The organism is Pseudoalteromonas peptidolytica (genome assembly GCF_012641745.1).
In the GTDB taxonomy this organism is placed as follows: Bacteria; Pseudomonadota; Gammaproteobacteria; order Enterobacterales; family Alteromonadaceae; genus Pseudoalteromonas; species Pseudoalteromonas peptidolytica.
Map to the genome: position 1 here is coordinate 173014 of NZ_WEHZ01000001.1, position 57671 is coordinate 230684.

The 57671-nt window shown below is 43.5% G+C and carries 51 protein-coding genes (2 of these 51 only partly in view); 39 read left to right on the plus strand and 12 right to left on the minus strand.

All coding sequences use genetic code 11. The features are described 5' to 3' along the window. Both F9Y84_RS00780 and F9Y84_RS00785 read right to left on the minus strand, forming a co-directional pair. Positions 1–182: the start of a glutathione peroxidase gene (locus tag F9Y84_RS00780; protein ID WP_147388801.1), read on the minus strand. 298 nt of this gene lie to the left of the window's left edge; only the first 182 of its 480 coding nucleotides appear in the window; its start codon is at positions 180–182; its stop codon lies beyond the left edge, outside the window. Between the two features lie 111 nt (positions 183–293). Continuing rightward, the gene (locus F9Y84_RS00785; protein ID WP_147388802.1) at positions 294–1148 is read right to left on the minus strand and encodes a type 2 periplasmic-binding domain-containing protein; all 855 of its coding nucleotides are present in this window, start codon (positions 1146–1148) and stop codon (positions 294–296) included. 258 nt (positions 1149–1406) lie between these two features. Here F9Y84_RS00785 and F9Y84_RS00790 point away from each other — a divergent pair, with 258 nt between their 5' ends. From F9Y84_RS00790 to F9Y84_RS00905, 24 genes are all read left to right on the plus strand, one after another. Next, positions 1407–2045, plus strand: coding sequence for a cytochrome b/b6 domain-containing protein (locus F9Y84_RS00790; RefSeq protein ID WP_147388803.1), 639 nt, complete (start codon positions 1407–1409; stop codon positions 2043–2045). Between the two features lie 98 nt (positions 2046–2143). Continuing rightward, positions 2144–2848, plus strand: a complete 705-nt coding sequence (locus F9Y84_RS00795; protein WP_147388804.1) for a DUF3581 family protein — start codon at positions 2144–2146, stop codon at positions 2846–2848. Between the two features lie 681 nt (positions 2849–3529). Further along, complete coding sequence (locus F9Y84_RS00800) at positions 3530–4135, plus strand: type II secretion system protein (RefSeq protein WP_128731880.1); 606 nt, start codon at positions 3530–3532, stop codon at positions 4133–4135. 33 nt (positions 4136–4168) lie between these two features. Continuing rightward, positions 4169–4954, plus strand: coding sequence for a type II secretion system protein (locus F9Y84_RS00805; RefSeq protein WP_147388805.1), 786 nt, complete (start codon positions 4169–4171; stop codon positions 4952–4954). Positions 4955–4967: 13 nt separating this feature from the next. Then, positions 4968–5774, plus strand: a complete 807-nt coding sequence (locus tag F9Y84_RS00810; RefSeq protein ID WP_128731878.1) for a type II secretion system protein — start codon at positions 4968–4970, stop codon at positions 5772–5774. Positions 5775–5784: 10 nt separating this feature from the next. Then, a complete protein-coding gene (locus F9Y84_RS00815) occupies positions 5785–6606 on the plus strand; it encodes a type II secretion system protein (RefSeq protein WP_128731877.1) in 822 nt (273 codons plus the stop codon). 9 nt (positions 6607–6615) lie between these two features. After that, a complete protein-coding gene (locus F9Y84_RS00820; protein ID WP_128731876.1) occupies positions 6616–7101 on the plus strand; it encodes a hypothetical protein in 486 nt (161 codons plus the stop codon). After that, positions 7101–8408 (plus strand): hypothetical protein, encoded by a 1308-nt coding sequence (locus F9Y84_RS00825; protein ID WP_147388806.1) that lies wholly within the window; start codon positions 7101–7103, stop codon positions 8406–8408. The genes F9Y84_RS00820 and F9Y84_RS00825 overlap by 1 nt, the downstream gene beginning before the upstream one ends. Beyond that, positions 8405–8878 (plus strand): hypothetical protein, encoded by a 474-nt coding sequence (locus F9Y84_RS00830; RefSeq protein WP_147388807.1) that lies wholly within the window; start codon positions 8405–8407, stop codon positions 8876–8878. Before F9Y84_RS00825 ends, F9Y84_RS00830 begins: the two co-directional genes overlap by 4 nt. Further along, positions 8879–9634, plus strand: a complete 756-nt coding sequence (locus tag F9Y84_RS00835) for a prepilin-type N-terminal cleavage/methylation domain-containing protein (protein ID WP_128731873.1) — start codon at positions 8879–8881, stop codon at positions 9632–9634. It begins immediately after the preceding gene. Between the two features lie 2 nt (positions 9635–9636). Beyond that, on the plus strand, positions 9637–11067 hold the full coding sequence (locus tag F9Y84_RS00840; protein ID WP_147388808.1) for a pilus assembly FimT family protein: 1431 nt from the start codon (positions 9637–9639) through the stop codon (positions 11065–11067). Further along, a complete protein-coding gene (locus F9Y84_RS00845; RefSeq protein WP_147388809.1) occupies positions 11064–12143 on the plus strand; it encodes a type II secretion system protein in 1080 nt (359 codons plus the stop codon). The genes F9Y84_RS00840 and F9Y84_RS00845 overlap by 4 nt, the downstream gene beginning before the upstream one ends. Further along, complete coding sequence (locus tag F9Y84_RS00850; RefSeq protein ID WP_147388810.1) at positions 12134–14590, plus strand: hypothetical protein; 2457 nt, start codon at positions 12134–12136, stop codon at positions 14588–14590. The genes F9Y84_RS00845 and F9Y84_RS00850 overlap by 10 nt, the downstream gene beginning before the upstream one ends. A gap of 37 nt (positions 14591–14627) precedes the next feature. After that, complete coding sequence (mshL, locus tag F9Y84_RS00855; RefSeq protein WP_147388811.1) at positions 14628–16355, plus strand: pilus (MSHA type) biogenesis protein MshL; 1728 nt, start codon at positions 14628–14630, stop codon at positions 16353–16355. Further along, positions 16352–17338, plus strand: coding sequence for a tetratricopeptide repeat protein (locus tag F9Y84_RS00860; RefSeq protein ID WP_147388812.1), 987 nt, complete (start codon positions 16352–16354; stop codon positions 17336–17338). The genes mshL and F9Y84_RS00860 overlap by 4 nt, the downstream gene beginning before the upstream one ends. Then, positions 17335–18996, plus strand: coding sequence for an ExeA family protein (locus F9Y84_RS00865; RefSeq protein WP_147388813.1), 1662 nt, complete (start codon positions 17335–17337; stop codon positions 18994–18996). Before F9Y84_RS00860 ends, F9Y84_RS00865 begins: the two co-directional genes overlap by 4 nt. Positions 18997–19005: 9 nt before the next feature. Then, entirely contained in the window at positions 19006–20664 is a 1659-nt protein-coding gene (locus F9Y84_RS00870; RefSeq protein WP_147388814.1) for a GspE/PulE family protein, read from the plus strand. After that, positions 20664–21899: a type II secretion system F family protein gene (locus F9Y84_RS00875; RefSeq protein ID WP_147388815.1), complete on the plus strand. Its 1236-nt coding sequence runs from the start codon at positions 20664–20666 to the stop codon at positions 21897–21899. Before F9Y84_RS00870 ends, F9Y84_RS00875 begins: the two co-directional genes overlap by 1 nt. 10 nt (positions 21900–21909) lie before the next feature. Continuing rightward, positions 21910–22671: a hypothetical protein gene (locus tag F9Y84_RS00880; RefSeq protein WP_147388816.1), complete on the plus strand. Its 762-nt coding sequence runs from the start codon at positions 21910–21912 to the stop codon at positions 22669–22671. A 70-nt stretch (positions 22672–22741) separates the two neighbouring features. Next, positions 22742–23692, plus strand: a complete 951-nt coding sequence (locus F9Y84_RS22490; protein ID WP_147388817.1) for a sensor domain-containing diguanylate cyclase — start codon at positions 22742–22744, stop codon at positions 23690–23692. A gap of 158 nt (positions 23693–23850) precedes the next feature. Next, positions 23851–25440 carry a peptide chain release factor 3 gene (prfC, locus tag F9Y84_RS00890; protein WP_147388818.1) on the plus strand — a complete coding sequence of 530 codons (1590 nt, stop codon included), beginning with the start codon at positions 23851–23853 and terminating at the stop codon, positions 25438–25440. Positions 25441–25464: 24 nt separating this feature from the next. Next, complete coding sequence (argS, locus tag F9Y84_RS00895; RefSeq protein ID WP_125250490.1) at positions 25465–27207, plus strand: arginine--tRNA ligase; 1743 nt, start codon at positions 25465–25467, stop codon at positions 27205–27207. 117 nt (positions 27208–27324) lie between these two features. After that, complete coding sequence (gene pdxH / locus F9Y84_RS00900; protein WP_206644506.1) at positions 27325–27966, plus strand: pyridoxamine 5'-phosphate oxidase; 642 nt, start codon at positions 27325–27327, stop codon at positions 27964–27966. Next, positions 27932–28735, plus strand: coding sequence for a TatD family hydrolase (locus tag F9Y84_RS00905; RefSeq protein ID WP_147388819.1), 804 nt, complete (start codon positions 27932–27934; stop codon positions 28733–28735). The genes pdxH and F9Y84_RS00905 overlap by 35 nt, the downstream gene beginning before the upstream one ends. A 363-nt stretch (positions 28736–29098) precedes the next feature. Here the strand turns inward: F9Y84_RS00905 and F9Y84_RS00910 are convergent, their stop codons facing one another. Both F9Y84_RS00910 and F9Y84_RS00915 read right to left on the minus strand, forming a co-directional pair. Further along, a complete protein-coding gene (locus F9Y84_RS00910) occupies positions 29099–29827 on the minus strand; it encodes a thioesterase II family protein (RefSeq protein ID WP_147391366.1) in 729 nt (242 codons plus the stop codon). A 79-nt stretch (positions 29828–29906) separates the two neighbouring features. Next, the gene (locus tag F9Y84_RS00915; RefSeq protein ID WP_147391367.1) at positions 29907–30542 is read right to left on the minus strand and encodes an AhpA/YtjB family protein; all 636 of its coding nucleotides are present in this window, start codon (positions 30540–30542) and stop codon (positions 29907–29909) included. 95 nt (positions 30543–30637) lie between these two features. Between F9Y84_RS00915 and serB the strand changes: the two genes are divergently transcribed. From serB to F9Y84_RS00935, 4 genes are all read left to right on the plus strand, one after another. After that, positions 30638–31651 carry a phosphoserine phosphatase SerB gene (gene serB / locus F9Y84_RS00920; RefSeq protein ID WP_147391368.1) on the plus strand — a complete coding sequence of 338 codons (1014 nt, stop codon included), beginning with the start codon at positions 30638–30640 and terminating at the stop codon, positions 31649–31651. Positions 31652–31831: 180 nt separating this feature from the next. Then, positions 31832–32083 (plus strand): helix-turn-helix domain-containing protein, encoded by a 252-nt coding sequence (locus tag F9Y84_RS00925; protein ID WP_147391369.1) that lies wholly within the window; start codon positions 31832–31834, stop codon positions 32081–32083. Positions 32084–32092: 9 nt separating this feature from the next. Next, positions 32093–32269: a hypothetical protein gene (locus F9Y84_RS00930; RefSeq protein ID WP_167508308.1), complete on the plus strand. Its 177-nt coding sequence runs from the start codon at positions 32093–32095 to the stop codon at positions 32267–32269. A gap of 26 nt (positions 32270–32295) precedes the next feature. Continuing rightward, complete coding sequence (locus F9Y84_RS00935) at positions 32296–32916, plus strand: hypothetical protein (protein ID WP_147391370.1); 621 nt, start codon at positions 32296–32298, stop codon at positions 32914–32916. Between the two features lie 168 nt (positions 32917–33084). Here F9Y84_RS00935 and F9Y84_RS00940 read toward each other — a convergent pair whose 3' ends face one another. Further along, positions 33085–34215, minus strand: coding sequence for a DUF1570 domain-containing protein (locus tag F9Y84_RS00940; protein ID WP_147391371.1), 1131 nt, complete (start codon positions 34213–34215; stop codon positions 33085–33087). 364 nt (positions 34216–34579) lie between these two features. On the opposite strand from F9Y84_RS00940, the gene F9Y84_RS00945 reads away from it, so the two are divergent. The 6 genes from F9Y84_RS00945 to F9Y84_RS00970 all read left to right on the plus strand — a co-directional run bounded on the left by F9Y84_RS00945 (position 34580) and on the right by F9Y84_RS00970 (position 43243). Then, the gene (locus F9Y84_RS00945; RefSeq protein ID WP_147391222.1) at positions 34580–35332 is read left to right on the plus strand and encodes a substrate-binding periplasmic protein; all 753 of its coding nucleotides are present in this window, start codon (positions 34580–34582) and stop codon (positions 35330–35332) included. A 286-nt stretch (positions 35333–35618) separates the two neighbouring features. Then, the gene (gene pdhR / locus F9Y84_RS00950) at positions 35619–36368 is read left to right on the plus strand and encodes a pyruvate dehydrogenase complex transcriptional repressor PdhR (protein ID WP_125250480.1); all 750 of its coding nucleotides are present in this window, start codon (positions 35619–35621) and stop codon (positions 36366–36368) included. Between the two features lie 70 nt (positions 36369–36438). Next, positions 36439–39105: a pyruvate dehydrogenase (acetyl-transferring), homodimeric type gene (gene aceE, locus F9Y84_RS00955; protein ID WP_147391223.1), complete on the plus strand. Its 2667-nt coding sequence runs from the start codon at positions 36439–36441 to the stop codon at positions 39103–39105. 11 nt (positions 39106–39116) lie between these two features. Then, entirely contained in the window at positions 39117–41006 is a 1890-nt protein-coding gene (gene aceF / locus F9Y84_RS00960) for a pyruvate dehydrogenase complex dihydrolipoyllysine-residue acetyltransferase (RefSeq protein WP_147391224.1), read from the plus strand. Positions 41007–41217: 211 nt separating this feature from the next. Then, entirely contained in the window at positions 41218–42642 is a 1425-nt protein-coding gene (gene lpdA, locus F9Y84_RS00965) for a dihydrolipoyl dehydrogenase (RefSeq protein WP_125250477.1), read from the plus strand. 352 nt (positions 42643–42994) lie between these two features. Next, complete coding sequence (locus tag F9Y84_RS00970; RefSeq protein ID WP_147391274.1) at positions 42995–43243, plus strand: DUF1289 domain-containing protein; 249 nt, start codon at positions 42995–42997, stop codon at positions 43241–43243. Here F9Y84_RS00970 and F9Y84_RS00975 read toward each other — a convergent pair. Continuing rightward, the gene (locus F9Y84_RS00975) at positions 43227–43916 is read right to left on the minus strand and encodes a type 2 periplasmic-binding domain-containing protein (RefSeq protein WP_225740755.1); all 690 of its coding nucleotides are present in this window, start codon (positions 43914–43916) and stop codon (positions 43227–43229) included. The two genes, F9Y84_RS00970 and F9Y84_RS00975, sit on opposite strands and share 17 nt — an antisense overlap. Positions 43917–44079: 163 nt before the next feature. Between F9Y84_RS00975 and F9Y84_RS00980 the strand changes: the two genes are divergently transcribed. From F9Y84_RS00980 to F9Y84_RS00990, 3 genes are read left to right on the plus strand one after another with little or no spacing between them, the layout of a single operon-like run. Continuing rightward, positions 44080–44283, plus strand: a complete 204-nt coding sequence (locus F9Y84_RS00980) for a DUF3283 family protein (protein WP_125250475.1) — start codon at positions 44080–44082, stop codon at positions 44281–44283. Then, entirely contained in the window at positions 44283–44708 is a 426-nt protein-coding gene (locus F9Y84_RS00985; RefSeq protein ID WP_147391275.1) for a GNAT family N-acetyltransferase, read from the plus strand. The genes F9Y84_RS00980 and F9Y84_RS00985 overlap by 1 nt, the downstream gene beginning before the upstream one ends. A gap of 19 nt (positions 44709–44727) precedes the next feature. After that, on the plus strand, positions 44728–49197 hold the full coding sequence (locus F9Y84_RS00990; RefSeq protein ID WP_147391276.1) for an EAL domain-containing protein: 4470 nt from the start codon (positions 44728–44730) through the stop codon (positions 49195–49197). On the opposite strand, the gene F9Y84_RS00995 is transcribed toward F9Y84_RS00990, so the two are convergent. Further along, positions 49192–50139 (minus strand): ion transporter, encoded by a 948-nt coding sequence (locus F9Y84_RS00995; RefSeq protein ID WP_128731002.1) that lies wholly within the window; start codon positions 50137–50139, stop codon positions 49192–49194. The two genes, F9Y84_RS00990 and F9Y84_RS00995, sit on opposite strands and share 6 nt — an antisense overlap. A 241-nt stretch (positions 50140–50380) precedes the next feature. Beyond that, entirely contained in the window at positions 50381–53047 is a 2667-nt protein-coding gene (locus tag F9Y84_RS01000; RefSeq protein ID WP_147391076.1) for a bifunctional acetate--CoA ligase family protein/GNAT family N-acetyltransferase, read from the minus strand. 253 nt (positions 53048–53300) lie between these two features. Between F9Y84_RS01000 and F9Y84_RS01005 the strand changes: the two genes are divergently transcribed. Further along, positions 53301–54011, plus strand: a complete 711-nt coding sequence (locus tag F9Y84_RS01005; protein ID WP_147391077.1) for an SIMPL domain-containing protein — start codon at positions 53301–53303, stop codon at positions 54009–54011. Positions 54012–54097: 86 nt separating this feature from the next. Here the strand turns inward: F9Y84_RS01005 and F9Y84_RS01010 are convergent, their stop codons facing one another. The 4 genes from F9Y84_RS01010 to F9Y84_RS01025 all read right to left on the minus strand — a co-directional run bounded on the left by F9Y84_RS01010 (position 54098) and on the right by F9Y84_RS01025 (position 57030). Then, complete coding sequence (locus tag F9Y84_RS01010; protein ID WP_128731297.1) at positions 54098–54580, minus strand: LabA-like NYN domain-containing protein; 483 nt, start codon at positions 54578–54580, stop codon at positions 54098–54100. 40 nt (positions 54581–54620) lie between these two features. Continuing rightward, positions 54621–55310, minus strand: a complete 690-nt coding sequence (locus tag F9Y84_RS01015; RefSeq protein ID WP_147391078.1) for a hypothetical protein — start codon at positions 55308–55310, stop codon at positions 54621–54623. 73 nt (positions 55311–55383) lie between these two features. Next, complete coding sequence (locus tag F9Y84_RS01020) at positions 55384–55896, minus strand: NUDIX hydrolase (protein ID WP_147391079.1); 513 nt, start codon at positions 55894–55896, stop codon at positions 55384–55386. An 81-nt stretch (positions 55897–55977) separates the two neighbouring features. Next, a complete protein-coding gene (locus F9Y84_RS01025) occupies positions 55978–57030 on the minus strand; it encodes an aldo/keto reductase (protein WP_147391080.1) in 1053 nt (350 codons plus the stop codon). 221 nt (positions 57031–57251) lie between these two features. On the opposite strand from F9Y84_RS01025, the gene dinB reads away from it, so the two are divergent. Then, positions 57252–57671 carry the start of a DNA polymerase IV gene (gene dinB / locus F9Y84_RS01030; protein ID WP_444980666.1) on the plus strand. The gene runs 636 nt beyond the window's last position, so 420 of the gene's 1056 nt are visible here — the first part of the coding sequence; it begins with the start codon at positions 57252–57254; the stop codon falls past the right edge of the window.

Sequence of the window (57671 nt, forward strand, 5' to 3'; positions counted from 1 at the left end):
CCAATAATCACTAAGCCTTGCTCGGCATACTGTTGATGTAACTGTTGTAGGCCTTCGTATTGTGGAGTTAAGCCGCATTCACTGGCGGTATTGACTATTAGTACGACTTTGTCCTGTAAGTCCGTAAATGAAAATGTCTTACCTTGGAGTGTGTTTGCTTCAAACTGATATAAATTAGCCATATTAATCTCTTGTGATTTAATCGTGTGCGACCTAATTTATCGGCAAATTCTCAATATTGCAAGTGGGCAATCTCAAATGCCAATGACTATCTTACATTGAGTTAATCGTCATTATGGCTGGATGGGTTTGTATTTGGTGCTCAACATTGCAAGTCTGCGAGTGATCAGTAGATGATCTGGTTTTGGTAGGTATTTTAAGTGCGTCGTAATATAAAGCTTGGTAGGGTAAAGCGCCCGTATCATGGCGTTCGCTTGTTTTATAAATGCCTGTGTTTCGCGGGTGTGACTGCAGGCTATATGGCCTTCTAGATGAGAGAGATTATTCGCAAGAGGTAAAGAGCCTATCAAGTGTGCTTTATCTTTAGGGAAACTATTTTGAAATACTGTGGGGTAGGCTAATATAAAGTCAACCTTACCTGAACTAAACTCCTTAATAATAGTATCCGCCGATGTTTTGTATGGCTGGACTGAGACATTGTGTGGTGCTAGTTCAGATAATGCAGCATCAATAGCTGTACCATACGATTTGCCGATCTCTCGAATAATGGTTTTATCAGGGTAGAATACCATTAAGCTATTCAATGACTTTAGTTTGCCTGTGCTATTAATTAAGCTGGCATCGATGGGCGTGCTTTGCTTAAAGTAGTAGAGGCGGTGACTGGGATACAAATGAATAGGAATAGTGAACAAAAAAGTTTGCTGTCGGCTTGGCGTTTTAAGTCGTGATACAGCACATACTGCTTGGTCACTGGCAAGTAACTGATTTAGCTCGCTCGGCGTGACTATTTTAAAATCAAAAAAATCGCGACCAAACTGATTGAGTAGCAGGTTGTTTGTATCTGACTCTAGGTTATTCGATTTTTTTGAAAAAAGTCGAAATTCATCATCAGGTTCAATAGAGAGTAGGAGAATTTTTGCATTACAGCTACCACTAAGTATGAGTAGCAACATCAGCATATATTTCATCATTACCCCAATGTGATAACACCTATTTCTACTTACTATAGAACATTCGCTGTTATTTATCTTTTAGGTTTATATTCTCGCGCACTTTCGTAGGCTATAGCCAGCTTGACGTCGTCATTCATTTGAATAAAGTCACAGCTAACAATTTCATAAATAGTATAGATGTATCAATCAAGCGCGTTTTAACGATAAGTTTTTGTACTGCGTTTTAGAACCTGTCATCATAGCGGTAGTTTTGATTATTGGGGCTAATACGTTATGACTAAAGTGTGGGACGGGTTCATCCGAGGTTTTCATTGGCTGCTTGTGGTTGGGTTGGTTACTTTATATATCACGGGTGAAGAAGGTATGATGGAGCTTCACTTTGTTACAGGTTATTTGTTACTGGCGTTAATGGCTACTCGACTTATTTGGGGGCTATTTGGCAGCCAAACGGCAAAACTTAGCGCGTTATTTCATTCACCAAAAGCCATAGTGAGTGCCATCAAGTCCAGTAAAAGTCATGTTGGCCACAACCCGGCTGGCAGCCAAATGGTACTGGTGTTTTTTGTCTTGATTATTGTGCAGCTGGGGTCTGGATTAATGACGACAGATGATATTTTGGTGGAAGGTCCACTCGCCCAGTATGTTTCTTACGATTTAGTTGAGATTGCAGGTGACATCCATCACATCAATATTGACATATTGCTCGCGGCGATTGCTATTCATATCGTGGCGATTGTAATGTACCGCTTGAAAGGTCAGAATTTAGTTAAAACACTGCTAACAGGCAAGCAAGAAAATGCTGCTGTTGCGCCAAAAATGAAGTCAGGTATTGTCGCTTATTTTATTTTTATAATATTGTCGGTGCTGTTACTGCTTACTTGGGGCGCTGAGCCGCTGAATAGTTTGTTGTAATATTTCGCAACAGAATATCCGAAACAGATTCGACCTCTAGTGCTAAAAATTCTGGTAATATGGCGCAATTTTATTATCTAGGTTAGAGAAAAGTAACGATGTTAGAGCCGTATTATCAACAACAGGCAAATCAGATCACCATTACCAGAGAGCAAGGCAGCTCATTTGCCAAGGGCGTTGCGGACGATTACAACCCATTACATGATGTAGATGCAAAAAAGTTCTGTGTGCCAGGGGATCTACTTTTCTCATTAGTACTTAAACACTATGGCTTGAGTGAAAGTATGCAGTTTAGCTTTGTAGGAATGGTTGATGAAACAACCGTTCTTACTTTCCCCGAGGGCGGTGCGCAGTTTGATATTATGGCAAACGACAAAGTAATGCTCTCTGTAACACGCAAAGGGGAGACAAGTACATGCTCATCGCTTATCGATAGTTTAACTACAAATTATGTTGAATTTTCTGGAACTACCTTCCCACATGTGATCATTCCATTGATGGGTGAGCAAGAGGTAATGATAAACCCCGCAAGACCTATGGTTATCTACGAATCTATGAGCATTCAAATGGATGATATCTCAGTCAGTGAAGTATCACTTGAGGCTGACAAACCTGAGTTTAGCTATGATGGCAAGCGTGGAAAAATCAATTTACGCTTTAACCTAACCGCAAATGGTACAAAAGTAGGTTTTGGGGAAAAGCATATGCTGGTTTCTGGGATCCGCGAATATTGTCAGCAAACAGTCGATGAATTAATTACCTATTATAACAACAGGAAGTTAACCTTAAAACCTGCTTGTTAATTTTTTGATGTTTATATGGGTGCAACACGGTTAAGTTCACCCATTGAATAACTTTGACCATTTCATTCCTACCTTACTTTCTAGTATCTCATTCCTTTTCATTGCCCCTTTTTTAATCTTTACGCTCAAAGTATTGTTTTTGGTTAAATTCCAAACGTACGTGTAATGACGTGTAATTCAAATCGGTGCTACTTTTGGATTATAATTGCTTTTGAATCATTAGTTTTGTTTTTGGTTTTAAGCTTGTGTTTTTACAATTTTTACTTTTATTTTTTACAAGTTGTTGTTTTTAATGGGGTGATATTAATTTCCCTTGATTACAATTTAACTTTATACACTATTGTGTTTTTTGGCTTTGTTGTATGGGATTCGTCACCGCTAGCAGCATTAAGCAATAAATTTACAGCAACTAAGGTTTGAGTAAGCAAAAGCTAACCTCTTGTTTATAAAACTTGTTTGAACCTGCTTCTTTACTTGAGCAAGCATTTTTGGTGGATATTGCCTTTACACCGAACGCTTACCAAGGTGCCTATTTGATGTAAGTTAGGCGAATTTATGCCTCAAATGCTGGCTTTTGAAGGTGAATTAAGCGTAGTTAGCGTTAAAACTGGCAGCTAACTTCCATTAATCATCAGTAGCACAGGTTAAACATCAAAACTATCAACTGGATACTGTAGTAGCATGAATCAAAAAGGTTTCACTCTCGTCGAACTATCAATTGTCTTAGTGGTGATTGGACTGTTGATCTCCATTAGCTCGGTTGCCGGAAACATTCAAAGAAATGCAGAGTACACCAAGATCCAAAGCCGTTTTGTTATGCCATGGGCGCAGACCTATAAAATCTACTTTGATTACGTTGGCCTCGTCCCAGGAGACATAACTCCCGCCACTGGAAAAATAAACCAAGGCAATGGCGATATTTGTGATGCTGATTTGCGCAAGTTTTTTAATGATGCCGGTATTGAACTGCCAACCGGTCGCGGCGCAAGTCGTGAAGACAAAGCCGTTTTTAATGCTTTAGACAATAATCCTCGCCAAATAGCAGTGTGCTTATCTCACGTACAGCAGTGGCGTATTCAGGGCTCAGAAATTGCAGTAAATGCAATACGTATCAATGGATTAACCCCCGATTTGGCAGCAAAGCTAGACACTGCAATTGATGGCCTTAGTAACGCCAGTGACGGTATGTTTCGCCTCATTACTGGCGCTAATGCTGATGCCGATTGGCCTGTAGCCAATGACACCAATTTACAATCGGTAGATGCTTACTACCGTATGCCATTTTAACTTTTAACTCTCTAACTACTTGGAACAATAGCGATGAAGAAAACATATCGTCAGCAAGGCTTTACTCTTGTTGAGATGTCTTTAGTACTGGTTGTGATAGGGCTCATTCTTGGCGCGCTGTCTGTCGGTAAAGATATGCAGCGAAATGCTGAATACAAAAAGATCAAACAAAAATTTGTTGACCAATGGGTACAGGCCTACAACCAATATTATGACCGCATGGGCGTGGTAGTTGGAGACCGCCCAAAAACGCCAACATTAGCGGTGAATGCGGTAAATGTTACTGACAACAATACTATTAACACACTGCTTGGAACTGCTGATAATGCACTTTCTCAAGCAAATATCACAGAGCTTTGTTCAACGCCTGCAACGGTTGGTCAAACAGCCGATTTACTAGGCTACTTCCACCGTGCTGGTATTGGTTTGCCAACAGGTCGTGCGAGTGGTTATGAAGACAGATATGTCTACCTAGATACCAATGGTAATCCACAACAGCTCACCGTTTGTTTCCAATTTTTGGTAGCAGGTGCAGACCATGGTGCTGGTAACGTCATGGTGATCAAGGGGCTAACTCCTGACTTAGCACGCTCACTAGACAGCGCCATTGATGGCCTTGTGGATGCTGACGATGGCCGCTTTCGTTTAGATAACGCAATCACGCTTGGCTTGAGTACAGGTAATGGCGGTGATGGTTGGCCAACAGGTAACAATACAGTAACAACAGCTGGCACAGGTGGTGCGAGTAACACGACTTCAGCGGTAGAAGATCATCAGCAAGTTTCTACCCTTACTGCATTTTACCGCATGACTCAATAACAGGAACCAGAGAATGAAAAACCAACCTCTTCAGTCGAATAAGCAAACGGGTTTTACGCTAGTTGAAATGGCTTTGGTGCTGGTTGTTATCGGGCTAATTCTAGGTGCGGTATCAATTGGTAAAGACTTACAGCGTAGTTCTGAATATAACAAAGTAAAGCAAAAGTTTGTGGATCAATGGGAACAGGCTTACAACCAGTATTATATGCGCACAGGTGTGGTTGTTGGCGATAGCCTAAGTACGCCAACGTTTGCAGTAAATGCCGCTGGTGAATTTACTAAAGACAATCAAAAAACCACAACGGTATCGCAGTTTTTAGAGCTAAATACAGGTGGAGACTACAGTCAAATTGACGAGCCGCCGCGTTTATGTCAAGGACAAAACATCGACCAATACACGCAAAGACGTGAAAATAGCACTGAAAATCTACATAGCTACTTTGATGCGCTTGGTATTCGTATGCCAGCGGGGCGTGCAGAAGGTCGTGAAGATCGTTATGTCTATCTAGATACCAATGGTAACCCGCAAGAAATTCAAGTGTGTTTCCAGTGGAACAAGCCAAACTCAAATTCAGGCTCAGGTAACGTGATGGTTATTGCGGGCTTAACTCCAGATCTTGCGCGTATGTTAGATGAGATGATCGACGGTCAAATCAACGCCGCAGAAGGTCGCTTTAGAGAGCAAGCGACTACACCACAAGTGGGCTGGAGCTTTACCAACAAAGACAGTCAAGCAAGCACCACGGCTTCAACCGCTTCAGGATTTACAGACGAAGCACAAGTAAAAATTGTCACTGCACACTACAAGATGAATCAGTAAGGTAGCAACAATGAACAAGAATAAAGGTTTCACGCTAGTTGAAATGGCAGTCGTGCTGGTGGTAATTGGTTTGATCATCAGTGCCGTGTCAGTAGGACAAAACCTACAGCGTAACGCCGAAGTACAAAAGCTCAAGCAAACATTTATCGACCAGTGGGTAATGGCATATAACCAGTACTATAACCGCACCGGTGTTGTACTAGGTGATAGTGAGCAAGAGCCGCGCTACATGGTTGCAGGTAAAGAGTTTGAGTATGTCGGTATTCGTCAACAAAATGCTGGTGGCGCAGGGGTGCCAGGTGTTGAAGGAAGTGATATTCGCTTGCCAGAAACACTGCCGCGTATTTGTGAGGGGGCAGGGCATACTCGTATCGGTATGGACGATGACCGTGCGCTAGCTGCACAAAGTTTACATGATTTGATGGATCGCCAAGGGATCCGCATGCCAGCAGCTCGTTCTGAAGGTAGGGAAGATAGATTTGTCTACCTTGACAGCAACGGTAACCCACAAGAAGTTCAGGTATGTTTCCAGTGGAACCCTGAGGGGCAAATTCACGGCAGTGGCAATGTGATGGTGCTAAGAGGCCTTACCCCTGAGCTGGCTCGAGAGTTTGACCGTATGATTGATGGCAAAGCAGATGCAATCGAAGGTATGTTCCGTCAATACAACCCTAATCCAAATTCACTGACAACGTCTGGTGAGTCTGGTCGCGAATGGTTAGGTAACAACACCTATGCGATGAACGACCAAGTTGTGGAAAGTCGTGAAGGACTTAACCGAGACGAAGATGCCGTAATGTTAGTGACTGCGGTTTACAAAATGGAGCAATAAGAGAGCAGTATGATTACTCGCATCAGCTTAGCGCTCATTTTGCTGTTATCTATCAGTTTGCCTGTAGTGGGATACCTACAGGCTTCTGCCGATAAAGCATTAAGATCAGAGCGTTTAGTTCTTTCTGAACTAATAAATCAACAACAGCAGCAAAAGCGCTATTTAGCTAAATTAGAGCAGCGAAAAAACTTCGACGCTGCGGTTACTAAGTTAACCGAGAAAGCAAGTTCATTAGGGCTTGGTGAGTCTAGTTTGCAAGCGTATAAAGTTAACTTCCGCCAAATGATCCCTATCGCCGAAATTGATGCTTATATGTCACAAACACATAGTCAGCCTGGGCGCTTTTATGTACCTCAAAATTTTCAGTTGAGTCGTGAAGGGATGAGCTTGTCTGGCAGTATCACAGATAGAGTGAAAATGCTGGAACACAGCCAAAATGAAGTACAAAACTTCTTACTGTCTTATAAAGGCACAGCATTGGTGGTACAGAAATAATGTCAAATAAGTATTTAGTTGAAAGCCATGGAAAGCTGGTCTTAATCGACGGAAAAAACTGGCAGACGCTAGAGCATAAAGGCGTAAATAACTTTGTCGGTACCTTGTCTGAAAACGTTCATTTGGTGACAGACTTTGCCACAACTGCGGCGTTTAAGCATATTCAGTGTGATTATAAATACGCTGAATTTATCTTATCCAAAGAGTTAAAAGACAGTGGTGAAATTGTAGGTAATGTGCAGTTGCTTGCGATCCAAAAAAACAAGCAAGCGCAAATGAACAACAGTGTGTTTTACGCACCGGTTAATCTAGAAACCTATAATCGTTATCAGGTGATTGCAGATAATACGTTACACAATACCCTGTTGTTTTCTTATTATCAGCTCTACGCCAGCCTTGCGGCGACAAATAAGAGCAATCAGGTACGAGCTAGCTTCGTTGTCACAGAAAGTGATATTAGTATTTTACTCAGTCAAAAGGGTAAAGTGGTTGGCTTTGAGTCATTGCCTAAGGTGATGTTCCAAGGTGAAAACCGTATCGCAAGTTTGACCAATGCTTTGCGTACGCTTGAGCGCCAATTGCGTTTGAAGTCGACCTCAGTGTCGGTACATTTTTGGTTAGAACCAGACGCAAGTGTTGATTGGGCTGAAGCGCTTGCCAGTGAATTGCAACTTGATTTAGAGCCTGTCACAGCAACTCCTGTGATTGTTGATGGCCAGCCTATGTTTAGTTCACTAGCACCTCACTTGGGTAGCTTATCGCTTAAGCATGCACTGAATCAAAGCGAGTCAAAATACCTTTATTTGGCTAAAAAAAGCTTGCCATTGGTGGCTAGCTTATTGCTTGCAGCAAATGCTTATATTGGCCTTCAATACTTCCAAGTCAGCGAAAGTCATCAACAGCTCAGTGCTCGAGTGCAGAGCATGCAAAGTACATTAACTAAGCAAATTCCAAACAAAGTCATTCAGCAAAACGACTACCAGCTCTATTTGGATGATTTAGAACGTATTCAGCATGCTTCTAAATTGCCCGGCTATCATGAAGTTCTCGCTGATATTGCAACGGCTATTCCACAAAACTCTGTGGTTTTTGATTGGATAAGTTTTGATTACCCAAAACAAACTGACGAAAACAAGCTTTTTATTAGTTTGGTGGGGACACAAACTGCGCAATCAGACGATCCAATAGAGCACTTTAACCAATTTGTTAAGTCACTCACAAGTCAAGGTTACAAGCTTAGAGATAGCTCGGTACAAACCAGCTTCAAAGGGGTTAGCTTTGCATTAGATTTGGAGCGTCCACTATGAGTAAAAAATTAGGATTAGCAGGCGTTGGAATAGCGCTCGGCGCATGTGTTGTTACAGCGGTTGCGAATTGGTTAGCACCTGCTCAAGTGTCTTTTAACGACCCTGTAAGAGTACCGTCCTTACACACTCTCAATTACTCTAAATTTGATGAGGAGCGGCTGCATGCGCTGTTGCCTATCCTCGACAAACAAATTGTGATAGCTGAAAACGATAAGGCATTGTCACTGGGTATGCTTGGCTACGTGGCAAGAGATGCCAACTTTGACTTACAAAGTGTGATTAACCAGCATAGCTTGAGCATGGTTTATAAGTCAGCAGATAAAATGTACGCAGTAGTCGATAACCAAGTGTATGAGCTTGGCCAGACCTTACCGTCTGGTGCAAAGCTTGTTGATGTGCAAGATAGAACTGCGGTGTTTTATCAGCAAGGCCAGATGGCGCGGTTAAGCATGACTGGTGAGGCGCTATAAATGCCAAGTATCGGGGTAATAACACAGCGTAAAACCCGCGGCTTCACGTTGTTGGAGCTTGCGGTTTATATCATGGTTGTAGGGATCCTCATTTCTGTTGGCACTGGGATGATGATGAACAACAGTAAAAAGCCCGGAGTGCAGGCAACAAGTAGTAATGAAAAGCTTGCCGCCTCAGGCTCTAATCTCAGTTTAGATGCTTACGCAGCACCACTTTTGCTGTTTACGCAAACCCATTATCGCTTACCTTGTCCCGATACCAATAATGATGGTAGTGAAGATTGCCCTAATGCAGCAACGCCACCTGAATTATTAAAAGGTACTTTGCCTTTCACAACACTCGCGCTAGAGCAACGACCCGTTGATACTTTTGGCAATGCCCCATTTTATGCCGTTGATTTTGCATTGACTCAGTTAGTAGACAGTGCAACAAGCAGTTGGGATGGTGGGCGACTGAACCTCGATGATTTATGTGAAAAAACCAAGTCTCGTTATAGAGCTGCTATCAGTACCAACAGACTGTCGGTGATCCGAGCTCGGGGATTGAATTGTCAGGCTGCTGATGTTTTTAATCCAGCTTTTGTGTTGGTCTCAGGGGGCGCACAAGATTTGGACAATATAAACGGTATGCTGGATGGCGAAAATGGCAGTGGCAATAATTGCTACGAATTTTCAGGTCGTGAGAAGTCAGCACAGTATGACGATGTGGTGCACTTTGTGTCGATGGCAAACTTAATTTCGCAGGTATGTAATTAGTTATGGTTCGCAGTCAACTTAAGCGTATGCAAGGACTTAGCCTTGTTGAATTAGCAGTGAGTATGGCCGTTTTAAGTTTATTACTTGCAGCTATTTTACCTGTTATGACCTCTGGTATTGGTGCTGGAGGAAAAAGCGAAGACTCACCAACTTTATCAATCAGTGAGTCACGCTTACTACTTGATGAAATCGATGGGGCAATTTTAGGCTTTTTACAAACTCACCACCGTTTACCCTGTCCTGATATCAATTTAGATGGCCGTGAAGATTGTACGGTGCCGTCTGGGGTCACTGTAAATCCGACTGAGCACGGTGTCAGTGGCGATAACAAAGTGCATGTCGGTTATTTACCTGTCGCGGATTTGCAAATCGCACTAAATGCTGATGAAGAATGGCGTAGAGTGAGCATTGAATACGGCGTTTACAGACAGCAGCAAGACAGCAAAGATTTGGTCATCCAAGGCAATCATTATAGCCAAGTACCTGTAAACCACGAGCCCCTTTGTGAAGAGGGAAAAAGTGACTGCGCGGTGAATCGTTACCGTGTAGCTGATAGCAGTACCAGCTTATATTTTAGCTACTTAGGTAGAAGCTTTAATAAAACCAGCGACTCTGATGACCTACAGCAAAGTGATGGCTATCAAACTACAACCAATACCATCAACACGCTTGATTTTTGCCAGCAGCTAACAGCACTTGAGCGCGGCAATGAAATTAGTGATGTGCTCAGTGCTAAACAAAATCAACGCTTATTTACAGAGCGTATCCAAACAAAAAATGGGACAGCTGGGGTTATTTATCCCGCCTACGCACTGTCTATTTCTCGCTCACAAAAAGTACTTACGGGTGAAGGCTATTCTGAGCGAAATACCGATGATGTATTTGAATTTCAAGCAGAGTCGCGTACTGCAACGAATGAGTATGATGACACTACGCTCATTAAGTCATTTGCACAGCTTAATAGAGAGTTGAATTGCGGTAAGCGTCTTAGCCAAGCAAACACCTCTTTATTTAAAGGCATTGCACACATTGCCAATGAGAACATGTATCAGCTTCACCTAGCTAACTCTGAAATATATATGCTCAACACCGCAGAGGGGATAGCTCGACTTGAGCTTGATGAGATTTTTCTTAACTTAGACAAGCTTTTCAATATTGCGGCAATAAAGGATGCCACAGATGACATGATATCTTCTAAAGGCGGTGCTGCAGTGCCTGCGGGGTTTGCCTTAGCGCTTGCAGTTGCTGATCTCGTTAAAGTGCAGTGGTATCTAGACACGAATACAACAGAACAAAGAGATGCTCGTGACACACTCAGTGCGGCACTTGAATATCATGACAAACTTATCCAGCGAGCTCAACTTGCCGGTACAACGATGCGAGCAGAGCTGCAAAAAGCACGTGAAATAGAGCAGGCAGGTCAAATCAAGTGAACAGTGTAAATTCATTTAAAAAGCAACAAGGCATTTCATTACTTGAGCTGGCGATATTGACGAGCCTGCTGGCTGTAATTGCAGGTATTGGCTTTGGTGCATTTAACAAACAGCAAACAAGAAATGACTATTTGGTCACTGAGTCGAGTATTTTTGCCGCTGAAGATATTTTAGTTAATTATTTACAAACCAATCTACGCCTCCCTTGCCCAGATACCAATCAAGATGGCAAAGAAGACTGTGGTTCTCGTTATGGTACCTTGCCTTACGAAACCTTAGGGCTTGATGGCGTAATTATAGACGCTTGGAATCAGCCTATTCGCTATCAGGTTAGCTCAGTGCTTAGCAGCACAAATGCGACGAATATGTATACCTTGTGTCAGCATATTAGAACTAATGAGGTTGCAAATGCTGGTCAAACCGGGTTTACCTTAATCAGCGGTGGCCTCAAGGATTATGACAATGGCCAGTTAAGCGATGGTAACGTCGATACTGTGAGTCAAGTTGGCTCCGAATTAATTTACAACAGGGAAAACACCTACCTTATTCCTGGAAAAACAGAGCGAGCTATCAGTGACGATAGAGCGGTAAGCAAAGGCTTGGTTCCGCTACTTGGAGAGCTAAATTGTACCGGACTACTGGTTGCAGCCAATAGCATGGAAAGTCAAATTCGACTATTGGACATTCAAAGAGAAGCCTTTAACTCTACGATTGGAGCGCTAGACGGCACACTGAGTGACCTCTACATGGTACGAGTGAGTTCCGGTGTCAATATGGCAGTAGCAGCAGCGCAAGCCGCCTCTGCAGTTGCTGGTAATTTAGACGGCGCTGCTGATGCAACTAGTGGAGACCCTTCTACAATGAGTGCCGTTGCAGCATCTGCAATTGATATCGCTGCGGCTGCTGTTGCGGTTGCCAGCTCAATTGAAGCGCTAGTGAATGCTGAAAAAACAGAAGACCGGGCGAAGTCGCAAAAAAGCAAAGTTCAGGAATATATTGGAAAGCTAAATTCTACCTGTAATACCTTAAGAACATTCACACAAGAACAAAAAGGGAGTGCAATTTCATGCGACTAAATCACGCAGGTTTTAGTTTATTTCCTTTAATGGTTACTCTGCTTGCGATAACCGCAGGAGCGGTTGCGCTTAGCGCCGTGGTGGCAAAGCAAGATGAGCTAGATGTGGTATCACAACAAAAGCTATCTGCTGAGCGAGTGAATGAAGCAATCAACGGTTTTATGGCTATTCATCATAGGTTACCTTGTCCGGATAGTGCCGACTCAGATGGTCTTGAAGATTGTGCCTTGACGAGCACCGAAGGTTTAGTCCCGTATAACACCTTGGGGCTAACAAAGCGCGATGTTCGAGGATTAAATTATGCGCCATACCGTGATTCGCTGAACGGGCAACGCTTTGATTTAGCGTCTTCGAATGAGCAGGTTCGTAAAGTAAACTTTGAAGGAGGCATTCCTCAAGACGTTACCGTGTCTGATGTACCACCAGATGACACGCAACCAGAAACCTATACACCAGACCCTAACGTAGCCCATAACCAAAATGTTCAAGCGCAATTAGACGCGTTTAGAGCTGGTATCATCGTTAATAAAGCTTATAAATACAGTAGCGATGCGGACAAGCAAGGTGACGCAATTGCCAATGAAATCAACCAAAGCTATATCTCTAAACTTGCATCTGAGCGCAGAGTAAAAATCACCTTATTGGATGGTGATACGAACAAAGCGGATGACTTCTCGGAAAACTCTTCGGTATATAAGGAAGTAACACAAGCTGAGGCTAGACTTCACAAAGTGGTAGACTTTCATGAGTACTACCAAAAATTAGGTGAAGTGAGTGGTGATGCTAACCAAATCGTAAACACCTTGTTGACTCGCTCAGATATGTCGATTGCTGAGGTCAACGCACAAAGAGCAAAGCTTGAGCAATTAATCGATCAATTTAATCAAGAGGTGAGTAGCTACAACGGGATAACTAAATCTGACGCAACGTTAAACAATTACTATAAGCAAGGGTTTACCAGCTTGGATAGTTACGCAATTGCAGCTGACCAATTGACAGATTTGAACTCTAGTAATGAAGCATTGATCCGTACCGCGATGAATCAAGCAGCCATGGATTTTGCAAATAAAAGCACGCGAGCGTCAAGTACATTATATGAGGGCTTTAGTAAAGCGCTTAGCGACGTGCGTGGTCAAGTAGACGATTATTATACGGGGAAAATAAAAGAAAAATCGGGGGATGATGTCACTGAACGTGATGTTAAAGGTGACTTTAAATCTCGTGCCGAGTTATTTGATTACACCCTACCAGACTCACCTACTGCTGCAGAGCAAGAGAAAAAAGCAAATTATGACAAACTCAAAGGCCTTTATACTCGCCTTGATAATGTCATGACCAAGCTATTTCGCGATACATTCCAGCGCTCAGATGGTGTGATCACAGAGTTTGAAGATGCGTTTAGGTCAGATCAAGCTGAGGTTGATAAGTACGAGAGTAACAAAGACTCACCAGCCCACGTTTGTGAGCAGATGGCTGAGCAGTACAAAGACCCTAAATATGGGTTTAGTGTTGCAGAATGTAAAGTTCAGGAACAAGCAGGCAACCTATTAAGTTACCTTGATAAAGTGGCAAAAGCTGGTGCGACAGCTCCTGATACTACCGATGAGAGTGATTCACCTTATGATTACCCTGTACTCACAAACTTGGGAGATTTTTGCTACAAGCTAGCACTGCTGGACTGGGTAGATAATTCAAAACCGAATAATATTTTTAAATCATCAATTGAGCAAAATGTTGGGAATAGCTTATATACATCCCTTAATAGTGCAGGTTTCCAACCAGCGCTGCGGATGAATTTTGCATCTCAGCAGTCGCTTGCCTATGTGCTAATCAGGCTCGGAAACAACCAGCGTTTAGATAGTCGAAGCCGACTTGTAAATAACAATGGATTGTTCGCTTCAGAAGCGCAAGCACATTCGAATACCTATGATGATACGACCGTACCCGTTTCAGTTTCTAACCTGAGCACGCAATTAGGTTGTCCAGCATTACTTGAAACCTATCGTTCAATTGAGCAAACCATTGCAAGCAGCGTGCTGACTTACAACGACGCCAGTGGTGTATTGGTGTCAGCAAACAGAGCTGAAGCCCAAGCTATTGCAGATATGGCGATGGCACCAGCAAAACTTGCTTCAACGGTCGCAACGACAGCCGCTTCAGGGGTTAAATCCGGTGCCAAGTTTGCCGCATGTGCAGCCTCCTTAGGTCTTGCCGTGAATATGTGCGTCTCAGCTGGTATGCAAGTAGCTGCAACGGTAAGTTACGGCTTAGCAGCGGCGGCAGATACTGCCGTAATCGGATTAACAGCAAAGCAGCTTCACGAAGCTAAGAAGAGCGTATCTAGCTCTGAAAAGGCGAAAAAGAATGCACGTAATGTAGTTCAGCTAGCAATTGATAACGCAGCGATTTTAGATGCCAATGGCGGCCTAAAAGAATTAAACAATTAATCACCAATTTCAATTAAAACGACTTAACGAGAATTTTATGAAGTTAACTCATTCTGCTATAAAAATGACCATGATATCCGCTACGTTTGTGTTAGCAGGATGTACTGCCAATGCGCCACGTCATCAAGTCGACCTTAGCAAGTCTTATCATAAAGAGCAGCCTGAAGCACATGAGCTGATCGCAGAACAGTCTCGCAGCGCTTGGGAGCGTATGCAGAAGCTAAGAGCAAGCCTAGAAACACAAGCATTAGATGAAGCAACACAAAGCATATTAGAAGTACCTGAGTTTAACCCACTCGATGAAGTTAAGGTTACTTTGTCGGTTGAGAATGCGGCACTGCACCAAGTGCTGAAAGTATTTGCAGGTCAAACTGGATTGAACTTATTGGTACATCCAAACCTACTCAACGCTGATTACTCAATTAGCATGGAGTTTAAAGACGTGAGTGCGTCTATGGTGTTTGATCAAATCATGCGTATCGCAGATGTTTCTGGCGCTATTGAAAACAATACTATCATCGTCAACCCGATGGAAGACGCGGTATTTAACTTAGCGTTTATGGAGTCTGACGTAGAAAGTACTTTTGCCACTGGCGGCGACGTGTTGGGTGGCAGCAGTAATGGCGGTCAAAATGGCGGCTCAGGTGGGTCTGGTAACAACCAGATCAAAGGTGAGTTCTCTATTTCTGGCGTTGCAATGCCAAATTCAAACCCCTATGACGCCCTAGAGAACATGCTGCAAAAGCTTGTTGGCAGTAACAGCAGCGATATTCTTGCAGGCACCATTGCTGGAGCAAGCACCATGGCTGAAGTAGGCAAGCTATCTCGCCTTGGTAGTGCCGTGCGCAATGACCTTGCAATGTATTCACTCAATCGCACCACGGGTACGCTGTTTGTCAGAGCAAAGCCGTCGGTAATGAAGACGGTTAAAACATTAGTGAATAACTATGAGCAAGTTCATAGCGGTCAATTATTGATAGAAGCACAAATCATTGAAGTGAACCTTAGTGATGATTTCCGCTGGGGCGTGGATTGGAGCATTTTACGTGATGATATTGCAAGTGCTTTCTCGGCAGGTACCCGCAGTGTATCAGAAGCGGTTGGCACGTTTGGTAACCTTTCTCAAGGTGCGCGTGGTATTACGTTAACGACCCCACCAATGGGCGGCTCTGGTACTTCAGACTTTTCTTTCCACAAATCAACGGGCAGTACATTAGTTGCGATTGATATGATGCAAAAATACGGCGATGTTGGCGTGCTATCTAACCCGACAATTCGTGCGAAGCATGGCCAGCCTGCGATCATCAGTGTGGGTACATCATCAACGTATATTTCAGACACGCGTATCACGACGAATGGCACGGGTACAGGACTTTCGACTACTCAGGAAGTTCAAACGCGTCAAGTATTTGATGGCTTAATGGTTGGTGTGGTGCCATTCATTGCAAAAAATGGTGATATCAACCTGTCTATCCACCCAGTACAAAGCAAAGTAAACCCGTTGAGCCTCGGTTTAGTAGAAGCGGGTGCTGACGTTAAAGTGACCTTGCCTGAAGTTGAATTAAAGTCTATGTCGACTCAGCTACAGGTGAAAAATGGTAACACTATCATTATGGGTGGTTTGATTGACCAATCAGACTTCCGTAACGAATCAGAAGTTCCTGTACTAGGCAGCTTACCAGTACTTGGTAACTTGTTTAAGAAAAAGAGCAACGGTACAGGAGTTCGTGAGCTGGTGCTAGTACTAAAGGTTAACCTGATTTGAGTCTAATTTTTGATTCACTCAAAGCGCTGGAGTCAACGTCATCGTCGACGCCAGCAGCTTTGTCCTCAACGACCAACACTCGCTTTACCAAAGCGCTAGTGCCTGTTTGCGTAGTAGGGGCAATAGGCGCGGCGTATATGCTTTGGGATTGGCAGAGTACCAGTTTGGTGCCTGCTGCCACTACAGCAGATACCAAGGTGAGGGAAGGCACGCAACGGTCAAGGGAGTATGGTGCTAAAGCTGATCCCTTGATAGTGGTGCAGCCGAGTGATGCGAATGCAGTAACAACAGATGACGCGAAAGTACTGCCGCTGCAAACTGAATCGCCTTCGAGTGCGCCTGTGTTGGAGTTTCAACAAGCGGAACAAAACGTAGAGCAAGTTGTTGCGTTTGCTGAGCCAAGAACACCACGTCCAACGGTGAGCACGGTTGACACCGACGTGTCTGATATTGATGCGCAGCAACCTCAAAACATGACTGACCTAACGCAAGTAGCGCAGCAACCTCAAAATGCCAATGCTAGAGTACAAACAGAGGTGGTCGAGACGCCTATTTTAGTGAAGCCTGAGGTGAAAATTGATTTAAATGTCAAGGCTCAAGCAAAACAGTCACTCGCTCAGCGTTTTGGTGACATTCGCCGTGCCATGCAATTACAAGATTGGGAAAAACTAAGTATATTGCTGCAAGAGTATGATGCTGATTTATCAGCAACGAGCCCATTTATCACCAAGGCGTGGGCATATATGTATATGCAGCAGGCAAATTATCAGCAGGCGATTAGCTACTGGAAAAAAGCGATTTATTTAGTGCCAACAGATGAACAGTCAAGAATGAATCTTGCTGTTTGCCAGATGCAGCTCAAGTCGTATGACGAGGCTCGAGCCCTGCTAGAACAAGGGTTCAAGGAAATAATCTTGCAAAACCGTGCGCGCGATTTATTGTCGCGTTTGCGTTATCTACAGTCTCTTCAAGTATCATCATGACACGATTGCAGTTTCCCATACCAGCGATGGATCATCATATAGAACGCCTCGGGATGACACATCATCCGTTTCCGGCGGTACCCGATGGTAACCATTATTACATGCACGATACTCTGCAAGCATTACTGCATGAAGTTTTGTTTACGCTCAATCAGCGACGTGGTTTTGTGGTGATCACAGGTGAAGTGGGATTGGGCAAGTCGACCTTTAGTCGAGTGTTACTGCAAGAACTTGCCACTTTGCAAGCGGCAACGGCATTGGTGCTCAATAGTGTGGTGCAAGAGACTGCTTTACTTGAGCAAATCATCGTGGATTTTGGTTTAACGCCATGCTCAAAAGAGATGCCGGAGCTACTACAGCAGCTCAATCACTTTTTACTATTAAATAAAAAGAATGCCGTGACTTCTGTCGTTGTGATTGACGATGCACAAAATCTGTCAGCCGCGAGCTTAGAGTTGATCCGGTTGCTAACCAGCTTCGAAACCAGTTCCGAAAAATTACTGCAAATAGTGCTGTTGGGACAACCAGAGTTACAAGACACGCTGAATACTAAGTCGATGCGACAACTTAAAAGTCGTATCGCGTTATCTCGTCAGTTTTTGCCGTTATCTAAGGCTCAAATGGCGCAATATATTAAATATAAAACCCAAGCGTCAGGGGATGATGCACTGCAAGTATCTCGCTTAGCTTTGACCTTGATATACCGAGCAACCCGTGGGGTGCCGAGATTAGTAAACCTATTAATGGATAGAGTACTGATTGTGTTGGCGGCTAAGCAAACGTCAGTGGTCAGTCGCGATATTATTCGACTTGCGATTGTCGATGTCGGTGAAGCGTTTTTTTATTATCGCAGCAGCAAAAAAAAGATAATCTTTGGCTGTATTTACACCGCAGTGATAGTTTCAGCTGCCTTTTTGGCGAGCAAGTTTGCTGTGGTTGATAAGGTCAAAGGCTACTATGATGATTGGCTGCACAGTAGTGCGGAGCAACCAATCACGTCAAGAGAAACACAAAGCGAAGCGCCTCTAGACTCCAGCAACTCAACAGTAAGCGAGCCTAAGCAGGTTTCCCTATCAATTAACAAGCCTGAGGTGAAACCTGCGCCGCAGGTGAGCATGGTCACTGATGCTGCACCAGCTGTCATTGATAATACTCCCACTACTGAGGGCAATAGCACCACTACCACGCCTGAGAAAGTGTTAGCTAAGCGTGCGTTACATGAACTCACGCAGCGTTTACTACCGGAACAGGAAGCATCATCACTGTGGCAGTTTTACGCAAAAGAGGACGTGTTGGCAGCGCTGGCTGCACAAAATAGCACCATTATCATCAATTGGTTGCAGCGTAGCGGTAACTTACAGGTGGTGTCATTTCCTCTACATGCCGTTTCTGAGCAAGGGCAAGCAGTGTGCTTTGCCGTTAAACACGAGTGTATTTTTACCTGGTCAGGTTTGTCTTCGCTGCAAGGGGAGTTGAGCAACATGCAAATGGCACTGGCAAACGCAGGTTTGTACGGTGGAGACATTGACGGCATGTTGGGCATACAAACACTTGGGGCGATTAAGAAGTTACAGTTTATATTGGGGCTGCCAGCCACAGCCAGTTTAGATCAAGCAACCTTGTTTGCACTTTATCATATTCAATTTTTTAGAATTTAGAGATTTTTCATGACACAAGAAATGAAGACCCTAGCGGAATTATTACTCAGTGCAGGGGCTATTAAACAGGATGAACTCGATTTTGCGCTGCAAGAGCAGGTGATCACTGGCGAAAAGTTAAGTGAAGTACTAGAGCGTAATGGCTTTGTAAGTCAGCGTGCGCTGGCTCAACAGCTGGCAACATTACTAAAGCTACCTTATATTGACCTAGCTCACTATATTCCTGAACCTGAAGCATTAAAAAAGTTTAATTTTAACTTATGTAAAGGTAGCCAGTTTATTCCATTAAAATGTGATGAGCGCACCCTAACGATTGCAACGAGTAATGAGAACATAGACGGTCTACGGGCGCTTGTGTACAAATATTGCCAGCTACATTTAGACATCCACCTTGCAGAAAAGGGGGTGATCCAAAAGCTGTTACATAACCACTATTTTTACCTGAATAACCCAGTAGAAAAGATTCTCCAAGACGAAATCGACCACCTTATTGCCGATAAAGAGTCTGTGCGCACGCTAGACACGTTGCTAACTAACATTCTACGCTTTGCGGTTAAAAAACGGGCGACGGATATTCATATCCGACCAATGGAAAAAAGCATTAGTGTGGCATTTCGTGTTGACGGGGTAATGCGCTCAGCATTTGCATTACCTAAAGAGCTCAGCCGCTTAACCTCAACGATAAAAATGCGTGCATCAATGGATATTGCTGAGCAGCGTTTACCACAAGATGGCAGCTTTGAAGTTGTGGTGAATGGCTTGAGTTATGATATTCGTGTATCGACGCTTGGGTGTCCTTACGGAGAAAACTTAGTGGCGCGTATTTTACCAAGAGAGGTGGAACTGCGTAGTTTGTCACAACTTGGCTTTTTACCTGAGCACCTTGGGTTAATTGAAAGCATGTTTAACAAGCCTTCTGGAATTATTTTACTTACCGGTCCAACCGGCTCGGGGAAAACCACTACGCTGCATGCTGGCTTGAGCAGTTTAGATATGCTCAAGAAGAATATTGTCACAGTTGAAGATCCGATAGAGTACCGTTTACCACTTGCGAGACAAACTCAAGTCAATGAAAAAGCCGGGTATGGTTTTGCTGATGCAATCAGACACTTCCTCCGCCATGACCCGGATGTCATTTTAGTCGGTGAGATCCGTGATAATGAAACCGCCCATACCGCTGTGACCGCGGCTGAAACCGGTCACTTGGTATTATCAACATTACACACCAATGACGTGATGGGAGTTATCCCAAGGTTACGCTCACTCGATATTAGTAACCACATGATTGCTGACTCTCTCGTAGGCGTGGTATCTCAGCGTTTGGTGAGAAAAAACTGCCGCCACTGTAGCGAAGAAGTCCAAAGCACAGCAGAAGAAATGCAGTACTTGGGTCTGGATAAGCCCGTGGTACTGACAAAAGGTGCCGGATGTGAGGCATGTGGCCATACTGGTTTCTTAGGACGTGTGCCTGTCTATGAAATTATGTCAGTAGACAAATCGCTATGTCACCTCATTGAGTTAAATAAGCCAGTGTCAGAGCTATATGCACATGCAAAAGCGGGTAACTACGTGTCTATGCACAGTGTTGCTACTAGCTTAGTGTTAAATGGTACGACGACGGTTGATGAGCTGCAAAACTTAGTTGCTAAAGAAGTGGAGTACAACTAATGGCGTTATTTAAATATAAAGTCATTGACCGCGATGGCCAAGCAATGAAAGGGGTGGCTGAGCTGCCTTTTGATAACCCAATTTCTGCCCATGAATACTACGAACGAAAGGGCTGTGCCGTTATTGCATTAGAGCCGGTAAACGCAGTATGGCAACCTTTTTATGCGCTATCAAACTGGTCGACAAAGCGCAAAATTAAAAAGTCGGAAATTGCAGACTTTTTACGAAACATCGCGGTTATGCTTAAAGCTGGTATTCCTATTATTAGTGCACTTCAAGATGCTGCTGAATATGCGGAAAACCCAGCGCTTAGAACTATTGCGGATGAATTAAGAATGGCATTAGAGTCTGGCAACAGTTTGTCATCCGCAATGGAAAAGCAAGGCGAAGTATTTCCTGACTCAGTGCTATATCTGTGCCGTATTGGTGAAGAAACTGGCTTACTCGACCAAACATTGCTAAATGCGGCGGAACATATTAACCGCATTGGTCGTATTAATGTGGATGTGAAAAAAGCACTGATCTATCCAGTTGTGGTGTTATTCGCAACTTTACTGGCCTGTGTGTTTTGGATGTATTACACCGTCCCATCTATGACAGAGCTATATCAGCAAATGCAAGTTGAGCTGCCTGCCATTACGCTGATGGTGATGAATATCTCGGATTCACTGCGTCATGACACGCTTTATTACATCGCGGCAATTATCACAGTGTTTTTTCTGATCTCGGTGGCTTATAAAAAACATCGAGGGTTTAAATATTGGGTTTCAAAGCTCGCACTTAAGATCCCCGTTGTTGGTAAATTGATCCGTTATTCAAATATGGCCTTTGTGTTTGAATACTTTTCGCTGTTGGTGCGCTCAGGAGTGGATATCTATAAATCTCTTGGAGTAATTGCCGCGGCGGTACCCAACGAAGTTTATAAAGAAAATATAAAACTGATTCAACAAGGGGTCGCCAAAGGTAATAGCTTGTCGGATGAGTTTAAACGAACTAAGTCGTACCCTAACTTTATCATCAGGATGCTGATGACAGGTGAACGCAGCGGTAAGCTGGAAGATCAAGCGCGGTTTATCTCTGATGAATATACAACCCGTGTTAATGACACCATAGATAAACTAAAAACCTTAGTTGAACCTGTGGCAATTTTTTTAGTGGGAGGATTTATGATATTCATCATCGGTGCGCTATTCCTGCCAATTTACAACCTAATCGGCAATATCGGTAATTTCTGAGTTTAGTACTATGAATTTATTAAAGTTTAAAACTGTGGTTGCAGCGTCATTTGTGGCCCTTTCAGGGGTAGCGCAAGCGGAAGTGGAGCTAGTATTCAAGTCCGGTCTTGGGCAGCAAAGCTTCAAGATTAAAGGCCATACCATGCGTATGGATAACGCAGCACAGTATCAGCTATTTGATGCCTTGAAAAACAAACTATATGTCGTTACACCAACGTCAAAAAGCTACATGGAAATGAGCAATAACATGTTTGGTGACTTGTCTGCTTTGTTGACAAAGCAAGAGGCTGAGTTAAAAAAATTACAAAGCCAAGAGGGGTTAAAGAATGTAGCTCATCTTGAAACGGCAAAAAGTGCGCTGCGCATGGCTGAGCAACAAATCAAACAGCTCAAGAGCAATGGCAATAATCAGTTAAAAAAGCTAAACCAGCGTGCACGGATTAATGGTATCAGTTGTGAGCTTTATGAGTTTAGCGTGGCCATGCTACAGCAACAAGTATGCTTTGCTGACATCGCCGATATTGGCTTATCAGCTCAACATGCCGCTGTGTTTAATCGCTATCAACAGTACGTTGGTAGCCTCTCTGGTTATACCATGCCCACGCTTGAGAATAAGATCAGTATTGATGTTTCACCTTTGGGTAGCCTACCTGGACAGCAATCATCGTCACAGTTTGTGCGGGTGAAAGAAGTGAAATTTCCAGCTAAGCAATTTAGTATCGATCCAAGCTATAAAAATATGATGGATATTCCTGCTTTGTCACGGAAGTAAACCGTACAATTGAAATTTATTTTAAGCGAATTATTATTAAGGGCACCGTGGTTTTTAGCAAGGCAACTGTGTGCCCTACTCAGATTTATTTAAACGTGATACAACGCAAGAGGCGTTAGTCAAGTGGCAAAAAACAGTCGACTTGTTAGCGAAAATACTCTCAGCGCCTGCAGCATTTGTGGTACAAAAAAAACAAGACGGGTTTACCGTCATGATTTCCAGTACTCAAGCGCAAAACCCTTATCCTGCTGGTGGCTTTATTCCCCAAGAAACCAATATATTTTGTAAGCATGTCTTGGCTAACAATCGCAATCTTTACGAGCAACATGCCAGCTGCAATGCCAAATGGGATGATAATCCGGAAGTCGCCGAAGATGGCTTTGAATCTTATTTAGGCGTGCCCATTCACTGGCCGAATGGTAAGTCATTCGGCACTTTATGTGTAATGGACTTTAAGCCAACCGATTATGCTCCATCAATGATTGAATGTGTTGAGCACCTGCGCGATATGCTCGAAGATGACCTCGTCATGATTGAGCGTTACAGCAAAATCAAAGCGATTGCGATGCAAGACCCTTTAACCGAAGTGTTAAATCGTCGGGCGACGGAACTGCTCGGTGAACATAAACGTGACATAGCATTTAAGCTTGGCGCGTCGTTATACTGTATTTTTTTAGATTTGGATGGATTCAAACCCATCAACGACAGTTATGGTCATGAAGTTGGCGACCAAGTATTGCAATGCTTAGGTAAAGCGCTGAAGGAAATAAGCGGTGAAGATGACATCATTGGGCGCTATGGTGGCGATGAATTTATTGCTATGGTGCAACGGGTCAATGAAGATGACGTCCAAGACTTTATTTATCAAAGTGAAGCTGCATTTTACCAATCATTAAAGGCACAGCTGTTGCCCAAGTGTGGCTTTTCAGCGGGATTTGCCAAGTGCGACAGTAAATTTGAAAGCATGGCGAGCTTGTTCTCACGTGCCGACAAGCACATGTATCAACAAAAGCCACGCTAGTGCACAGTGGCTTGGGTTGAGATGATGGATTTTTACTGTGAAAATTATGGTCATCAAGTTGTTAAAATGGCCAAGATCAGAGAGAATATAGCAATCTTTGTTCGAATTTAGCGTGGCCGAGTTTTGGTTCGGTTACCAATGCCATAAGTAGAATTTCAATGTCAAATATGAGTATCTTGCAGGAAGTGTCGCGCAGACGCACTTTCGCGATCATTTCACACCCTGATGCGGGTAAAACCACCATTACCGAAAAAGTACTTTTATTCGGAAAGGCGTTACAAAAAGCAGGCACAGTTAAAGGTCGAGGTTCAAACCAACACGCCAAGTCTGACTGGATGGAAATGGAAAAAGAACGTGGTATCTCGGTAACCACTTCCGTGATGCAGTTTCCGTATAATGATGCCTTAGTCAACCTATTGGATACTCCTGGGCACGAAGACTTCTCGGAAGATACGTATCGTACGTTAACTGCGGTTGACTCATGTTTGATGGTGATCGATGCGGCAAAAGGTGTAGAGGATCGTACTCGTAAATTAATGGAAGTTACGCGTTTACGTGACACGCCAATTGTTACCTTTATGAACAAGTTGGACCGTGATATTCGTGACCCGATGGAGCTACTTGATGAAGTAGAAACCGAGCTGAACATCATGTGTGCGCCAGTTACTTGGCCAATTGGCTGTGGTAAAGAGTTTAAAGGTGTATATCACATTCACCGTGATGAAACGATTTTGTACCAAACTGGTCAAGGACATACAATTCAAGACAAGCGTATCATCAAAGGGCTTAATAACAGCGAACTTGATGCGGCTATAGGTGAAAGCCTCGCAGAGCAGCTGCGAGAAGAGCTTGAGCTGGTCATGGGTGCTTCACACGAGTTTGACCAAGAACTGTTTTTAACGGGCGAACTCACTCCAGTGTTCTTTGGTACGGCACTGGGTAACTTTGGTGTTGACCACATGCTTGATGGCTTAACCGAGTGGGCACCTACGCCACTGCCGCGTCAAACAGATGAACGTGAAGTAAAAGCGGACGAAGAAAAGTTCTCTGGTTTCGTGTTTAAGATCCAAGCAAATATGGATCCAAAACACCGTGACCGTATTGCCTTTATGCGAATTGTGTCGGGTAAATATACTCAAGGCATGAAAATGAATCATGTGCGTATTGGCAAACAAATCAGTATTGCAGATGCGGTAACCTTTATGGCAGGTGACCGTGAGCGTGCCCAAGAAGCCTTCGCGGGTGATATTATCGGTCTACACAACCATGGCACAATTCAAATCGGTGATACCTTTACCCAAGGGGAAACGCTTAAATTTAGTGGTATTCCAAACTTTGCACCGGAGTTATTCCGCCGTATTCGCCTAAAAGATCCATTGAAGCAAAAACAGCTACTCAAAGGTTTAGTGCAGCTTTCTGAAGAGGGTGCTGTACAGGTGTTTAGACCGCTTATCAACAACGACTTGATTGTTGGCGCGGTTGGTGTGCTGCAGTTTGACGTGGTTGTAGCGCGTTTGAAGTCTGAGTATAACGTTGATGCGATTTACGAGAGCGTAACAGTACAAACAGCACGCTGGGTAAGCTGTGATGATGAGAAGAAAATGGCTGAGTTCCGTCGTAAGTGTGAACAAAACTTAGCATTAGATGGTGGTGACAACCTCACGTACATCGCTCCAAGTCGCGTAAATCTGAATTTATCTATGGAGCGTTACCCTGACGTGAAGTTCCATGAAACTCGTGAACACTAATCGCTGCGCATTAAAGGAAAACAAATGAACATTAAAAGTATTTTAATTGAAAAGGCCAATGCAGCGATGCAAGCGGCTGGTATCCCTGAAGGTACAAACCCTGCGGTAACACAAAGCACGCGTCCACAGTTTGGTGATTACCAAATTAACGGTGCAATGGGAGCTGCAAAAGCATTAAAAACCAACCCACGAGAACTGGCGCAAAAAATAATCGATAACTTAGACGTTACAGATCTTGCGGATAAAACAGAAATAGCGGGCCCAGGTTTTATTAATATTCACCTCAAACCTGAGTTTTTAGCTACAAGCCTTGAAGCGGCAAATACGGATGCCAAGCTAGGGGTTGCAGAGCATGCGACACCTGACAAAGTCGTTGTGGACTTTTCTTCGCCAAACCTAGCTAAAGAGATGCACGTTGGTCACCTGCGCTCAACTATTATTGGTGATGCCGTTGTACGCGCCCTTGAGTTCCGTGGTGATACCGTTATTCGCCAAAACCACATGGGCGACTGGGGTACCCAGTTCGGTATGCTAATCGCACACTTAGAAGATTTGTTAAACCAAGGCGTTGATCTGGAAAATGTAGCACTTGCCGATTTAGAAAGCTTCTATCGTGATGCTAAAAAGCGTTTTGATGACGAAGCAGGTTTTGCCGATAAAGCTCGTGATTATGTAGTCAAACTACAAAGTGGTGATGCACATTGTAAAAAGCTATGGCAAATGTTTATCGACACGTCTGTTAAGCACTCAGAAGAAGTATACGGCAAGTTAAATGTTACGCTAACGCGTGATGACATCATGGCAGAAAGTGCCTACAACGACCGTCTTGCAGGTGTTATTACGCTACTAAAAGAGAAAGGCATTGCAGTAGAAGATCAGGGCGCTCAAGTCGTATTCCTTGATGAACTAGCAAATAAAGACGGTGAACCTTCTGTATTTATCGTGCAAAAATCAGGTGGTGGCTTCTTATATTCAACCACTGATCTTGCCGCCTGTGATTACCGCTCAAATGAGCTAGATGTTGACCGCATCCTAATTTTTGTTGATGCGCGTCAAGGGTTACACTTTAACCAAGTTGAGATCACTGCACGTAAAGCTGGGCTACTTAAAGATAAAACCAGCTATGAGCCAAGCTTGTTCGGTACTATGATGGGTAACGATGGTAAACCATTTAAAACCCGTACCGGTGGCACCGTTAAGCTATCGGATTTACTCGATGAAGCGGTAAGCCGAGCAACTGAAAAGCTTGCTGACAGAGCCTCTGATTTATCAGATGAAGCACGCCAAGAAATCGCTCGTAAGGTAGGGATCGGTGCGGTGAAATATGCTGACTTATCAAAGCATAGAACCAGCGACTATATCTTTAACTGGGATACAATGCTGAGCTTTGAAGGGGCAACAGCGCCATACTTACAGTATGCTTACACTCGCGTTCGCAGTATCTTCCGCAAAGCAAATGTCGATAGCACAAGTCTAACTGGTCGCATCCAAATTCAAGAGCCACAGGAAAAGGCACTTGCGCTTAAATTACTGCAACTGGAAGAAGTACTTGATCTGATGATCAGCGAAGCGACTCCACACGTACTATGTAGCTACTTATATGAGCTTGCCAGCTTGTATATGACATTCTATGAAGCGTGCCCAATTTTGAAAGAGGACGTGGCAGCAGAAGTACGCGAAAGCCGTCTGTTGCTTTGCAATCTAGTAGCTAATTCACTGAAAACAGGTCTAGACCTGCTAGGTATTGAAGTGATGGAGCAAATGTAAGTTCGTTTTAACTTGCATTAAGGTATACTAGAAGCCGCTTTATAGCGGCTTTTTTATACCAATTAGCTTCTTCATGATAAGCAAAAAGTAGGTGAAATCGGTATTATTAAGGAAATTGTGATGAAACTTGAAGATATTCGTAGAGAGTACACCAAAGATGGTTTGCGTCGTGAGATGCTAAAGGACACGCCAGTCGCGCAATTTGAACTGTGGCTTGAGCAGGCAATTGAAGCTAAATTTGCAGATCCGACAGCGATGGTAGTTGCAACTGTAGATGAAGATGGGCAGCCATCTCAGCGCATCGTATTGCTCAAACATGTTGATGAAAATGGCTTTGTCTTCTTTACTAATACCGGCTCAAGAAAGGCGCAAGAGCTAAAACAAAACAACAAGATCTGTTTGCATTTCCCATGGCATGAGATTGAGCGTCAGGTAATTGTTTATGGGGAAGCACAACCATTGCCAACTAGCCGTGTTGCCAAGTATTTTTTGTCACGGCCTAAAGAAAGCCAGCTTGCTGCATGGGCGTCTCAACAATCACGCCCGGTATCATCGCGTCAAGCATTAATGCAAACTTTTAGTAGCATGAAAGACAAGTTTGCTAAAGGCGAAATACCACTTCCTGATTTTTGGGGCGGTTATTGTGTTGTGCCCACCAAAATTGAGTTTTGGCAAGGGGGAGAACACCGCCTTCATGACCGTTTTATGTATGTGAAACAAGCTGATGGCAGCTGGGAAATTGAGCGACTCAACCCATAAAATTGCTTTTATAGATAGCCACTGCCACCTTGATTTTAGTGAGTTGGCAGCGGGCTTAGCCACGCATATAAAAGCCGCCCAAAGCGCGGGGGTTGAACGTTTTATAGTACCAGGTGTTACGCTTACTCAGTCGCAACGACTGCTTGAATTTAAAACTGATCACCCGGAATGCGCGATTGCAGCGGGTCTGCATCCTTATTTTATCGACAAACACCACGATAGTGATATGGCAAAACTTGCCCAGCACGCCAAGCTTAACCGTGCACAGCTGTGTGCCATTGGAGAGTGTGGCATAGACGCGACTTGTGAAGCGCTAGCGCAGCAAGTTTCGCTCTTTGAAGCGCATGTTAGGCTGAGTAATTTGCTTGAGTTGCCACTTATTGTCCACCACCGTAAGAGTCATCATCTGATAGCCGCAGTGTTTAAGCGCATTAAGCCAAAATTTGGTGGGGTGATCCATGCTTTCTCAGGCTCAAAACAACAAGCTGAATATTATATCAGTCAGGGTTTTAAGCTTGGAGTTGGAGGGACTATCACGTATCCAAGGGGTGAAAAAACAGCACAGATCATCTCACAATTGCCACTTGAAAGCTTAGTACTCGAAACCGATGCTCCATCCATGCCGCTGAATGGGTATCAAGGAAAGGTTAATACGCCCAAGCGCGTAGTTGAAGTATTTGAAAAGCTCTGTGAATACCGCCCTGAAACACCAAACTTGTTGGGTGCCATGCTTTATCAAAATACCAAACAGTTATTTGGTATAAGTTGACAATACTGGCATAAACCAAGGTTGATGCTGTAATACCAATTTGCTTAATTAAATGGTCTATTTTGAGGCGAGAAAATCTTGTCGATAACTAGGCAAAAATTTTGCTATTTAGTTGTTCTAAATGAGAAATTTTTAACGCTGTTAGCGTCAGATTTACTCCTTCAAATTGAGCAAGTATTAAGTTAAATTGGTATAAATACCCATTACGATAGGCATTCACAGCAAATATATACAGGGTCAGGTTATCGGGCAAACGTACTCTTTGTGACGGTATAAAACATCCTTATCAGCAATAAATAAGAGGTAAAAGCGCCGTTGTTGACTACAACTTTTACGCCTTATTTATATACCAAACCGCGATGGTTACGTTAACTGCTGGTTGATGATATTAATCATCTCCTCGCCATATTGATGGATAAAAAAGTGTCCACCGTCAAAATATTTGTAGGTACAAGGTTGAGCGGTGAGCGCTTGCCAAGCCAAAATATGTTCATCTAAAATCTCATCCTCTACACCGTGAAATACGTGAATCGGAGTTGGAAGGGCATGTTGCTCGGCAACATAGGTATCGGCAATCTTGAAATCCGCTCGCAGAAGTGGAATTAACAATTCCATCAACTCAGCATTGTCTAGTACCTCTTTCGGTGTGCCATTTAAATCCCGTAACTTTGCTATAAAGGCATCATGAGGAAGGTCATGTAAATATTTTTTATTCGATGTGCAGTGTGGTGCTCGGCTGGCAGAGGCAAAGACTTTACTAGGTAAAGGAAGCCCCAAAGTGTGTAGCTCGCAAGCGAGAGCATAAGAAATACGACTACCAAGACTGTGACCAAAAAACGCGTAGGGCTTACTGGTAATAAAGTCTTTATACAGTAATAGCTCCTCTATCACTTCAGGCATATTATCGATTGCAGGCTCCATGAGTCTTGCCCCTCTACCTGGCAATTGCACAAAGACCAGCTCTATATGGGTATTAGCCTGTTCAATCCACGGGGTAAAAATCGTGGAAGAGCCTCCCGCATAAGGAAAGCAAAATAGCCTTAGAGTGGCATTCGGGTTTGGTTTTGGAATGATAAAAAGTTTATTGTTCATATCCTTTGTCTTTGGAATTTATATAAATTACCATTGATATTATCAAGTTATTTACAATAGTAATAGTGTTAGCCTTGAATCAATGTCGATTTGGCGACCCAAGTGTTTTTACTTTCTTGCGAATTTTGCGTTTGACTTCCCAACCTTTTAATCCCCTACCAATTTGCCACGTAAATACCATCGTGATAATCAACATGAGTAACACCACTCTGCCTAGCTCGTGAAAGTGAGCATGGCTTTGTGACATCGCAGCTTCGGTTAAATATACCATGTTAACAAAGCCCAATGGTTGGCCTGTTGGGGTATAAACTGGTTCAGAAATAATACTTTTTGTTTTACTTAAACCAGGAAGTGTTTGAGTCAATTGTTGGTACTGCGTGGGCGCTGTGTTACCGTCATTACCAACAACAAAGCGTCCTTGAAAGTCATAAATAGAAACTTGTAAAACAAAGTCATCACCAGCTAAGTGGTTAGCGAGCGCACTTAATCTTGGGTAATCATTACGTGAAAGTGGTAAGGCAGCATTTTTTGCTAGTTGCTTGGTCAAGCTGCGCGCTGTGAGGTCAGCGCCATTGTGCAATAACCTATGCGATTCAAAGCTGGTGTTAAAAGCAAGCCAAGTAACCATAACCAAGCAGATAGCGGCGATACACAAACGCAACAGTCTGCGTCCTCGAGATGAATTTAGGGCTTCTAGGACATGTAAATTTTTCATATTTATCAAATATTACCTGCTTTTACCGAGCATAGATACTGACAGTTAAGCGCAATCGTGTTAAAAATCGCCTTAACGCTATCAAGGAGCAACTTATGCCGTCAATCATTCAATTAGGCGATATTGAGCTAAAAACACCTATTCGCACAATGATGTCGCTGGGGCAGTGGTATCATTATCAAAATAACACAAGTCTCTCGCAAGTAAATCCGCCGCTTGCTAATACTTGGCAAACACTTTGTTTTTTTGGTGAAGAGATAGCTAGTGAGCACTTGATAAAATTAGCTAAGTTTATTGCTGAGTTTACCGCGCAGCCTATTTATGTGTGTGCCTATCAACCACATAAATCGCTGCCTGTGGCGCTGGCCTTTAGCATTGATACCTCACATTTGCCTACTAAGGCACAGGTTAGGGCTGTGGCTGATGCGTTACATCTACAGGGTGCAATTATAAGCCAAGCACCAACGCTTGAGCGCCCTGGGTTGTTGGTGATGGATATGGACTCAACCGCAATTCAAATCGAATGTATTGATGAGATTGCAAGATTGGCTGACAGGTTTGATGAAGTGGCAACTATCACAGCGCAGGCCATGGCGGGGAGCCTTTCGTTTGCACAAAGCCTACATCGTCGTGTCGCCTCCCTTGAAGGTGTGAAGCTATCGCAGATCCAAGCGTTAAAGGAAAACCTCCCATTGATGCCTGGTATTGCAGTGCTGTGCCAATCATTAAAACAGCATGGCTGGTCTTTAGCCATTGCCTCCGGTGGTTTTACTTGGTTTGCAGAAGCGCTAATCGCACCGTTACAGCTCGACGCTGTTTTTGCTAATACCTTAGAAGTGGCTAACGAGCAGCTAACTGGCAAAGTGTTAGGAGAGATAGTGGATGCCGATAAAAAGGCGAAAGTGCTTGAGCAGTTAGCAGGCCAGTTAAGTATACCTATGGCGCAAACAGTCGCTATTGGTGATGGCGCAAATGATCTGGTTATGATGGCAAAAGCACAGCTCGGTGTAGCCATTCACGGCAAGCCAAAAGTGGTTGAACAGGCTGACGCCGCTATTTGTGAAGGCTCACTGCTACAGCTGCTATATTTGCTTGGGGTGCCGAATTAATATACGATTTGTAACGTAATAAAGAGTAATGTTTTATTTGTTGATTTTTTGTTTCTGTTTGTTACTATCTGCGCTATTAGGTTCACAGATGGCATAGAAGCAAAGCGTGCAAGGCATGACTCATTTACTGCTTCTTTAACATTCGTATAGTAACGATATCATGTTAGGGATATAACAGCGTTGTTTTTCTTTAAAAATAGTATAACAGGGGATGACCTTCGCGCGCTAAGAAAACGAAAGGGAGTCACCATGCAACAAATGGCAGATAAAATTGGTGTTTCTCTCAGGACGATAGAAAATTGGGAGACAGATGTTGGCCAGCCACGAATAAACCAATTTTTAGAAATATGTATTTATTGTTCGGTTGATATCAAAGGGCTTATCGCTCAAATTCGACAGAGTGAAGCGGAACAAAAAGACTTAAAAAAATAGGAATTAACGATGAAGAATTTAATGTCGGTATTTCTTGCTCGTTTATTGGGGTGTCATACATTGCAAGAAAGTAAACTGCATCAACTTCGGCTTGTTGAGGTAGACGTTAAGCTTGTTTATGGCGGAAGTGGTACAGAAAATGGTGGCCGACCCAAACAAGTCAAAGAAGATTCAACTAATGGGTAATGGAATTGAGTTTTTACAGGTAAAGTATGAAATATTTATTAGCACTTCTTTTTATTCCTTTTAGTATCTTTTATTTCAACTCTCAGCTTGACCAAGTAGTTATGTTGACAGCAATAGCAATAGTTGGTCTTGTCTATTTCTCAGATACTAATATTCGTCATATCTGTATATTACTCTTTGTTACTCATCTACTGGGGTTTTCTTTTTTCCATTTTGAACTGTTTGCACTTAGCGACGAGTCTATTCAAGTTTGGAAAAATAATCGTATATATCTCATTCATTTTCTAACTGATGTAGTGATGTTTTTATTAATAGCCACTAGGCCGATTTTGTCCCGAAACTGGTTGACTAGAAAAGGTAAAGAAACAAAAGAGGTCTTAATGACCAATGCTGATATGGCATTGATGACAGTGTTTCTTTTATTTATATGTATAGATTTACTAGCCATGGCAGAAAATTTGATTCGTAATTTAGAATATCTGGGAGTAAACGAAGAGTTTGCCAAGCAGTTTTGGGGTTGGGATTGGGTGTTTTATAATTATTCTTCAATCAAGAGTATTTTATTAGGCCTCGAACTCGCTGCTGTTTTGTCAATCACCACTAAAATGGCCAGACAAAACTTTACCAGAAGAAAAGCCGCTGCCTAGCTGTACAAAGTCAACATGGCTGGACTTTACGTTTTCAATCTAAAGTCTAGCCTCTTTCCTATTACCAGTACTTCTATGAGTGCCCCAGGCGCTTCTACACATGCTAAAAAGCTAAAACCTTAGACCAAGTAAATTGGTTGAAATCGACCAGTATACAAAGCAAGCGCGCTACCAGCGGCCCATTTGTATTCGTCTTGGGAGGCTGCGCCATTGTTCAAATTGAGACTCAATATGCGCATTGTGGCTACGAAAGAGTGTTTCAATATTTTGCGCAGGTACAATATTGCAAGGATTACTACCTTCTTGAAGCAAGTATTCAAAAAAAGCGTTACTGTTGTTCTCAATCATAAATCCAGTGAATAGATAGGTGTTAGCGTAAAGGGTTGTATTTTGCAGCGTTTGCCATTGGTCTTCGCTGTTGAACAAAGTGCTGATATCAAGTTTTGTATAGTGTGTGCGCAGCAGGCCTTGTTGCGTTAGCCAGTCCTCAGTTGAGTTGTAGATCGTAAATCGACCCGTCTCATTTATTCTAAGGTGCTCAAAATACTCCGCTATGCCTTCCGTTACCCACCTAGGTGTTAAGCCAAAATAATAAAATACCAGCGCATGCACTGACTCATGCAGTAATGTTCTTAAGGTTTGTTCATCGCTACCACCACCATTAACAAACCCTTGGTTTTGAAACAAAAAATACATCCCAGCAGTACCACTAGGCTCGACATTACGGGCAAGAAGTAACTCGTTATACTCATCATCGTTGGCTGCAATATACATATTTAGCTGGATAGGACTGAGCGCTTTTTTTTGTGCCGATTGATTGATAAAGTGCTGAAATAGCAGGTAGACCACTTGGAGTACTTGCTGTGCTTGGGCACGGGCTTGTGGATTAAGTTCTTTACCTGTTAGCTGTAATTGCAGCTGTTGGTTGTTTTGGGACTGCGCGTTTAACGAAAACACTTTATTTTTTAAAGTTGCGCAAGTTGGCGTTGTCATGCCGCTAAACATATTAACCACATCACTGTGGCCTGTCAGGTGTTCCAGTACTTGCTCTGGCTTTTTCGTGGGCACTCTTTGAGTAACTCGTTGAGTAACTCGTTGAGTGTTTAGCTGCGGTTTGTATGTCGGTACATGAGAGGGGTCTATTACAGCACGAAGTTTATTGGTTTGGATCTCCAATTGTTCGCCAAGCTCTTGTAATAAAGACTTGGGCGAGTCTTTCGATGCGCTAGGGTAAATTAGTACCAGCAAAAAGAATAGGAATATAATAAGTAGCAGTGCAACCAGTCCTCGCCAAATCAAAGTCGTTTCCTTTGTAATATCCCCAAAAGCGCTTTTGTTATACTGTTCCTTGGTTGTCTTGGCAACCGCTAATTAATACTAATTTGACTTAATACTTGCTCAATTTGAATGAGTAAATCTGACGCTAACCGCGTTAAAGATTTCTTATTTAGAACAACTAAATAGCAAAATTTTTGCCTTGCCTACAAGATGTAGATACCTCGGCGTGAGTAGGACGCGGAAGCGGTGTCATCGACAAGATTTTCTCGCCTCAAAATAGACCACTTAATTAAGAAAATTGGTATAAATGGTTCTTTTTTCTCAATAATGTACCCATAACAAAAATTGTCGCCTATACTCTTTCTAAAAATAAATAGGCGTGCAGATGAAAGCAGTTTGGTTGATAGTGATACTGGTTTGTATCAGTTGCAATGCGAGAGCGCTTGAAGCTCATGTAAACATTACCACTGGACAGTGGCCGCCTTATTTAGATCAGGCACAACAAGACCAAGGATGTGTGGCCAAGGTAATAAGAGACGCATTTGCACTTTCAAATATCAAAGTGCGGTTTTTATTCATGCCTTGGGAGCGAGCATATCAAGAAGGGATGAAAGCTTCCTATATTGGCAGTGCTTATTGGTATTACAGTGAGCAACGTAGCCGAGACTATCACTATACTGAGTATCCACTGACAGAAGAAACCGCGCGATTTTATCACCATAAAACACTTGATTTTCAGTTTACTAGTTACGCCGATCTAAAGCCGCATAAGTTGTTACTAAACCGGGGTTTAACTTATCCTAAAGCTTTACTAGACGCTATTGATACGTATGCAATAAAAACATCCTATGCGACTTATACAAGTAAGAATATTGCACTTATTTTAAGAGAGCGCGCCGATATTATGATCATGGATGAAAAGTCAGCTAAGGCTTATCTAAAGGAGCTCCCTGTTGACGATGCAAAGTTATTGGTCGCCCAACCCGAGCCAGCCTTTGTGCAGCATGGGTATTTACTTATCAACAAACACCATAGTGAATATTTGGCACCATACAACAGGGGATTAAAGACTTTGTTAAGTGATATGGATTATGTTGCGCGTTTTAAAGCGCATTGTGAACGTGCGCTTGAATCATAACTGTCTTCTATAAAGCTATCCTCATTAAATCTTTATCTGGTCTGACCATTTAAATCACCTTTTAAATTTTCGTGATTCTTGGTTAAAGTTTATGCACTTTAACTGTTGTTTTTACACTCAGTTTATTATTGAATTGAGCTGAATTTTGACAGTTGTCATGGATTTTGATAACGTATTGTGCAAATTTGGTATGACCAATTTACCTATGAAGTTAATTCTTACCAAATTGATTAAAATAAGTCAGCGAGCTGGCTAGGTCACATCATAAAAAATTGGCGTTATTTCAATGTCTTTAAAGATTAAAGCAGCAAAACTATCGGACGTAATACTAGAACAGCTTGAGAATATGATCCTCGAGGGCTCGTTATTACCGGGTGAAAAGTTGCCGCCTGAGCGTGAGCTAGCTAAGCAATTTGAAGTGTCGCGTCCATCACTACGTGAGGCTATCCAGAAATTGGAAGCAAAGGGGCTTGTAACCCGTCGTCAAGGTGGTGGTACGTATGTTAAGAATCAGCTCGAAGAGGGGCTAACTGATCCATTATTCGACTTGATCAGTAAACACCCTGAATCTCAGTTCGATTTACTTGAGTTCCGTCATGCACTAGAGGGCATTGCAGCCTACTATGCGGCGCTCAGGGGCACAGAGAATGACTTTGCAAAGGTACAACAAAGCTTTGACAACATAGCACAGATAGGTGATGACCTGATGCAAAAGGCAAGGGCAATTAATGCTTTTCACTTTGCCGTTGCAGAAGCGTCGCACAACGTCGTCCTGCTTCATCTTGTAAAAGGGATGCAGTCATTGCTTGAGCAAAACGTGTTGCAAAACTTAACCGTCTTGGTGCAAAAATCAGACGTCAGTGAGCAGCTCGGTGAGCACAGAAAGTTGTTATTAGATGCGGTGATCAATGGTAACCCTGAACAAGCAAGACTTGCTAGTAACGCCCACTTAGCCTTTATCGAAGAAGCGTTATTAGAAGCCGGTAAAGAGCGCTCGCGAATAGAGCGTTCACTGCGTAGAACTAAGCAGCAGTAATCGGGCTTGATTCAGTAAGAATTGGCACAAATAGAATAAATTCGTATTTTAAACATAAGGAACACTCCATATGTCTGAAGTCAATAAAATTGACGTAGACGCGCTAGAAACCCAAGAATGGTTACAGGCGCTTGAGTCGGTCGTAAAAGAAGAAGGCGTAGAGCGCGCTCAGTTCTTGTTAGAGCAAGTATTAGAGCAAGCGCGTCTTGATGGCGTAGATATGCCAACAGGCACTACGACTAACTATGTCAACACTATCCCAGCAGATCAAGAGCCTGCGTATCCAGGGGATGTGAACCTTGAGCGCCGTATTCGCTCTATCATCCGTTGGAATGCGATTATGATCGTACTTCGTGCGTCGAAGAAAGATCTTGAGCTGGGCGGGCATATGGCCTCTTACCAGTCGTCAGCTGCATTCTATGAAATGTGTTTCAACCACTTCTTCCGTGCACCAAACGAGAAGGACGGTGGTGACTTAGTGTATTACCAAGGCCACATTTCTCCGGGCATTTATGCTCGTGCATTTGTTGAAGGCCGCCTAAGCGCTGAACAGCTAGACAACTTCCGTCAGGAAGTAGATGGTAACGGTATTTCTTCATACCCACACCCTAAATTAATGCCTGAATTCTGGCAGTTCCCAACGGTTTCTATGGGTCTAGGTCCAATCGCGTCTATCTATCAAGCGCGCTTCCTTAAATACCTAGATGGCCGTGGTCTAAAAGACACCTCTGAGCAACGCGTTTATGCCTTCCTTGGTGATGGTGAAATGGACGAGCCAGAATCACGTGGTGCAATTTCATTCGCTGCCCGTGAAAAGCTAGACAACCTATGTTATCTAATCAACTGTAACCTACAGCGTCTTGACGGCCCAGTAATGGGTAACGGTAAGATCATTCAGGAGCTAGAGGGCCTATTTAAAGGTGCTGGCTGGAACGTGATCAAAGTGGTTTGGGGTTCTGGTTGGGACAAGCTACTTGCTAAAGATACCACAGGTAAATTACTACAACTGATGAACGAAACAGTTGATGGCGATTACCAAACCTACAAATCAAAAGATGGTGCGTTCGTACGCGAGCACTTCTTTGGTCGTTACCCAGAAACCGCAGCATTGGTTGCTGATATGACTGACGAAGAAATCTTCGCGTTGAAGCGTGGTGGTCATGAGCCATCTAAGCTATTCGCGGCGTTTAAAGCAGCACAAGAAACCAAAGGTCGTCCAACAGTTATCTTAGCTAAAACCGTAAAAGGTTACGGCATGGGTGCTGCGGCTGAAGGTAAGAACATTGCTCACCAAGTTAAGAAAATGGACATGACGCACGTAGCGCATCTACGTTCACGTCTAGGCCTAGATGACTTAGTGTCTGACGAGCAATTACAAGACCTACCATACTTAACGCTGGAAGAGGGCTCAAAAGAACACGAGTATTTACATGCTCGCCGTAACGCGCTGCACGGTTACACGCCTAAGCGTCTGCCTAACTTCACAGAAGCATTAACGCTACCTGAGCTAGATGCGTTTAAACCACTACTTGAAGAGCAAAAACGTGATATTTCAACAACGATGGCTTACGTTCGTGCACTAAATATCTTGTTGAAAGATAAGAGTATTGGTAAAAATATCGTACCTATTATTGCTGACGAAGCACGTACTTTTGGTATGGAAGGTTTATTCCGTCAAATCGGTATTTACAACCCACATGGCCAAAACTACAAGCCTGAAGACCGCGATATTGTTTCTTACTACAAAGAAGCAACCTCTGGTCAGGTACTACAAGAAGGTATCAATGAGTTAGGTGCAATGTCTTCATGGGTGGCTGCGGCAACGTCATACAGCACCAACGACTTACCAATGATCCCGTTCTATATCTACTACTCAATGTTTGGTTTCCAACGTGTAGGTGATATGGCGTGGATGGCGGGCGATCAACAAGCGCGCGGCTTCCTACTTGGTGCAACCGCTGGTCGTACAACGCTAAATGGTGAAGGTCTACAGCACGAAGACGGTCACTCGCACATTCAAGCAGGTACGGTGCCGAACTGTATTTCTTACGACCCAACGTTTGCATTTGAAGTAGCGGTTATTTTGCAAGATGGTATCCGCCGTATGTACGGTCCAGAGCAAGAGAACGTGTTCTACTACCTAACGCTCATGAACGAAAACTACCATCAACCTGCAATGCCAGAAGGCGCTGAAGAAGGTATTCGTAAGGGTATTTACAAGCTTGAAAGCCACACTGGCGACAAAGCACAGGTTCAGTTAATGGGCTCGGGTACTATCTTGAACGAAGTACGTAAAGCGGCGCAAATTCTAAGCGACGACTACGGTATCGGTTCTGATGTATTCTCTGTAACGTCATTCAACGAGCTTGCTCGTGACGGTCAAGATGCTGAGCGCTTTAACATGCTAAATCCAGAAGCAGAGCAAAAAGTACCTTATATCACGAGTGTACTTGGTGATGCGCCAGCAATTGCAGCTACCGATTATATGAAAAACTATGCTGATCAAGTACGTGCATTTATGCCGAGCGCATCTTACAAAGTACTTGGCACAGACGGCTACGGTCGTTCAGACAGCCGTGAAAACCTACGTCGTCACTTTGAAGTGAACGCAGGTTACGTAGTAGTTGCTGCACTTGGTGAGCTAGTTAAGCAAGGCAAGATTGAAAAATCAGCTGTGACTGACGCTATCAAGAAATTTGATATCGACACCACCAAAACTAACCCACTTTACGCATAAGAGGACGAGTAATGGCAATCGAAATTCATGTTCCAGATATTGGTGCCGATGAGGTTGAAGTAACCGAGATCCTAGTAAGCGTAGGTGACACGGTTGCAGAAGAGCAATCGCTTATCACGGTTGAAGGCGACAAAGCGTCAATGGAAGTACCTGCCTCTGTGGCAGGTACGGTGAAAGAAATCAAAATAGCCGAAGGCGATAAAGTCTCGACTGGTTCTTTGATTATGGTGTTTGAAGCAGCAGGTGAAGAAACAGCTGCAGAACAGCCAGCGGAAGAAGCCAAGCCACAAACCAGCACTTCAGGTCAAACAGAAGTGAAAGAAGTTCATATACCAGATATTGGTGGCGATGAAGTTGAAGTCACAGAAATCTTAGTGGCAGCTGGTGATGTTGTTGAAGAAGAGCAGTCACTTATCACGGTTGAAGGCGACAAGGCTTCAATGGAAGTACCAGCACCATTTGCTGGTACTATCAAAGAGGTGAAAATCAACGCGGGTGACAAAGTGTCAACGGGTTCATTGATCTTCACTTTTGAAGTTGCTGGTAGCGGTGATGCGCCAGCAGCTTCTGAAGCGCAAGCACCAGCACAGGAACAAGCGCCAGCAGCATCAGCTGAAAAAGAAGTACACGTACCAGACATCGGTGGTGATGAAGTTGAAGTCACTGAGATCATGGTTGCTGTAGGCGATAGCGTTGAAGAAGAGCAATCGCTTATCACGGTTGAAGGCGACAAAGCCTCAATGGAAGTGCCAGCACCGTTCGCAGGTACGATTAAAGCCATCAAAGTTAATGCTGGCGATAAAGTATCAACGGGTTCTTTAATCTTCGTATTCGAAGTGAAAGGCGCGGCACCTGCACCTCAGGCAGCAGCTAAAGCTGAAGAAAAGCCAGCGCAATCAGCGGCTCCAGCAGCGAAATCTGAAGCTCCAAAAGCATCGGCACAAAAAGATGATTTTGTGGCCAATGATCAATATGCTCACGCATCACCAGTAGTACGTCGTTTAGCACGTGAATTTGGGGTTAACCTAGCTCGCGTTAAAGGTACAGGTCGTAAGAACCGTGTACTAAAAGAAGACGTACAAAACTACGTGAAAGAGCTGGTTAAGCAAGTTGAGTCTGGTCAAGTCGCAAAAGGTGGCAACACTGGCGGCGGTGAACTTGGTCTTATTCCTTGGCCAAAAGTTGACTTCAGCAAGTTTGGTGAAGTTGAAGAGAAGAAGCTTTCTCGTATCAACAAGCTATCAGGTGCAAACCTTCACCGTAACTGGGTACAAATCCCACATGTTACACAGTTTGACGAAGCCGATATCACTGAGCTTGAAGCGTTCCGTAAAGAACAGAACGTACTTGCAGAGAAGAAGAAAATGGGTGTGAAGATCACGCCATTAGTATTCGTGATGAAAGCCGCTGCAAAAGCACTAGAAGACTTCCCAACGTTTAACTCTTCACTATCTGAAGATGGTGAGAGCTTAATTCTGAAGAAGTATGTTCATATCGGTATCGCAGTTGATACACCAAATGGTCTTGTAGTTCCTGTTGTTCGCGACGTGAATAAAAAAGGCATCATTGAGTTATCACGCGAATTGATGGAAATCTCTAAGAAAGCACGTGATGGTAAGCTGACATCTTCTGACATGCAGGGTGGCTGTTTCACTATCTCAAGCCTTGGCGGGATCGGCGGTACGGCGTTTACGCCAATCGTTAATGCTCCTGAAGTGGCGATTCTTGGTGTGTCTAAGTCAGACTTCAAACCAAAATGGAATGGTAAAGAGTTTGAGCCGCGCCTAATGGTGCCGCTAAGCTGTTCATACGACCATCGTGTCATTGACGGCGCACTAGCAGCTCGCTTTACTGTGACTCTTGCAAACTACCTAAGCGATATTCGCCAGTTAGTAATGTAAGAATAGAAACCGCATCACTTAGGTGATGCGGTTTTCTTGTATTTTATTGTTCCGCTTGATATTTAGGCGGGACAATAGAGAGTGTGAATGATACACTTTCGAGCAATAATAACTCTCTCTGCCCTGTGCCCCGAATCGGGTGTTTGGCAGGCACTTTGGGTCGGCTACTCTTAACGAGTAAACCCGTTCAAATAACAGTTAAGGTAATAACATGAGCAACGAAATCAAAACTCAAGTTGTTGTACTAGGCGGTGGTCCTGGTGGTTACTCTGCGGCATTCCGTGCAGCAGACTTAGGTTTAGACGTTACACTAATCGAATCTCGTGACACGCTAGGTGGTGTGTGCTTGAACGTTGGTTGTATCCCTTCAAAAGCCCTTCTTCACGTTGCAAAGGTAATTGACGATGCAGCTGAAATGGCTTCTCACGGTGTTTCTTTCGGTGCTCCACAAATCGACCTAGACAAAATCCGTTCATGGAAAGAGTCTGTAATTGGTCAACTAACTGGCGGTCTTAGCGGTATGGCTAAGATGCGTAAAGTTACTGTCGTTAACGGCTACGGTAAGTTCACAGGTTCTAACACCATTGCGGTTGAAGGTGCTGACGGCGCGAAAACAGTAACTTTCGATAATGCAATCATTGCAGCAGGTTCTCAGCCTGTAAGCCTACCTTTTATCCCTGAAGATGAGCGTATCATTGATTCTACTGGTGCACTTGAGCTTAAAGACGTACCTGAAAAGCTACTTGTACTAGGTGGTGGTATCATTGGTCTTGAGATGGGTACTGTTTACCGTGCATTAGGTTCAGCGATTGATGTAGTTGAGTTTGCTGATCAACTAGTACCTGCGGCTGACAAAGACGTTATCAAGATTTACCAAAAGTACGTTAAAGACAAGTTTAACGTGATGCTTTCTACTAAGGTTGTTGCTGTTGAAGCGAAAGAAGACGGTATCTATGTATCTTTCGAAGGCAAGCAAGCGCCAGAAGGCCAAGTTCGTTATGACAAAGTACTAGTTGCTGTTGGTCGTACACCGAATGGTAAGCTAATCGACGCAGACAAAGCGGGCGTAAATGTTGATGAGCGTGGCTTCATCAACACTGACAAGCAAATGAAAACCAACGTTGATCACATCTTCGCTATCGGTGACATCGTAGGCCAGCCTATGCTTGCGCACAAAGCGGTTCATGAAGGTCACGTTGCTGCTGAAGTTATCTCTGGTAAGAAGCACTACTTCGATCCTAAATGTATTCCTTCAATTGCATACACAGATCCAGAAATCGCTTGGGTTGGTGTGACAGAGAAAGAAGCAAAAGAGCAAGGTCTAAGCATTGAAACTGCGGTATTCCCATGGGCGGCTTCTGGTCGTGCGATTGCTTCTGCACGTACTGAAGGTTCAACTAAGCTTATCTTTGATAAAGAGTCAGGCCGTGTGATCGGTGGTGCTATGGTTGGTATCAATGCTGGTGAAATGCTTGGTGAAATCGGCCTAGCAGTAGAGATGGGTGCTGATGGTGAAGACCTAGCGCTTACTATCCACGCTCACCCAACGCTAAACGAGTCAATCGGTCTAGCTGCTGAAATATTTGAAGGTTCAATTACTGACCTACCAAACAAAAAAGCCGTGAAGAAAAAGTAAGTTTTCTGAGCTTTTGAAAAACCCAGCCTTGCGCTGGGTTTTTTGTTTTTGGTGCGCTAGGTTTTAACTCGCGCCTTATAATACCAATTTTCTTAATTAAGTGGTCTATTTTGAGGTGAGAAAATCTGTCGATAACACCGCTTCCGCGTCCTGCTATCGCCAAGGTACCTACATCCGTGTAGGCAAGGCAAAAATTTTGCTATTTAGTTGTGCTAAATAAGAAATTTTTAACGCTGTTAGCGTCAGATTTACTCCTTCAAATTGAGCAAGCATTAAGTCAAATTGGTATAACCTTGGCAGCGCAGCGTCTAAGCAGTATGCTTAGATAAGGGGCAAAGGGGTTGAGTTATACATGGAACAAATTGAGATATTTGAGATCCCAAGTCCGTGTAAGGGGATCTGTCAGGTAAATAATCGCGGTTATTGTGTGGGGTGTTATCGTAGTAGAGAAGAGCGCTTTGCATGGAATTCATTAAATAATGAGCAAAAGCGTAAGGTGATTGCATTATGTCAGCAGCGCTATAAACGATACCTACAACGTAAAGCGAAAGCGGGGCAGGGAGACGAGCAAGGAGGAGAAAACTTTAAATTTGATATTTAGCCTTGAGCATATCTATCACACCTTTTTGCTCAAACTCTGAGAGCTTTTTTTTGATAAGAGGTAGTAATGTGGCATGCCTTTTATGCACAAAATGAAAACTTTCAACTACTTCTAAGTCCTTTATTTGCAAGTTGTCTTCATTAATATTTCGCAGGTGAGGTTTTAAATGAAAATCGAGGAGCAAAGCGCCTTCGACTTGTCTCTGCATGACTAAATTAAGCTGAGCAACCACGCTTTTTACATTGATGATATACGCATCAGCGCCATGCTTGTTCAAGTAGGTGCTGGCAACGGGATAACCACTGCGGATAGTGAGAGACTTTAGGTTGTTTAGTGCACAATCACTGCATAGAGTGAATAACTGCAATGTAAATTGGAATAAAGGATAGTCTACACGCCTGAGGTTTGGGTAATCATCCTCGATACTTGCCACTCGACCAAGTTGGCCATCTAAATTACCGGCATTTGCCGCTATCAGAGAGCTTTTATGATTGAACTCCTCAAGTCTCATCTCAATGCCGAGCTCTTTATAAACCATCTCCATCAACTCAATGACATATAACGCTTGTGGTGTTTGAGGCGGTTTGTTGAATCTCATTACTTTTGGTATTTCACTTGCGGTACAAGTAACGGACAAAACGACAAGGACTAAACACAGGAGTGTAGCTTTCAATCTGGCTCCTTTTAAATGCTACAAATGGTTACTCTGCGTTCGATTATACATACTTTATTGTATAAAGGCATACCTTGTTGGGGGAGAGGAGAAATTTTTGCTGCTGTCCCACGAAGTCATTATGATAAACTATAGTCATCCGTAATTTACTTCGAATAGCACGATGAGCCATAACTTGTGTTTATTGCCAAGGCAAGAAAAGTATCAGATCCAGCTTGAATATGAAGCGTCATTTTGGGCTTACCAAATAAAGCGTGGCAAAAAAAGTCGCGAAGCAATCTATGATGCGATTAATCAACGCCCTCTCTCTGAGCAAGACATATTAAAGCAAAAGTTTGAATACTATCTCAGTTTGATGCTTGCCTGATGTATAACATAGAGCGCTTAGCGCCTATCATGACTCCTTTGGTGAATAAGTTTTATGATGCACATGGAGCAAGAGGAAGAGCGGCAAAGCATGATCTTGTTTGGGTCGTCAAAGACACCACTGGTATTATAGCTGCATGTCGATTGCAACCAGTAGCAGAACACTGGTTGCTAGTAGGTGTGTATGTTAGCCAGTCGTGGCGTGGTCGGGGTATTGCAAAGGCACTTATTACTGACGCGTTGAGCCAGTTTCAAGGAGCTAATCCACATAGTCCAGTTTATACTTTCGCATATACCCATCTACGCTCCTTTTACCTCACGCTGGGGTTTTGTGATAAGGCACAACCGCTTCCCGATGAACTTGCGTCACGCTTGGCGAGTTATCTTGGACAAAATCGTCAACTCGTGGCAATGTATTACGCCTAGTTAACAACTTTGGCTTTTTATGTTTCGCCTGTGCTTTATTTTTTGTATTGTTTTGTTTTCTTCATTAGCAAATGCTGTACAAATCTCTCGATTATCACCCGCTGAAGGGCTCTCCCAGAGTTACGTAAATACACTGTTAATTGATCAGCAGGGGTATTTATGGTTGTCAACAGAGGGAGGGCTTAACCGTTATGATGGCTATCAAGTTTTAGAGGTAGAGGGGCCTGACGGGGTGCTTGATAAAGTGCAGGTTAACTATATTTATCAGGATAATTCAGGCAGTGTGTGGATCACTACTTCCATCGCAGGGTTACTGCGTTATGACCCTACGACCGACCGCTACCGAAAGTACATTGAGCCTCCCTCAACGGAGGGAGAGTTTTACAACAATATGGTTGACTTAGTGCTAACCAAAGATGATCAGCATATGTGGGCGGTCAGAACAAATGAAGTGGCGACACTTGATATTCGTTCTGGTCGATTAGTGACAGAAGTTACCCTGCCATTGAATGAAGACAATGGCTTTATTAGAGCTGTTAATCAACATCAAGATATTTTATTTATTGCTACATCAGAGCGCTTGTTTGCGTATCATTTACCAACAAAAAAACTGCGTCAGCTTGAGCACATTTCGGATGTTGCACATCCTTATCAAACTAACACTAAATCGCTATTTATTCTCAATAATAACAAGCTGCTGCTTGGCGCAGTTGAGGGTATGTATGAGCTTGATATCTCGCAACTGCTGCAAGATTTTGACGCCAAGGTAACATTTAAAACGCTACTTCCTGATTTGAATATCTGGAAAATACTTCAGCACGATCAGCAAACCTTGCTGCTCGGAACAGATAAGGGACTCGTTTATTACGATATTTCCGAGGGTACGGCAGTTCGTGATAAGCGTTTATCGTCAAGTGTATTTCTTCCCTCAAATACCAGTGTGATCGACATTGCAAAAGATGACCACGGCGGGATCTGGGTTGCGACCAAAGAGGATGGTGCATTTTACTTACCGGATAGCACCTTAGCCTTTGACAATGTTAGCGATTTGACCGTAACGGGCGAAGGCTTCTCGCACAGCAATGTTTGGGCAATGCACGAAACGCGAGACTATATTTGGTTAGCCACAAATGATGGCTTAACCCGGTACGACCCAAAAACGAGAGAGACCAAACAGTTTTTTAAAGGATATATGGGTGATGATATTCTCTCTGAGTTTATTGTATGGAGGATAGCTCAATACAAAGATAAATTGTGGCTAACTACCGTAAAAGGCCTATTTTTATTCGATCCCGTTACACATAAGTTAACTAGGCCAAAAGCAAATAACGCGCAAGACCAAGAGATATTAACCGCTTTTGTCAAAGGTGGACAGCTATTAAATAATGGTAAGTTCTACTTTGTGAATAGCGATAAAGGAATGTTTGTTTATGATATAGATAGCGCAGAATTAACGCATTTAAAGCAATCTTTTGAAGGCGTTGATCCGTTTCTTGCTTATGGCTTTTATCCACCTTTGCCAAACGATTTAACCAAGCCACTCTATTATAATGCGGGGGTGCTATTTCAGTACGACCCACAGCGTGAAACACTAACAGAAATATACAAAGCCCCAAAAGCAAACAAGCACCTTGCGGTGGACATCACCACATATACGATAGATAAAAATAACATCTTGTGGTTGTCTTTATCTTCGTTTGGTTTAATCGGTATGACATTAGACGGTTACGAGCCAATTTATAATATTGACTTAAAAGCACATAAAATAGATACATTGATGTACGAAATGCGCCAAGATGACGAGGGTATGATATGGATGTCTTCACACAAGGGGATTTGGCGGCTTGACCCAGATAATTTGCACCTGCAACAATTTACTACCGAAGATGGCATTCTCTCTAATGAATTTAATGGCGGTGCCTCTGTGGTGTTGCAAGATGGTAGGATTGGCTACGGCATGCTCAAGGGCTTTGTGCTTTTTGCTCCTGAGGATAACCGCCCTAAAAAACCGCTGTTGGATCATGTCAATATTACCAGTGTGGACTTAATTTCTCGGCCAAATCAAAAAGCGGGTTTGAAGCAGTTTGAGCATATAGAATTAGAACATGACGATATTGGCTTAGAGGTGTCTTTCTCAGCAATGGCATTTAGCTATCAAGATAGGATCATCTATGAATACCAGATATCGGGTGGTCAAAAAATCCTGAGCCGCAATCAAAATCGAGTTGTTTTTCCTAAATTGAATCCCGGTGAGTACGCACTAAAAGTATGGGCAAAAGACCCCCTTACTGGCGACTATACGCCTCCTGCAAAATTGACGATAAAGGTTAATTATCCTGCGTGGCGCTCACCAGTTGCGATAGCGGGTTATGTGTTTTTAACGCTGATGCTATTGTCGCTTTGGAGTTATCGAAAATATCGCGTTGAGCAGCTTATCTTAGCTGCTCACAAAGCCACACAAGATCGTGAGGCTCGGCTAAAAATGGCACTTGAAGGAAGTAACTCAGGGGTATGGGAGTGGCATGCTGGGAGCACGTTAATTTATCAACCGAGACTTATCAATGAACTAGATTACGATCTTGAAAGTGTCGGACTTGACGATTATCTGCAAAAAATACATCCCGCAGATAGGGCAATGTTCAGACTACAGTGGCTAGAGTTTGTGACTACAAATAAAGGGTTTATCGATTGTACATACCGCCTAAAAGACAGCCAAGGGCAATGGCGATGGTATAAAGACTTTGGCAAAGTGCTGGAATGGGAAGATGGTAATCCCACTCAAGTAGCTGGAACTTATACTAACTTGACGCGTGAACGTTTATTTGAGGAGCGGGCAGCACTATTTGGCGCTGCATTTGAGCAAACTCGTGATTGGGTCATGATCCTAGACAAAAATTTACGTATTCAAGTATGCAATAGAGCGATGCAAAATGCTTTCAACTTGGAGTCAATCCCATCTTCTAGTACTGCCGTGAAACTTGGTGTATCGCGGCAAAAGCGCATAATGTATCTGCGAAAAACGATGGCTTTGGCTGTGCACCAACACATTAGCTCCGAAGAGGTTGTAACCCTACCAAATGGTGATGAACGTGATGTTTTAGTGAAAATATCTGCAGTAGCCAATAGCGAGGGGGAGTTACACAGCTATGTGGTGGTGTTAACAGATATTAGTCAACAAAAGCGCAGCGAAAAAGAACTATATCAATTAGCTAATTATGATTTACAAACTAACCTGCTCAACAAAGCGCTATTGATGGATAGAGTGCAACATGTGATTAAGCAATCTCAAGTTCACCCAACTCAACATGCTTTGCTGGTTATCAAGTTTAGCCGTTTGCAACACCTTCATGATATTTACGGTACAGATTTTGTGGCCGAATTATTACCCTTGCTGGCGAAAAAGCTACGTTGTTGTTTTCGTGAATTAGACAGCTTAGCCATTGGTCAAGACAAGTTGTTTTATGTATTGATGGAGGGATTAGATCACCCTGAACAGGTTCAGCAGTATGTGCAGTGCCTACTTCACTCTTTTGCCAACCCATTTAATGTGTCAGGTCAAAGTGTAGCAATGCAGCCTGTTATTGGAATTGCAATGTATCCTGATGATGCCTTAGATGCTTTTGCCCTGAGCCAAGCGGCAAAAGCAGCACTTGATCATGTGCTCATAAAACAAGTCTCAGCTTATCAATTCTTCCGTGAAGAAATGAACGGCAAAGTAAGGCGCTCACGGGAAGTCGAACAAGCATTGATGAACGCGCTAAAAAACAACCAGTTCAGTAATCACTACCAACCTATCGTCGATGTTCAAAGTGGCAAGTTGCTAGGTTTTGAGTCTTTGTTGCGTTGGCCTGACAATGATGAGTTTTGTGCCCAAGAATTTGCGTTAGCCGCTGAACAAACAGGTGTAGTGACAGAGCTTACACTACAGACACTATCGCGGGCGCTAATCGAGTTGAGACACTGGCAAACCATACAACCAGATGTATATGTATCTGTTAACTTATCTGCGATTAACTTTGACTATGAAGGGCTCGTTGAAGAGATAGCAAGTCTGTTGCAGCGCAGTAAAGTGGACGGGAGATATGTGACGTTTGAAATTACAGAAACCGCGATGCTGAGCAACATTGAAAGTGCAGTAGAAGTTATGAAGGCGCTCAAGTCAATGGGTTGCAGCATTTATATGGATGATTTCGGCACTGGATATGCCTCATTGACTTACTTGCAGCAGTTGCCACTTGATGCAATAAAAATAGATAAGCAGTTTATTGAGCAAATTTCAGAGCAACCAGAGAGTTATTTAATTGTTCGCTCGTGTGTGAATCTAGCCCATGGGTTAGGGCTTTTGTGTGTTGCTGAAGGTGTAGAGAGCGATGTTCAACTGCAAAGAATAACAGCAGAGCATGTTGATCACTATCAGGGATACCGATATAGTCCCGCGGTAGCTGGCGAGCAAGTGGCTGAGATGCTAAAAATGCAGCAGCGGCTATAGCCGCTTGCCGCAATGACGACAATACATGTGATGCACACGTTGGCTTGCCATTAGTTTAATGGCTTGGTTGGCTTCTAGCTGGCTCAGCCCTAATTCAAGTCTTAACGCTTCTAGGTGTTCTTTTTCATTCTTATCAACCTCACCATCCACTAAAGCATGTAGCACAGCCTCATGAAAGGCATCTCTGCGCTTTCGCATCTGATCTGCAAAGCTTGATGCCAACAACCCTGTGGGGATCGCCACCATTCCCATACTGAGTAAGGTGATCACACCACCAAAAAATTGTCCTAATGGGGTTATAGGGACAACATCACCATAACCTACAGTGGTGAGTGTCGCCATCGCCCACCACATTGACTTGGGAATTGAGCCAAACTTATCCGGCTGGACATCATGCTCAATTAAATAAATACCGCAAGAAGCCATAATGAGCACAACACTCATAATAAAAAATGCTGCTAACAAAGAACTAGACTCTTCTTTAAATGCTGCGAGTAATAGTTGCATTGCTCTTGAGTAACGCGTGAGTTTAAAAATTCTCAGTAAGCGGATCACCCTTAAAAAACGCAAATCAAAGGCAATAAATGCCATTAAAATAGTGGGTAATATTGCGATTAGATCGATCAGCGCAAGAGGTGATACTAAATACTTAAGGCGCTTTTTCCAGTTTGGTAAATCAAGGTGGCGATAGTCGAGTTTATCTACACAGCACCATAGCCTGAGCAGATATTCCACTGCGAATATGGCAACGCTGACAAGCTCCAGGGTGAGAAAGTAATAATGATATGCCTTCGCTAAGTCTCGCTCAGATTCAAGTACAATCGCGACAACATTCGTAAGAATGAGAGTAATAAGAAATATATCAACCGCGCGACCAACTTTGCGATATTTACCTGTTGCTTCTAAAACCGCAGCGGTTTTTTCTCTGATGTGAAGTTGCATCAAAATGCTAGCTCTCCAAACCCTATTTGATACCAATTTGACTTAATACTTGCTCAATTTGAGGGAGTAAATCTGACGCTAACAGCGTTAAAAACTTCTCATTTAGAACAACTAAATAGCAAAATTTTAGCCTTGCCTACACGGATGTAGGTACCTTGGCGATAGCAGGACGCGGTAGCGGAGTTATCGACAAGATTTTCTCGCCTCAAAATAGACCACTTAATTAAGCAAATTGGTATGATTAAAAATGTAACACCATCTGGATGGTGCCTTCTTCGAAATCTCGCGAAACCGTAAATCCAAGTTTTTTGGCAAGGCCTATCATGCCACTATTTTCCGGTAACGTGATCCCTTCAATACTCTCAACGCCTTGTTTTCGGCAGTGCGTGATAGCCGCTTCCATGAGAATCCTGCCAAGTCCCAACCCCTGACAATCAGAACGCACGACCACGGCAAACTCTGCAACTAAATTATCAGGATCCATCAAGACTCTAGACACCCCTAGTGTTTGGTAGCTAGATTTATTCGGTATAGTGACAATAAAGGCCATCTCACGGTCGTAATCAATTTGTGTCATTTTTGCCAACTGATCATGGTTAAACTGCGGTAATTCACCGAAGAAACGCCGATATCTATCCTCTTTAGTCAAAGATTGATCGAACTCTTGATGAGCTCGCTCGTCTTCAGGACGAATAGGGCGCAGTGTTGCGGGGCGGCCACCTTTTAAGGTGACGGTGCTGACCAACTCCTTAGGATATGGGCGTATTGCAAGACGCTTACGTCCTGCAACTGGCTGATAACGTTTCAAGGAGATAGTGGCGTCTAATACCTGAAACTGTCCCGAGCAGGCTAGTATGGGATTGAGCTCCATATCTCTAATATCGGGCTGATCAACCACCATTTGCGACACTCTAGTGAGTAAGGCACACAGGCGATATTTGTCTACCTTCTCAGGTAAAGCGCGCTCCTTTATGACGCCTTTATCGTGAGCTGCGGCAATAAGGTATTTGGCAAGGTTCATATTCAAAGGCGGTAAAGCTACTGCTGCTTGTGAAAAGTTTAAGCCGGTACCAGCTTCGCCTAATAAGATCACTGGACCAACACCAGGCTCGGTCTTAACCGCAATTCTTAATTCTTGCCCACCAGCACGTTTTGCCATTCTTTGTAATGAAAAGCCCTCAATTTCGGCATCGGGTGCAGCTTCACGGATCCGCAGCAGCATGGCAAATGCAGTTTGTTCAACTTCTTCAGCATCATTGAGGTTAAGTACTACGCCTCCGACTTCAGATTTAGAGGGAATATCATGACTAATGAGTTTAAGCGCAACTGGAAATCCTAGTCTCTGAGCTTGTTCTTTTGCTTCCGAGGGGGTTAAGGCAACTCTTGTTTCGATACACTCTACATCGTAATTGGCAAGTATTTGGGATGCCTGATGTGTTGCAAGTTTAGCGGCACCAGCATGTAAAAACTCATTGATCAGCGTTTTACTCTGTTTATGCTGAAGGTGAGTCTCATCACTGTAAGATTCTGGTGTTTGGGTGAGGTGCTTTTGGTTACGACGATAGCTAACTAAGTGCATAAATGCACCGACAGCTCCCTCCGGCGTGCGATAAGTTGGGATTTTTGCATTAGCGCAGACGAGCCTTGCCGCGTAAGCGGCTTCTTCTCCCATAAAGTTTGTCATTACATAAGGGCGTGCCATTTTTGGAATTTTAGCCAAGGTTTCGGCAATAATTTCGGCATAGGCCGTACTTGGAGCTAAGGCTGAAGGAGTATGAATGATCAGTAAATTTTTAACTTCATCTGCCTTGAGCAAAATCTCTAGCGCCTGTTGGTAGCGCTTTGGTGAGGAATCGCCAAAAATATCGATGGGGTTGCAAGCATGATCGGTCTGTGGGATCAGGGCGCTAAGTGCTTGCTTAGTCTGCTCACTGAGCACGGCTAATTTGCCGGAGTTTTGCAGCAGCGTATCCACTGCCATAATGCCAGGGCCACCGCCATTGGTTAATATAGTTAGCTGTTCTACTTGCAGCAATTTGGGGTGCAGGGCAAGGGTTTGAGTGGCAGCAAATAGCTCTCTAAGATCATTTACCCTCAGCATACCTGCGCGCTGAAACATGGCATCATACACAGCATCATCCGAGGTATTGCCTCCGGTATGATTGAGAGCGGCAATAGCACCAGCTTTGGTTTTTCCCGTTTTTATAGCAATCACAGGTTTACTAAAGGCCGCCGCTCTTGCTGCGGAGATAAACCGCCTAACATCATCGATATTATCAATATAAAGTAATATGGCCTGTGTCTTCGGATCGCGACCTAAAAAATCAAGTAACTCATCAAAGTCAATATCAAGACAATCCCCGACAGAAACAAAATAGGAAAAACCAATTTTTTTATGCTGTGCCCAATCTAAAATAGTGGAACAGACAGCCGCAGATTGTGAAATAAAGGCGAGCTTTCCAGGTGCTGCTACAGTATGAGAAAAGCTGGCATTAATTCCCAAATGAGGAATTAATAATCCAAGGCAGTTTGGGCCAAGTAATGTTACTTTTGCTTCTTTGGCTGCTTCTTTTAGCTGTTGTTTATGCTGATTATCAAGACCTGCGGCAATAATAACAGCATGTTGACAGCCTATTTCTCCCAGTTCGGTGATTATTTTAATCAGCGTTTGTTTGTTGGTGGCTATGACGGCGAGGTCGGGGACTTTCGGAAGCTGTTTGATGGTTTCATAAGCCAGTACACCATGCACCGCCACGTGTTTTGGGCTAACAGGCATAATTGGCCCTTTAAATCCGCCTTGAAGCAAGTTGCGCATCACGATAAAGCCAGCGCGATCAGGGTGGTTAGAGGCCCCAATTACGGCAATTGATTTTGGGTTAAAAAATTGGCTAATGCGTTTTACGCTCATATTGATTCCTAATTCAGCCTCGGCTCATATCTATCACTCTACCATTTTGCTGGCAGTTTTCGAGCGCTACAGTGGTAGACTTTGATCTACCCCCGTTATAATACCAATTAGATTTAATACTCGCTCAATTTGAAGGAGCCACTCTGACGCTGACTAGGTCAGGTTTTTTCACCCTAAGATAGCGCACTTAATTAAGCAAATAGGTTTAAGAGTTTGAAAGTCACAACGAAGGCATAACCCCGAGGATAGAAAGATGTCGACTATGAGTAAATATTTAGCCCCAGCCGCGCTATTATCACTGGCAGTGGTGATAAGTAGTTGGTTGATAAAAGACACCATTATTGCAGTAAAAGGCATGGAGCGAACCGTTAGTGTGAAGGGCTTATCTGAACAAGAAGTCAAAGCAGATACGGTAATTTGGCCGGTGTTTTATCGTGATGCCGATAACGACCTTGAAACGCTTGTTGAGCGCACCGAAAAGAAAAATGCAGCCATTCGGGCATTTCTAACCTTGCAGGGGTTTGATGCGTCTGAGCTATCGGTGTCGGCACCTTCTATCACAGACAAATATGCTCAAGAGTATGGCCAAAATAATCAAGGGTTTCGTTATGTAGCAAAGGCCGGAGTCACGGTATATTCTAATAATCCTGATAAAGTCTCCCGAGCATTGGGTCAGCTGAATGAACTGGCAAAACAAGGTATTGCTATCACTAAAGATGACTATCAAAATCGAGTAGAGTATTTGTTTACTGGTCTTAATGATATTAAGCCTGAAATGGTGCAAGAAGCGACGCAAAAAGCGCGAGAAGTGGCGGTAAAATTTGCTAAAGATTCTGACTCTGTGCTTGGCAAAATAAAATCGGCAAGGCAAGGGCAGTTTAGTATTCGTGACCGAGACAGTAACACACCACAAATTAAAATCGTGCGCGTGGTAACGAGTGTGGAATATTACTTATCCGATTAAAACGCGTTTATTACGCGGCTAAGCGAGCAAAAATGACAAATTCGTCAAACAAGCAAAGCTCCTTCTATCAAAGGGGTTTTTCTTGTTTATTTCTTGCCAATTAATAACTCGTTTTCGATTGGTATAAACTCACTGGCAGCACGGATTAAAGAAGCAGCGGTAAGTTGCGGCACGCCGTAAACTTCAACTCGAGTATGGTATTTATCTCTAAGTTTACTGGCGAGTAAATCAAAGTCACCATCACCAGTAACTAGAATTATCACATCGGACTTTGCTGCGCACTCCATCGCATCTATTGTAATGCCAACGTCCCAATCACACTTCGCTGATCCATCGGCACGTTGAATATAAGGCTTTAATTTCACCTCAAAGCCTATTGCTCGTAAGATATTCTGGAACTGTCTTTGTTTATCATCACCTCGTTCGCTGGAATAGGCAATGGCTTGATATACCTCGCGATCAGCCGTTGCTTTGCGCCAAAACGCATTATAGTCAAAGCCCGTTTGGTAGGCTTGCTTGGTGGTGTAATAAACATTTTGAGCATCGACTAAAATGGTGACTTTTTCCATAACGGACTCTTAGCAATAGGTTTGCTTTATGATAGCAAGATTAGCGCTTGTTTAGCCATTTAGTCATCGCGGCATCATAGGCTTTTTTAATGGCTCCGCCATCGCAAGGGCGGGGCGCAGTACGCCAATTCTTATTTAACCCCTCCGGTGTCGGAATACTCGGATCGGGCCTAACCTCAGCATAACACAGGCCATTTTCACGGTAGACGGTGTATTGAGGCGTAGACTCGAGTTGTTCTCTTTGCATGCTCGCAGCGGTAGTTTGATGCCTTTTAGGCACGGTGATCCGCTGCGGCTTTGCTTGATTTGGGCTAAGAACACTATCACTGGCCGAGCGCTCTAAAAGTTGCTGGCGAAATTGCGAGATTGCTTTTCGATGATCTAGCTTTTTAGGTTGCGTGGTGACGGCCGTTTTGGCCACGTGCTTGGTTGTATTTTCAACCGCTGGCTTTGTTGGGTCTACTTGTGTCGCTTTTGGTACTTCGACTACATTGTCCTGCTGTGTCGGTTTTAACTCTTTTACTGGCTTATCCTCAGTGATCGCCGGGGTCTTAACAGGCTCCGACTTAGGCTTAGTAGGCTCAATAACCAAATAGGTTTTCATTGCTTTAATTGGCAACGGCTTTGAGGGGACGTAGGTACTTTGCTGCAGGTACCACCCGAGCAGTAGATGCAGCAAAATAGAGCCGATGATGGTGAAACTAATCAGGTTGTTTTGGAGCAGCCGCATTATTCTTATTAAATCCTTGAGTCGTGCGGAGTTAGAGTTTAATAAAGGCTTAATTGTTCCCTCAATAGGCAAATTAATCTGTGACTAATTGTGCGGAAATATGTTTTAGCAAGGTGAGTTCACGTAAAACGGACATCCCTTTGTTATTTGCATCATTGAGTTTTGCTTCGTTATGCGCGATGGCTTGGTTTATATTGATCCACACCGGTTTCATACCATTGGCGTGTTCATAATCCTCCATGGTAGGGGTATCAAATTCGCCACAAATCTCACAAACATAGCAATAAGAGATTATATGTATATTGTCATGATCGGGTTTATACCAAGGGCGGTACTCTTCATAGCGGCCAAACGGCGTCACCCCTGTGATGGATACTGCACCCGTTTCTTCTTTTAGCTCGCGCTCCAATGCTGCTTCTAAGCTTTCACCCTCGTCGACGCCACCACCTGGTAGGGTGTAATCGTCATAACGCTTGGTGTAAAGCAGTAAAATATCACTACCCCTAAGGACGATAGCGCGAGCGGTTTTTCTGGTAAAACAAGTACCCTGAAGTGGAATGGCTGGAGTAGTATTAAGGTTCTGCATGGGGTTTAACTTCAATCTAGATAATTAAGGATAGTGTGATAAGGCGATACGCTAAGCCTCAGCGTATCGCGATTGGATGGTCTAAAATGGTGCTGGATACGCTTTGAATACAGTATCAATCTCTGCTAAGGCTTCTGCACACAAGGGAGTTTCAAACGCGTGAATATTTTCTTTAAGTTGTGCCATGGTCGTAGCGCCAATTATGGTTGAAGTCACGCCATCGACTTGGTTGCACCATGCCAGTGCCAGCTGAGCCGAGGTCATATTGAATTCGTTGGCAATGTCTACATATTTGGCAACGGCTTCTTGAGCTAATTGCGTGTCTCTGAATAAGCCCTGTCGTTGTACCAAAGTCCAGCGGCTGCCTTCGGGTCTTGCGCCGCCTAAATACTTACCACTTAGCATTCCGCTGGCAAGCGGTGACCAAGGTAAATAGGCAATATCTTCGTTCACACAGCTCTCAATGAGGTATGGCCAATCCTTTGCGTGTAACAAGCTAAATTCATTTTGAATAGAGACAGGCTTTGGCAAATTGTGTTGTTTGGCCAAGTTAAGATAGGTGTGAATTCCCCATGGCGTATCATCTGAAAGACCCCAATGGTTAATTTTTCCGGCTTGAATACATGTTGCTAGCCCCTCTAAAATATCTAACATCCCCTCACGTTCTTCATCACTGTTAAGAGCTGTGAGTGGCAACATACCAGGCCATTGCTTACCAAAGTGCGGGGAGGTGCGATTTGGCCAGTGTAACTGATACAGGTCTATGTAGTCGGTATTTAGGCGCGCTAAAGAATCGTCTACGGCTTGGATCACGGCCTTACCTGTAATGGCATTACCTTCACGGATCCAAGGTAAGCCAGCACCTGCAATTTTTGTTGCAACAACGAGCTTCTCGCGCTTTTCTTGATGGCGTTTTAGCCAGTTACCTATGATAGCCTCGGTTTTACCATAGGTATCTGGTGATGGGGGAACTGCATACATTTCAGCGGTATCAATGAAGTTAATACCACGGCTTAGTGCATAATTGATCTGCTCGTCGGCATCATGCTGGTTGTTTTGTACGCCCCAAGTCATGCTTCCAAGACAAATGCGTGAAACTTCAAGTGGGCTACTACCAAGTCGTGAGTACTTCATGCAGGCTCCTGATTAATTACTGAATGATTAAATATAGCCAAAGTAACGGATCTAGTGCTTTGAACTGTATTGATATTGTTAGCATTATCTCTGTTTTGCAGTGCAACTTGCAACAGACATCCACACAAGTATAGTCCAGATCATTGTGACCTATGTTCAAGATTGCAACAGTTGCAAAATTAGCACATAATAAATACTGTTTATTTAGACAGTGTTTTGGCGTGCGTAAATTTATTCATATTGATATGGACGCGTTCTACGCCTCGGTAGAAATGCGTGATAATCCAGAGCTTGCAAAAGTACCTATGGCTATCGGTGGACGAAGTCACCGTGGGGTACTATCGACGGCAAATTATATTGCCCGGCAATATGGGGTGCGCTCTGCTATGTCGAATTATCAAGCGAAAAAACTCTGCCCGCAGCTAGTCATAGTCCCTGGAAGAATGGACGTATACAAAGCAATTTCACAGCAAATTCGAGCTATCTTTTCTCGCTATACGCCGCTTATTGAGCCATTGTCTTTGGATGAAGCTTATCTTGATGTTACAGACTGCGAGCTATGTTGTGGTAGTGCGACCCTTATTGCTGAACAAATTCGAGCAGACATATTCAAAGAAACAGGTTTAACCGCTTCTGCTGGG

Excerpts from the sequence above, each read along its gene's own strand:
- F9Y84_RS00785 (WP_147388802.1), bottom strand. The coding sequence starts at position 1,148 with ATGAAATATATGCTGATGTTGCTACTCATACTTAGTGGTAGCTGTAAT.
- F9Y84_RS00790 (WP_147388803.1), top strand. The coding sequence starts at position 1,407 with ATGACTAAAGTGTGGGACGGGTTCATCCGAGGTTTTCATTGGCTGCTT.
- F9Y84_RS00795 (WP_147388804.1), top strand. The coding sequence starts at position 2,144 with ATGTTAGAGCCGTATTATCAACAACAGGCAAATCAGATCACCATTACC.
- F9Y84_RS00800 (WP_128731880.1), top strand. The coding sequence starts at position 3,530 with ATGAATCAAAAAGGTTTCACTCTCGTCGAACTATCAATTGTCTTAGTG.
- F9Y84_RS00805 (WP_147388805.1), top strand. The coding sequence starts at position 4,169 with ATGAAGAAAACATATCGTCAGCAAGGCTTTACTCTTGTTGAGATGTCT.
- F9Y84_RS00810 (WP_128731878.1), top strand. The coding sequence starts at position 4,968 with ATGAAAAACCAACCTCTTCAGTCGAATAAGCAAACGGGTTTTACGCTA.
- F9Y84_RS00815 (WP_128731877.1), top strand. The coding sequence starts at position 5,785 with ATGAACAAGAATAAAGGTTTCACGCTAGTTGAAATGGCAGTCGTGCTG.
- F9Y84_RS00820 (WP_128731876.1), top strand. The coding sequence starts at position 6,616 with ATGATTACTCGCATCAGCTTAGCGCTCATTTTGCTGTTATCTATCAGT.
- F9Y84_RS00825 (WP_147388806.1), top strand. The coding sequence starts at position 7,101 with ATGTCAAATAAGTATTTAGTTGAAAGCCATGGAAAGCTGGTCTTAATC.
- F9Y84_RS00830 (WP_147388807.1), top strand. The coding sequence starts at position 8,405 with ATGAGTAAAAAATTAGGATTAGCAGGCGTTGGAATAGCGCTCGGCGCA.
- F9Y84_RS00835 (WP_128731873.1), top strand. The coding sequence starts at position 8,879 with ATGCCAAGTATCGGGGTAATAACACAGCGTAAAACCCGCGGCTTCACG.
- F9Y84_RS00840 (WP_147388808.1), top strand. The coding sequence starts at position 9,637 with ATGGTTCGCAGTCAACTTAAGCGTATGCAAGGACTTAGCCTTGTTGAA.
- F9Y84_RS00850 (WP_147388810.1), top strand. The coding sequence starts at position 12,134 with ATGCGACTAAATCACGCAGGTTTTAGTTTATTTCCTTTAATGGTTACT.
- mshL (WP_147388811.1), top strand. The coding sequence starts at position 14,628 with ATGAAGTTAACTCATTCTGCTATAAAAATGACCATGATATCCGCTACG.
- F9Y84_RS00865 (WP_147388813.1), top strand. The coding sequence starts at position 17,335 with ATGACACGATTGCAGTTTCCCATACCAGCGATGGATCATCATATAGAA.
- F9Y84_RS00870 (WP_147388814.1), top strand. The coding sequence starts at position 19,006 with ATGACACAAGAAATGAAGACCCTAGCGGAATTATTACTCAGTGCAGGG.
- F9Y84_RS00875 (WP_147388815.1), top strand. The coding sequence starts at position 20,664 with ATGGCGTTATTTAAATATAAAGTCATTGACCGCGATGGCCAAGCAATG.
- F9Y84_RS00880 (WP_147388816.1), top strand. The coding sequence starts at position 21,910 with ATGAATTTATTAAAGTTTAAAACTGTGGTTGCAGCGTCATTTGTGGCC.
- prfC (WP_147388818.1), top strand. The coding sequence starts at position 23,851 with ATGTCAAATATGAGTATCTTGCAGGAAGTGTCGCGCAGACGCACTTTC.
- argS (WP_125250490.1), top strand. The coding sequence starts at position 25,465 with ATGAACATTAAAAGTATTTTAATTGAAAAGGCCAATGCAGCGATGCAA.
- F9Y84_RS00905 (WP_147388819.1), top strand. The coding sequence starts at position 27,932 with ATGGCAGCTGGGAAATTGAGCGACTCAACCCATAAAATTGCTTTTATA.
- F9Y84_RS00910 (WP_147391366.1), bottom strand. The coding sequence starts at position 29,827 with ATGAACAATAAACTTTTTATCATTCCAAAACCAAACCCGAATGCCACT.
- F9Y84_RS00915 (WP_147391367.1), bottom strand. The coding sequence starts at position 30,542 with ATGAAAAATTTACATGTCCTAGAAGCCCTAAATTCATCTCGAGGACGC.
- serB (WP_147391368.1), top strand. The coding sequence starts at position 30,638 with ATGCCGTCAATCATTCAATTAGGCGATATTGAGCTAAAAACACCTATT.
- F9Y84_RS00930 (WP_167508308.1), top strand. The coding sequence starts at position 32,093 with ATGAAGAATTTAATGTCGGTATTTCTTGCTCGTTTATTGGGGTGTCAT.
- F9Y84_RS00935 (WP_147391370.1), top strand. The coding sequence starts at position 32,296 with ATGAAATATTTATTAGCACTTCTTTTTATTCCTTTTAGTATCTTTTAT.
- F9Y84_RS00945 (WP_147391222.1), top strand. The coding sequence starts at position 34,580 with ATGAAAGCAGTTTGGTTGATAGTGATACTGGTTTGTATCAGTTGCAAT.
- pdhR (WP_125250480.1), top strand. The coding sequence starts at position 35,619 with ATGTCTTTAAAGATTAAAGCAGCAAAACTATCGGACGTAATACTAGAA.
- aceE (WP_147391223.1), top strand. The coding sequence starts at position 36,439 with ATGTCTGAAGTCAATAAAATTGACGTAGACGCGCTAGAAACCCAAGAA.
- aceF (WP_147391224.1), top strand. The coding sequence starts at position 39,117 with ATGGCAATCGAAATTCATGTTCCAGATATTGGTGCCGATGAGGTTGAA.
- lpdA (WP_125250477.1), top strand. The coding sequence starts at position 41,218 with ATGAGCAACGAAATCAAAACTCAAGTTGTTGTACTAGGCGGTGGTCCT.
- F9Y84_RS00970 (WP_147391274.1), top strand. The coding sequence starts at position 42,995 with ATGGAACAAATTGAGATATTTGAGATCCCAAGTCCGTGTAAGGGGATC.
- F9Y84_RS00980 (WP_125250475.1), top strand. The coding sequence starts at position 44,080 with ATGAGCCATAACTTGTGTTTATTGCCAAGGCAAGAAAAGTATCAGATC.
- F9Y84_RS00985 (WP_147391275.1), top strand. The coding sequence starts at position 44,283 with ATGTATAACATAGAGCGCTTAGCGCCTATCATGACTCCTTTGGTGAAT.
- F9Y84_RS00990 (WP_147391276.1), top strand. The coding sequence starts at position 44,728 with ATGTTTCGCCTGTGCTTTATTTTTTGTATTGTTTTGTTTTCTTCATTA.
- F9Y84_RS00995 (WP_128731002.1), bottom strand. The coding sequence starts at position 50,139 with ATGCAACTTCACATCAGAGAAAAAACCGCTGCGGTTTTAGAAGCAACA.
- F9Y84_RS01000 (WP_147391076.1), bottom strand. The coding sequence starts at position 53,047 with ATGAGCGTAAAACGCATTAGCCAATTTTTTAACCCAAAATCAATTGCC.
- F9Y84_RS01005 (WP_147391077.1), top strand. The coding sequence starts at position 53,301 with ATGTCGACTATGAGTAAATATTTAGCCCCAGCCGCGCTATTATCACTG.
- F9Y84_RS01010 (WP_128731297.1), bottom strand. The coding sequence starts at position 54,580 with ATGGAAAAAGTCACCATTTTAGTCGATGCTCAAAATGTTTATTACACC.
- F9Y84_RS01015 (WP_147391078.1), bottom strand. The coding sequence starts at position 55,310 with ATGCGGCTGCTCCAAAACAACCTGATTAGTTTCACCATCATCGGCTCT.
- F9Y84_RS01020 (WP_147391079.1), bottom strand. The coding sequence starts at position 55,896 with ATGCAGAACCTTAATACTACTCCAGCCATTCCACTTCAGGGTACTTGT.
- F9Y84_RS01025 (WP_147391080.1), bottom strand. The coding sequence starts at position 57,030 with ATGAAGTACTCACGACTTGGTAGTAGCCCACTTGAAGTTTCACGCATT.